This window comes from Gallintestinimicrobium sp. (assembly GCF_046968865.1).
In the GTDB taxonomy this organism is placed as follows: Bacteria; Bacillota; Clostridia; order Lachnospirales; family Lachnospiraceae; genus Gallintestinimicrobium; species Gallintestinimicrobium propionicum.
In genome coordinates this window covers 57,672-112,966 of sequence record NZ_JBKVPW010000002.1, presented here as the reverse complement: position 1 = coordinate 112,966, position 55,295 = coordinate 57,672, and the positions used below count along the sequence as shown (strand labels likewise).

The 55,295-nt window shown below is 48.0% G+C and carries 66 protein-coding genes, 3 tRNA genes and 1 pseudogene (2 of these 70 cut by a window edge); 7 read left to right on the top strand and 63 right to left on the bottom strand.

Features of this window, described 5'->3' with window-relative positions; translation table 11 throughout:
- The 9 genes from ACLTOQ_RS02345 to argC all read right to left on the bottom strand — a co-directional run.
- On the bottom strand, positions 1–1,470 hold the 5' end (the start) of the coding sequence (locus ACLTOQ_RS02345) for an L-fucokinase (protein ID WP_412318642.1). 1,530 nt of this gene lie to the left of the window's left edge; the window shows 1,470 of its 3,000 coding nt (coding positions 1–1,470); its start codon is at positions 1,468–1,470; its stop codon lies beyond the left edge, outside the window.
- Between the two features lie 99 nt (positions 1,471–1,569).
- Positions 1,570–2,001 carry a DMT family transporter gene (locus tag ACLTOQ_RS02340; RefSeq protein WP_021916373.1) on the bottom strand — a complete coding sequence of 144 codons (432 nt, stop codon included), beginning with the start codon at positions 1,999–2,001 and terminating at the stop codon, positions 1,570–1,572.
- Positions 2,002–2,086: 85 nt separating this feature from the next.
- Complete coding sequence (locus ACLTOQ_RS02335) at positions 2,087–3,451, bottom strand: sugar ABC transporter substrate-binding protein (RefSeq protein ID WP_412318641.1); 1,365 nt, start codon at positions 3,449–3,451, stop codon at positions 2,087–2,089.
- A 48-nt stretch (positions 3,452–3,499) separates the two neighbouring features.
- Complete coding sequence (locus ACLTOQ_RS02330) at positions 3,500–4,714, bottom strand: aspartate aminotransferase family protein (RefSeq protein ID WP_337598598.1); 1,215 nt, start codon at positions 4,712–4,714, stop codon at positions 3,500–3,502.
- Between the two features lie 55 nt (positions 4,715–4,769).
- Positions 4,770–5,636 carry an acetylglutamate kinase gene (gene argB, locus ACLTOQ_RS02325; protein ID WP_412270315.1) on the bottom strand — a complete coding sequence of 289 codons (867 nt, stop codon included), beginning with the start codon at positions 5,634–5,636 and terminating at the stop codon, positions 4,770–4,772.
- A 91-nt stretch (positions 5,637–5,727) separates the two neighbouring features.
- Positions 5,728–6,951: a bifunctional glutamate N-acetyltransferase/amino-acid acetyltransferase ArgJ gene (gene argJ, locus ACLTOQ_RS02320; RefSeq protein WP_337427512.1), complete on the bottom strand. Its 1,224-nt coding sequence runs from the start codon at positions 6,949–6,951 to the stop codon at positions 5,728–5,730.
- 53 nt (positions 6,952–7,004) lie between these two features.
- Positions 7,005–7,454 carry a GNAT family N-acetyltransferase gene (locus ACLTOQ_RS02315; protein ID WP_337427514.1) on the bottom strand — a complete coding sequence of 150 codons (450 nt, stop codon included), beginning with the start codon at positions 7,452–7,454 and terminating at the stop codon, positions 7,005–7,007.
- Positions 7,455–7,460: 6 nt separating this feature from the next.
- The gene (locus tag ACLTOQ_RS02310; RefSeq protein WP_118496008.1) at positions 7,461–7,982 is read right to left on the bottom strand and encodes a DNA-deoxyinosine glycosylase; all 522 of its coding nucleotides are present in this window, start codon (positions 7,980–7,982) and stop codon (positions 7,461–7,463) included.
- A 568-nt stretch (positions 7,983–8,550) separates the two neighbouring features.
- Positions 8,551–9,618, bottom strand: a complete 1,068-nt coding sequence (gene argC / locus ACLTOQ_RS02305) for an N-acetyl-gamma-glutamyl-phosphate reductase (protein WP_021916380.1) — start codon at positions 9,616–9,618, stop codon at positions 8,551–8,553.
- A 238-nt stretch (positions 9,619–9,856) separates the two neighbouring features.
- Here argC and ACLTOQ_RS02300 point away from each other — a divergent pair, with 238 nt between their 5' ends.
- A complete protein-coding gene (locus tag ACLTOQ_RS02300) occupies positions 9,857–11,080 on the top strand; it encodes an argininosuccinate synthase (RefSeq protein WP_021916381.1) in 1,224 nt (407 codons plus the stop codon).
- A 77-nt stretch (positions 11,081–11,157) separates the two neighbouring features.
- On the opposite strand, the gene ltrA is transcribed toward ACLTOQ_RS02300, so the two are convergent.
- Positions 11,158–12,552 carry a group II intron reverse transcriptase/maturase gene (ltrA, locus tag ACLTOQ_RS02295; protein ID WP_412318401.1) on the bottom strand — a complete coding sequence of 465 codons (1,395 nt, stop codon included), beginning with the start codon at positions 12,550–12,552 and terminating at the stop codon, positions 11,158–11,160.
- Between the two features lie 626 nt (positions 12,553–13,178).
- On the opposite strand from ltrA, the gene ACLTOQ_RS02290 reads away from it, so the two are divergent.
- The gene (locus ACLTOQ_RS02290) at positions 13,179–13,472 is read left to right on the top strand and encodes a DUF1294 domain-containing protein (RefSeq protein ID WP_021916382.1); all 294 of its coding nucleotides are present in this window, start codon (positions 13,179–13,181) and stop codon (positions 13,470–13,472) included.
- A gap of 116 nt (positions 13,473–13,588) precedes the next feature.
- Positions 13,589–14,323, top strand: a complete 735-nt coding sequence (locus tag ACLTOQ_RS02285) for a response regulator (protein WP_337623052.1) — start codon at positions 13,589–13,591, stop codon at positions 14,321–14,323.
- 77 nt (positions 14,324–14,400) lie between these two features.
- On the opposite strand, the gene ACLTOQ_RS02280 is transcribed toward ACLTOQ_RS02285, so the two are convergent.
- The 8 genes and pseudogenes from ACLTOQ_RS02280 to ACLTOQ_RS02245 all read right to left on the bottom strand — a co-directional run bounded on the left by ACLTOQ_RS02280 (position 14,401) and on the right by ACLTOQ_RS02245 (position 22,473).
- Positions 14,401–15,459 (bottom strand): ArsR/SmtB family transcription factor, encoded by a 1,059-nt coding sequence (locus ACLTOQ_RS02280; RefSeq protein ID WP_412318640.1) that lies wholly within the window; start codon positions 15,457–15,459, stop codon positions 14,401–14,403.
- Positions 15,460–15,468: 9 nt separating this feature from the next.
- Entirely contained in the window at positions 15,469–15,729 is a 261-nt protein-coding gene (locus ACLTOQ_RS02275; RefSeq protein WP_262585526.1) for a DUF6171 family protein, read from the bottom strand.
- Between the two features lie 2 nt (positions 15,730–15,731).
- Complete coding sequence (locus ACLTOQ_RS02270; protein ID WP_412318638.1) at positions 15,732–17,240, bottom strand: alpha-N-arabinofuranosidase; 1,509 nt, start codon at positions 17,238–17,240, stop codon at positions 15,732–15,734.
- Between the two features lie 15 nt (positions 17,241–17,255).
- Entirely contained in the window at positions 17,256–17,957 is a 702-nt protein-coding gene (locus ACLTOQ_RS02265; protein ID WP_118496014.1) for an L-ribulose-5-phosphate 4-epimerase, read from the bottom strand.
- Positions 17,958–18,025: 68 nt separating this feature from the next.
- Positions 18,026–19,627, bottom strand: a complete 1,602-nt coding sequence (locus tag ACLTOQ_RS02260; RefSeq protein WP_412318636.1) for a xylulokinase — start codon at positions 19,625–19,627, stop codon at positions 18,026–18,028.
- 176 nt (positions 19,628–19,803) lie between these two features.
- Complete coding sequence (locus ACLTOQ_RS02255) at positions 19,804–20,967, bottom strand: RNA-guided endonuclease InsQ/TnpB family protein (protein ID WP_412318635.1); 1,164 nt, start codon at positions 20,965–20,967, stop codon at positions 19,804–19,806.
- Positions 20,930–21,109, bottom strand: a pseudogene (locus ACLTOQ_RS02250) (IS607 family transposase); the annotation flags it as partial. The gene ACLTOQ_RS02255 and the pseudogene ACLTOQ_RS02250, both read right to left, overlap by 38 nt.
- Before the next feature lie 524 nt (positions 21,110–21,633).
- Positions 21,634–22,473 carry a DegV family protein gene (locus ACLTOQ_RS02245; RefSeq protein ID WP_021914479.1) on the bottom strand — a complete coding sequence of 280 codons (840 nt, stop codon included), beginning with the start codon at positions 22,471–22,473 and terminating at the stop codon, positions 21,634–21,636.
- Between the two features lie 486 nt (positions 22,474–22,959).
- Between ACLTOQ_RS02245 and ACLTOQ_RS02240 the strand changes: the two genes are divergently transcribed.
- Positions 22,960–23,451 (top strand): DUF5721 family protein, encoded by a 492-nt coding sequence (locus ACLTOQ_RS02240; protein WP_262585522.1) that lies wholly within the window; start codon positions 22,960–22,962, stop codon positions 23,449–23,451.
- 5 nt (positions 23,452–23,456) lie between these two features.
- Here the strand turns inward: ACLTOQ_RS02240 and spoVAE are convergent, their stop codons facing one another.
- From spoVAE to ACLTOQ_RS02215, 5 genes are all read right to left on the bottom strand, one after another.
- Complete coding sequence (gene spoVAE / locus ACLTOQ_RS02235; protein WP_262585521.1) at positions 23,457–23,813, bottom strand: stage V sporulation protein AE; 357 nt, start codon at positions 23,811–23,813, stop codon at positions 23,457–23,459.
- A 125-nt stretch (positions 23,814–23,938) separates the two neighbouring features.
- Positions 23,939–25,075, bottom strand: a complete 1,137-nt coding sequence (locus ACLTOQ_RS02230; RefSeq protein ID WP_412318633.1) for a DUF3810 domain-containing protein — start codon at positions 25,073–25,075, stop codon at positions 23,939–23,941.
- A 188-nt stretch (positions 25,076–25,263) separates the two neighbouring features.
- Positions 25,264–25,635: a helix-turn-helix domain-containing protein gene (locus ACLTOQ_RS02225; protein ID WP_412318632.1), complete on the bottom strand. Its 372-nt coding sequence runs from the start codon at positions 25,633–25,635 to the stop codon at positions 25,264–25,266.
- A gap of 146 nt (positions 25,636–25,781) precedes the next feature.
- A tRNA-Trp gene (locus tag ACLTOQ_RS02220) sits at positions 25,782–25,852 on the bottom strand.
- A gap of 66 nt (positions 25,853–25,918) precedes the next feature.
- On the bottom strand, positions 25,919–26,479 hold the full coding sequence (locus tag ACLTOQ_RS02215; protein ID WP_337562874.1) for a VanZ family protein: 561 nt from the start codon (positions 26,477–26,479) through the stop codon (positions 25,919–25,921).
- Between the two features lie 285 nt (positions 26,480–26,764).
- On the opposite strand from ACLTOQ_RS02215, the gene ACLTOQ_RS02210 reads away from it, so the two are divergent.
- Positions 26,765–26,837 (top strand) — tRNA-Pro (locus ACLTOQ_RS02210).
- A gap of 284 nt (positions 26,838–27,121) precedes the next feature.
- On the opposite strand, the gene ACLTOQ_RS02205 is transcribed toward ACLTOQ_RS02210, so the two are convergent.
- The 4 genes from ACLTOQ_RS02205 to ACLTOQ_RS02190 all read right to left on the bottom strand — a co-directional run bounded on the left by ACLTOQ_RS02205 (position 27,122) and on the right by ACLTOQ_RS02190 (position 29,053).
- Positions 27,122–27,892 (bottom strand): GH25 family lysozyme, encoded by a 771-nt coding sequence (locus tag ACLTOQ_RS02205; protein ID WP_262585518.1) that lies wholly within the window; start codon positions 27,890–27,892, stop codon positions 27,122–27,124.
- A 5-nt stretch (positions 27,893–27,897) separates the two neighbouring features.
- Positions 27,898–28,158 (bottom strand): DUF6275 family protein, encoded by a 261-nt coding sequence (locus ACLTOQ_RS02200; RefSeq protein ID WP_337427538.1) that lies wholly within the window; start codon positions 28,156–28,158, stop codon positions 27,898–27,900.
- A gap of 4 nt (positions 28,159–28,162) precedes the next feature.
- The gene (locus tag ACLTOQ_RS02195) at positions 28,163–28,480 is read right to left on the bottom strand and encodes a DUF4406 domain-containing protein (protein ID WP_337427539.1); all 318 of its coding nucleotides are present in this window, start codon (positions 28,478–28,480) and stop codon (positions 28,163–28,165) included.
- Between the two features lie 81 nt (positions 28,481–28,561).
- Positions 28,562–29,053, bottom strand: a complete 492-nt coding sequence (locus ACLTOQ_RS02190) for a phage holin family protein (protein ID WP_262585515.1) — start codon at positions 29,051–29,053, stop codon at positions 28,562–28,564.
- Between the two features lie 101 nt (positions 29,054–29,154).
- Here ACLTOQ_RS02190 and ACLTOQ_RS02185 point away from each other — a divergent pair, with 101 nt between their 5' ends.
- Positions 29,155–29,778, top strand: a complete 624-nt coding sequence (locus ACLTOQ_RS02185) for a hypothetical protein (RefSeq protein ID WP_412318631.1) — start codon at positions 29,155–29,157, stop codon at positions 29,776–29,778.
- A gap of 518 nt (positions 29,779–30,296) precedes the next feature.
- On the opposite strand, the gene xerA is transcribed toward ACLTOQ_RS02185, so the two are convergent.
- From xerA to ACLTOQ_RS02165, 4 genes are read right to left on the bottom strand one after another with little or no spacing between them, the layout of a single operon-like run.
- Positions 30,297–31,121 carry a site-specific tyrosine recombinase/integron integrase gene (xerA, locus tag ACLTOQ_RS02180; protein ID WP_412318629.1) on the bottom strand — a complete coding sequence of 275 codons (825 nt, stop codon included), beginning with the start codon at positions 31,119–31,121 and terminating at the stop codon, positions 30,297–30,299.
- Positions 31,122–31,127: 6 nt separating this feature from the next.
- A complete protein-coding gene (locus tag ACLTOQ_RS02175) occupies positions 31,128–31,292 on the bottom strand; it encodes a hypothetical protein (protein WP_412318628.1) in 165 nt (54 codons plus the stop codon).
- A gap of 38 nt (positions 31,293–31,330) precedes the next feature.
- A complete protein-coding gene (locus tag ACLTOQ_RS02170; protein ID WP_317258838.1) occupies positions 31,331–31,738 on the bottom strand; it encodes a putative ABC transporter permease in 408 nt (135 codons plus the stop codon).
- A gap of 2 nt (positions 31,739–31,740) precedes the next feature.
- On the bottom strand, positions 31,741–32,622 hold the full coding sequence (locus tag ACLTOQ_RS02165; protein ID WP_412318626.1) for a hypothetical protein: 882 nt from the start codon (positions 32,620–32,622) through the stop codon (positions 31,741–31,743).
- A gap of 69 nt (positions 32,623–32,691) precedes the next feature.
- On the opposite strand from ACLTOQ_RS02165, the gene ACLTOQ_RS02160 reads away from it, so the two are divergent.
- Complete coding sequence (locus ACLTOQ_RS02160) at positions 32,692–33,012, top strand: hypothetical protein (protein WP_412318624.1); 321 nt, start codon at positions 32,692–32,694, stop codon at positions 33,010–33,012.
- 173 nt (positions 33,013–33,185) lie between these two features.
- Here the strand turns inward: ACLTOQ_RS02160 and ACLTOQ_RS02155 are convergent, their stop codons facing one another.
- From ACLTOQ_RS02155 to ACLTOQ_RS02000, 32 genes are all read right to left on the bottom strand, one after another.
- A complete protein-coding gene (locus ACLTOQ_RS02155; protein WP_412318623.1) occupies positions 33,186–33,899 on the bottom strand; it encodes a hypothetical protein in 714 nt (237 codons plus the stop codon).
- A gap of 1 nt (position 33,900) precedes the next feature.
- Positions 33,901–34,056, bottom strand: coding sequence for a hypothetical protein (locus ACLTOQ_RS02150; protein WP_262585507.1), 156 nt, complete (start codon positions 34,054–34,056; stop codon positions 33,901–33,903).
- 12 nt (positions 34,057–34,068) lie between these two features.
- The gene (locus tag ACLTOQ_RS02145) at positions 34,069–34,599 is read right to left on the bottom strand and encodes a PF13754 domain-containing protein (RefSeq protein WP_412318622.1); all 531 of its coding nucleotides are present in this window, start codon (positions 34,597–34,599) and stop codon (positions 34,069–34,071) included.
- Positions 34,600–34,609: 10 nt separating this feature from the next.
- Positions 34,610–35,497, bottom strand: coding sequence for an Ig-like domain-containing protein (locus ACLTOQ_RS02140; RefSeq protein ID WP_262585505.1), 888 nt, complete (start codon positions 35,495–35,497; stop codon positions 34,610–34,612).
- Entirely contained in the window at positions 35,498–35,905 is a 408-nt protein-coding gene (locus ACLTOQ_RS02135) for a hypothetical protein (protein ID WP_262585504.1), read from the bottom strand. It lies immediately after the preceding gene.
- A complete protein-coding gene (locus ACLTOQ_RS02130) occupies positions 35,893–38,085 on the bottom strand; it encodes a hypothetical protein (RefSeq protein WP_262585503.1) in 2,193 nt (730 codons plus the stop codon). Before ACLTOQ_RS02130 ends, ACLTOQ_RS02135 begins: the two co-directional genes overlap by 13 nt.
- A gap of 36 nt (positions 38,086–38,121) precedes the next feature.
- Complete coding sequence (locus tag ACLTOQ_RS02125; RefSeq protein ID WP_262585502.1) at positions 38,122–38,496, bottom strand: hypothetical protein; 375 nt, start codon at positions 38,494–38,496, stop codon at positions 38,122–38,124.
- Between the two features lie 45 nt (positions 38,497–38,541).
- On the bottom strand, positions 38,542–42,051 hold the full coding sequence (locus ACLTOQ_RS02120; protein ID WP_412318620.1) for a hypothetical protein: 3,510 nt from the start codon (positions 42,049–42,051) through the stop codon (positions 38,542–38,544).
- Positions 42,051–42,392 carry a hypothetical protein gene (locus ACLTOQ_RS02115; RefSeq protein ID WP_412318618.1) on the bottom strand — a complete coding sequence of 114 codons (342 nt, stop codon included), beginning with the start codon at positions 42,390–42,392 and terminating at the stop codon, positions 42,051–42,053. The genes ACLTOQ_RS02120 and ACLTOQ_RS02115 overlap by 1 nt, the downstream gene beginning before the upstream one ends.
- Before the next feature lie 38 nt (positions 42,393–42,430).
- Complete coding sequence (locus ACLTOQ_RS02110) at positions 42,431–42,904, bottom strand: DUF6096 family protein (RefSeq protein WP_412318617.1); 474 nt, start codon at positions 42,902–42,904, stop codon at positions 42,431–42,433.
- A 15-nt stretch (positions 42,905–42,919) separates the two neighbouring features.
- A complete protein-coding gene (locus ACLTOQ_RS02105; protein ID WP_262585498.1) occupies positions 42,920–43,333 on the bottom strand; it encodes a phage tail protein in 414 nt (137 codons plus the stop codon).
- A 14-nt stretch (positions 43,334–43,347) separates the two neighbouring features.
- Positions 43,348–43,716, bottom strand: coding sequence for a hypothetical protein (locus ACLTOQ_RS02100; protein ID WP_262585497.1), 369 nt, complete (start codon positions 43,714–43,716; stop codon positions 43,348–43,350).
- Positions 43,713–44,237 (bottom strand): HK97-gp10 family putative phage morphogenesis protein, encoded by a 525-nt coding sequence (locus ACLTOQ_RS02095; RefSeq protein ID WP_412318752.1) that lies wholly within the window; start codon positions 44,235–44,237, stop codon positions 43,713–43,715. The genes ACLTOQ_RS02100 and ACLTOQ_RS02095 overlap by 4 nt, the downstream gene beginning before the upstream one ends.
- Positions 44,227–44,613, bottom strand: coding sequence for a hypothetical protein (locus ACLTOQ_RS02090; protein WP_262585496.1), 387 nt, complete (start codon positions 44,611–44,613; stop codon positions 44,227–44,229). Before ACLTOQ_RS02090 ends, ACLTOQ_RS02095 begins: the two co-directional genes overlap by 11 nt.
- On the bottom strand, positions 44,585–44,908 hold the full coding sequence (locus ACLTOQ_RS02085; RefSeq protein ID WP_412318616.1) for a phage head-tail connector protein: 324 nt from the start codon (positions 44,906–44,908) through the stop codon (positions 44,585–44,587). The genes ACLTOQ_RS02090 and ACLTOQ_RS02085 overlap by 29 nt, the downstream gene beginning before the upstream one ends.
- Positions 44,908–45,150 carry a Rho termination factor N-terminal domain-containing protein gene (locus ACLTOQ_RS02080; RefSeq protein WP_262585494.1) on the bottom strand — a complete coding sequence of 81 codons (243 nt, stop codon included), beginning with the start codon at positions 45,148–45,150 and terminating at the stop codon, positions 44,908–44,910. Before ACLTOQ_RS02080 ends, ACLTOQ_RS02085 begins: the two co-directional genes overlap by 1 nt.
- Position 45,151: 1 nt before the next feature.
- Positions 45,152–46,084: a hypothetical protein gene (locus ACLTOQ_RS02075; protein ID WP_412318615.1), complete on the bottom strand. Its 933-nt coding sequence runs from the start codon at positions 46,082–46,084 to the stop codon at positions 45,152–45,154.
- Between the two features lie 25 nt (positions 46,085–46,109).
- Entirely contained in the window at positions 46,110–46,748 is a 639-nt protein-coding gene (locus ACLTOQ_RS02070; RefSeq protein ID WP_412318613.1) for a DUF4355 domain-containing protein, read from the bottom strand.
- A 141-nt stretch (positions 46,749–46,889) separates the two neighbouring features.
- Positions 46,890–47,057 (bottom strand): hypothetical protein, encoded by a 168-nt coding sequence (locus tag ACLTOQ_RS02065; protein ID WP_262585491.1) that lies wholly within the window; start codon positions 47,055–47,057, stop codon positions 46,890–46,892.
- Between the two features lie 32 nt (positions 47,058–47,089).
- Entirely contained in the window at positions 47,090–47,410 is a 321-nt protein-coding gene (locus tag ACLTOQ_RS02060) for a DUF4406 domain-containing protein (protein ID WP_262585490.1), read from the bottom strand.
- Between the two features lie 12 nt (positions 47,411–47,422).
- Entirely contained in the window at positions 47,423–47,686 is a 264-nt protein-coding gene (locus ACLTOQ_RS02055) for a DUF6275 family protein (protein ID WP_262585489.1), read from the bottom strand.
- 65 nt (positions 47,687–47,751) lie between these two features.
- A complete protein-coding gene (locus tag ACLTOQ_RS02050) occupies positions 47,752–47,928 on the bottom strand; it encodes a hypothetical protein (RefSeq protein WP_412318610.1) in 177 nt (58 codons plus the stop codon).
- Positions 47,882–49,495 (bottom strand): minor capsid protein, encoded by a 1,614-nt coding sequence (locus ACLTOQ_RS02045; RefSeq protein WP_412318608.1) that lies wholly within the window; start codon positions 49,493–49,495, stop codon positions 47,882–47,884. The genes ACLTOQ_RS02050 and ACLTOQ_RS02045 overlap by 47 nt, the downstream gene beginning before the upstream one ends.
- Positions 49,488–50,873, bottom strand: a complete 1,386-nt coding sequence (locus ACLTOQ_RS02040) for a phage portal protein (RefSeq protein WP_412318607.1) — start codon at positions 50,871–50,873, stop codon at positions 49,488–49,490. The genes ACLTOQ_RS02045 and ACLTOQ_RS02040 overlap by 8 nt, the downstream gene beginning before the upstream one ends.
- A 15-nt stretch (positions 50,874–50,888) precedes the next feature.
- Entirely contained in the window at positions 50,889–52,256 is a 1,368-nt protein-coding gene (locus ACLTOQ_RS02035) for a PBSX family phage terminase large subunit (protein WP_412318606.1), read from the bottom strand.
- The gene (locus tag ACLTOQ_RS02030) at positions 52,243–53,121 is read right to left on the bottom strand and encodes a terminase small subunit (protein ID WP_262585484.1); all 879 of its coding nucleotides are present in this window, start codon (positions 53,119–53,121) and stop codon (positions 52,243–52,245) included. Before ACLTOQ_RS02030 ends, ACLTOQ_RS02035 begins: the two co-directional genes overlap by 14 nt.
- 111 nt (positions 53,122–53,232) lie before the next feature.
- Positions 53,233–53,306, bottom strand: a tRNA-Ile gene (locus ACLTOQ_RS02025).
- An 86-nt stretch (positions 53,307–53,392) separates the two neighbouring features.
- A complete protein-coding gene (locus ACLTOQ_RS02020; protein ID WP_412318604.1) occupies positions 53,393–53,863 on the bottom strand; it encodes a hypothetical protein in 471 nt (156 codons plus the stop codon).
- A gap of 105 nt (positions 53,864–53,968) precedes the next feature.
- Complete coding sequence (locus ACLTOQ_RS02015) at positions 53,969–54,391, bottom strand: RNA polymerase subunit sigma-70 (RefSeq protein WP_412318603.1); 423 nt, start codon at positions 54,389–54,391, stop codon at positions 53,969–53,971.
- A 92-nt stretch (positions 54,392–54,483) separates the two neighbouring features.
- On the bottom strand, positions 54,484–54,810 hold the full coding sequence (locus ACLTOQ_RS02010; protein WP_308727387.1) for a hypothetical protein: 327 nt from the start codon (positions 54,808–54,810) through the stop codon (positions 54,484–54,486).
- Positions 54,807–55,256, bottom strand: a complete 450-nt coding sequence (locus tag ACLTOQ_RS02005; protein WP_412318602.1) for a hypothetical protein — start codon at positions 55,254–55,256, stop codon at positions 54,807–54,809. The genes ACLTOQ_RS02010 and ACLTOQ_RS02005 overlap by 4 nt, the downstream gene beginning before the upstream one ends.
- 16 nt (positions 55,257–55,272) lie before the next feature.
- On the bottom strand, positions 55,273–55,295 hold the end of the coding sequence (locus tag ACLTOQ_RS02000) for a hypothetical protein (RefSeq protein ID WP_262585478.1). Its footprint extends 100 nt past the window's final position; 23 of the gene's 123 nt are visible here — the last part of the coding sequence; its start codon lies beyond the right edge, outside the window; it ends in the stop codon at positions 55,273–55,275.

Below are 55,295 nucleotides of genomic sequence, written 5' to 3'. Positions count from 1 at the left end.
TGCCGCCGTCCACAACGGTTCGCCGATCTTTTTTCCAAATAATGCCGCTTCCTTCGGATTGTCGCAAACGCCGTACATCCGGACAACAAACCTGCCGTCCTGCAGCTTTAGCCCATGCAGTACCGTATCCGCCGGAACGCTCTGTCCATCCAGCGTCACGCCGGAGATCACGCAGCGCTCCCCGACAACCGTACCATGATGCAAATAGCTGTCTTCGATATAGCTTCCCGCGCCAACGTCTGCACGCAGACTGATATAGCTGTTTCCAGCCCCATAGCTTTTTTCCTGACTGTTGGTGTTGATCCTCGCCTGCCAGCCCAGATGCGTAAATTGCTCCATCCCCTCCGTCATCAGATGCAGCAGCTCCCGGGTCGTCCCAAAATGGATAAATGCCGCCGGTGACATCCGGATCAGCTTCATCTGATAGGGATGCAGCGCCGCCCAGATTTTTTCCCGGCAGGCTCTCAGCTCCGGTGTAAACTCACCCTCGGGCGTCTCCTGATAATACTGCTCCAGGGTGGAATCCGACGCCAGTGGATACAGAAAGTCCGCATAAAACGAAAGCCGCGCCTGTTCGTTGACACAGGCGGCAAACTTTTCCTCTGTGTCGATCAGACTGTAAAGGGAATTGAGCAGGTCTACGCTCATCATAACCGCGCCGGTGTCGATATCCACATGCCCGTGCTCGTCCATCGCACCCATTTCGTGCAGCTGCTCTACGGTCTTTTTATGTAAAAATCCGCCGACATTTCCTTCCCTGTCCCGTCTGTATACACCATGGTTTTTGCCGATTTCTGCAGGCTCCTTGATCGACAGCGCCGCAGCGCCTTTTCCGTAAAAATCGATCTGCAGCGGGTTAAACAGCAGCAGCACATCCCCGGAGCAGACAAGCATTCCGGCGTTCATCCGCGCCGCAACACCGCACATGGCAATCATAAATTCGTCGAACAGCGTCGATCTGCGGCCGTTTGGAAGAATCCGCGGCACGGGGGAAAAGAGCTTGCCGCAGGCAGAATACTGGGGCACGCGCTTACTGTCCCCGCCGGAATGGATGACCAGAATGCGCTTGCCGTCAAAGGCGTGGCAAGCTGCTTCGCCGGGCTGCGCAGACACAAACTGACTACTCTCCACTGCGCCGTCACCCTGCACTGCGCTATGCAGCACGGCAGCCGGACTCTGCTTACCCGCCGCATGCTCCCGGATATAGCGCAGCACATTTAAAGTCGCGCCGCCGCTTCCGACACGCTTGCCGTCCGGATCAGGCAGCACCGCATAGTGTGTCTTTTCCGGGAGCATCTGATGCTTTAAGCGGTAGGAAATCTGCGCACGATATGCCTGAGCCTGGGCCTCGTTCGAAGCCGTCAGCACCACATAATCCCACAACGGCAGGTTCGGGTTGTGCAGAATTTCCTCATACTGTTTCGTACAGTCCCGATAAGACTGCTGTAAAAATAACGTCTGATAAGACAATCAAATACACATCCTCTCTTGTATTTCATGGCTGCAGATACCAAAATCCAGCTCCTTCTGCAGACCTCTCACTACTGGTAGGATAGCATATTCCGGGCGCTATTTCCACTGAAAAACGGCAATTCCGACAGCCGCTACAGCAAGTCCGATCGCCTTTCTCCACTCCCACGCTGCTTTTTCAACGCCGAATAGCCCAAACAGCTCCACAAGGTATGCCGCCGCGATCTGCGCCACCACGATAAACAGAACCGCCCTTGCAGGTCCAAGCATCGCCATCGCCTTAATCACTGTCCAGGTAATCCCGGCGCCGAGTACGCCGCCAAGCAGCAGATACTTCGGCTCGCTCCTAAACACGGCAAACAGATTCGACCGGTCCGCTGCAAGCCAAACTGCCAGGCACGACAGCAGCGCCGTCGCCTGCACAAACACATTCGCAGACCAGATGCTCGACGCTTTTGTGACCTGTGTATTGAAAATGCCCTGCACGCTCATCAGAACCCCGGATAAAACTGCAATCAAAAATCCAACCATCCTGCAAGCCTCCTTCTTCCGTCCGCCCTGACAGCGTCCGGTATGAAATACAGTATGCGTTATGGTTGGATTTTTATACACGTTCTTATTCTTCTTCGCTCTCGGCGTAATCGATTTGGGTCTCCGTAGGCACTTCGATATATTCTTCTTCCACGTACTGCGTGCCGGTTACCTGTGTCATGATTTTTTCCGAAAGGTCTTTTAAAACGTCCGAAACGTTTTCTCCCTCCCAGATTTTCGTCTCCGCGATCTCCATCTGTACCCAGAAGTTCGCAGTCGCCATCAGCTTCGGCACCGGAACCGTCTGGCTGTATTCCTGCCAGAACGCTGCCATCTCCTCCGTCTGCTGCGCTGCGCTCTTTTTGGCAGGCACAAGGGTACTGCGGTCAAACAGCTTATCCGCGCTGTCCGTGCAAAGCCATGCTGCGAAATTATCCGCCTCGTCCTGATGCTTACCGTAGCCGTTTACAACAATGCTTCCGGTCACGGAAATACCGCGGGAGCAAACCGTTTCACTGATATCCGGCAGGGACGCTACGCCGTATTCCCACGCAAAGCTTCCGTCTGCCTTCGCCTGCACAACCCGATCCAGAATATCGGTGGTCGCGATCGTATAAACCAGCTTTCCATCCAAAAAATCCTGCACAACCTGGTCGTAGCTCGAAGTCGCCGCATCGATCGAGAAAAACTGACTCAGCTTCTGGTACGTCGCAAGCCCGTAAACCGCATCCTGATTATAGATGTTGATCCGGGACGAATCATCCCCGCAGCTTCCGCCAACGGTGATATAATTTCCTGCAAAGAAATAATTATAGAAAAAATCAGATACATCCCATCGGAAAACCGATTCTACCGTTTCCGGCGCGTTGTACTCATCCGCAAAATTCCGGATATCTTCAATCGTTTTCGGAATCAGGGACACCTCGTCCGTTTCCAGCTCTGCCGCCGCCTGCTCCAGATACGTCTGGTTGTATACAAGCGCACTGGTTTCAAAATACAGCGGATAAGCAACCGCATGTCCCTGATAGGTCACAGCGTCCAGTGCAGTCTGCGGAAAATTTTCGGTATTCAGGACAGCATTCTGATCCTTCACATTTACCGCCAGCCCGGCAAGGTACGCTTTTTCCAGTCCGTCATTGCTGATCAGGTAAACATCCGGCATCGATTCCTCTGCGATGGAAGCGTCGTTTACTGCCTCGAGATATTCCAGACCGCTTTTCAAAACCGGAACAACACGCACGCCGATCGCATCCTGATATTCAAGCGCCATCGCGGAAAGATAATCCTCCAGTTTTTCCTCGGTATACCATACCGTCAGCGTCGGTTTGGACGACAAAATACCGTCCGTAGAAACGCCTGCCTTATCCATGGCAGAGACGCCCGCATAAATCAAAGCTCCCGCAGCACAGACACCGCAGACCGCCCCGATCAGTTTTGGGTAAAAAGACATGTTCCTCTCCATTTCTTTCTTTTTTGCCGCGCTGCCGTTTCCCGGCAGCTACGCGTTTTGCTCCTGAAACGTTTTCAGGCATGAATCCAGAATTTCGATCATTTCATCCACATCTGCGTCGGTGATGACAAGAGGCGGAACGAAGCGGATAATATTGATTCCCGCATTGATCAGAATCAGACCGTTTTCCAGCGCTGCGTTGATCACAGGCGCAACCGGACGGTCAAAGACAAGTCCCTGCATCAGTCCCATGCCTCTTCTGTCCGTGATAAAATCATATTTTGCTGCCAGGCTGTCCAGCTTTTCTTCCAGATAAGCCGACACCTCCCGCACATGCTCCAGAATGTTGTTTTCCTCAAACAGATCCAGCACCTTTGCCACAGCTGCACATGCCAGCGGGTTGCCGCCATAGGTCGTGCCGTGGTCGCCTGCCGTAAGTGAATGCTGTCCGACCTTTTCCGTCATTAAAAATGCACCTACCGGGACACCGCAGCCAAGGGCTTTTGCCGTCGTCATGATATCCGGCTTTACGCCGTATTTCTGCCACGCATACCAATAGCCGGTTCGTCCCATGCCGCACTGGATTTCATCCAGAATCAGCAGGATATCCTTTTCATCGCACAGCGCGCGCACTTTTTTCAGAAAGTCCTCCTGTACCGGATAAATTCCGCCTTCTCCCTGCACGGTTTCCAGCAAAATTGCGCACGTCTTGTCATTTACGCATGCCAGCACGCTGTCAAAATCGTTGAGATCGGCAAACCGGATATTGCCGATTCCGGGCTCAAATGCCTCTCTATAATGCGGATTGCCGGTTACCGACAGTGCTCCCATCGTCCGACCGTGGAACGAATGGTTCATGGCAATGATCTCATGATCTGTCGTGCCGTCTTTTAAATAAGCATATTTCCGCGCCGCCTTGATCGCGCCCTCAATTGCCTCCGCACCGCTGTTGGTGAAGAACACGCGGTCCATCCGGGAAACCTTTTTCAGATGTCTTGCCGCTTCCACCGCAGGAACATTGTAATAATAATTCGAGGTGTGGATGACCTTGTCGATCTGCGCCTTCAGCGCATCATTGTACTCGGCATTATGATAGCCGAGGGCAAACACCGCAATACCAGCCACAAAATCCAGATACCGTTTTCCTTCTATATCATATAAAGATACGCCGTCGCCGCGATCCAGAACGACCTGATACCGATTATAGGTATGCAGAAGATCCTGCTCGGCTTCGTCGATATACTGCTGCATCAATTCACCCATGTTTCCTCCATTCCGCAGGCACTTTGTGCCGAAGGTGCTTTGCACTGCTTTAAACCTACTCATCGTCTCCGACAATCGCCGTTCCGATCCCATGATCTGTAAAAATTTCCAAAAGCAGACAGTGGGGGATTCTGCCGTCCAGAATATGTACCCGGTTGACGCCGCCTTTGACCGCCGCCGTACAGTTGTTTAACTTCGGCAGCATGCCGCCGCCGATCTCACCGCTGCTGACAAGCGCTTCCGCGTCGCTTGCTGTAATGCGGGAGATGAAAGAGGATTTATCAGAAAAGTCCTTGTACAGACCTTCTACGTCCGTCAGGAACACGAGCTTGTCCGCGCCGACCGCCCTTGCGATCGCGCATGCTGCGTCATCTGCGTTGATATTATAGGTCTCGCAATTTTCATCCATGCCCACCGGAGCTACGATCGGAAGGTAATCGCGGTCGATCAGATCATATAAAATCTTGGGATTTACTTTGGTCACATCGCCGACAAAGCCGATATCCTTCCCATCGGAATATTTCTTTTCCACCTGCAGAAGACCGCCGTCCTTGCCGCTGATGCCAGCTGCGGGTACGCCAAGCTCCTGTACCATGGCAACCAGATTTTTGTTGACGCGCCCCAGCACCATTTCCGCGATTTCCATCGTTTCAGCGTCCGTCACGCGCAATCCGTTGACAAAAACAGGCTCCTTGCCGGCTTTTGCCACCCATTTGCTGATGGCCTTGCCGCCGCCGTGTACGATGATCGGCTTAAAACCTACCAGCTTTAACAGCGTCACGTCCTTGATGACGTTTTTCTGCAGCTCTTCATTGCTCATGGCGCTGCCGCCGTATTTTACCACGATAATTTTCCGGTTGAATTTCTGGATATAGGGGAGCGCTTCAATCAGCACCTCCGCTTTTTTCATGATCTGTTCCATTTCCGGTTTTTCCACTTTTTCCTCCCATTTCTGCGCACGTTTCCTTTTGCGGCGCTGTGAGACTGTTTTATCGTTCTAACGCCGGTTCGCGTCAGCTGCGGTAGTCCGCGTTAATCTTGACATAATCGTAGGTTAAGTCACAGCCCCAGGCTGTCGCTTCCGCCTCGCCCATCTTCATATCCACAAGCGCAGTCACCTCGGAGCAGGACAGGATCCGGGTCGCTTCTTCCTCGCTGTAATCTGCCGCCATACCATCCTTGAAGATCAGGATCTTTCCGGCGCTGCTTTCCAGATACAGTTCTATCGCCTCGGGATCGAATTTTGCCCCGGAATAGCCCAGCGCACACAGAATCCGTCCCCAGTTCGCATCGTGTCCAAACAAGGCTGCCTTTGTCAGGCTGGAGGTGATGACCGATTTTGCCAGGGTCTTTGCATCTTCCTTATTATCCGCATGAATGACCTTTACCTCGAACAGCGCGGTTGCGCCCTCGCCGTCGCCTGCGATCTTCTTCGCCAGCGTCTCATTGACATAATGAAGCGCTTCCACAAACGTATCGTAGTCCGCGCCCTTTTCCGTGATTTCATGGTTTCCCGCCTGGCCGTTTGCCAGCACAAGCAGCGTATCGTTCGTCGAGGTATCGCCGTCTACGGAAACCATGTTGAAGGTATCCTGCACGTCAGCGCTCAGTGCTTCCTGCAGAAGCTTTTTGGAGATATTCACATCCGTTGTCACAAATGCGAGCATTGTGCACATATTCGGATGAATCATGCCGGAGCCTTTGCACATGCCGCCGATGGTTACTTCTTTTCCACCAATCGTCACCTTTACTGCAACCTGCTTGTTGCGGGTATCCGTTGTCATAATCGCCTTTGCCGCATCGGTTCCTGCTTCTTCTCCGGGCTTGATCGCCTTTGCCAGCATACGCACACCTTCGGTCATTTTTTCCATCGGAAGCTGCATACCGATGACGCCGGTCGAACAAATCAGGACGCTCTGAGGAGAAATCTCCAGCGCATCTGCTGCCGCTCCTGCCGTCTCCCTGCAATATTCATAGCCGAGCTTTCCGGTACATGCATTTGCGATACCGGAGTTTACAACGATCGCCTGAGCTTCCCACTCGCTCTCTACGACTTCCTTATCCCATAAAACAGGAGCAGCTTTTACTACATTCGTCGTAAACACGCCCGCTGCGCGACACGGCGTTTTGGAATACACCATTGCCATATCTTTTCTGTTCTGATACTTGATCCCGGCCTCTACGCCGGCTGCCATAAATCCCTTTGCCGCGGTTACGCCGCCTGTAATGATCTCCATATGTTCCTCCTGCCTTTCTTTTTATGTCAGATTGAGCAGTATCTTTTGCCCGCTCAAGCGTTGAAATTTTCGATATTTTTCTGATTTAAAACAAAATCGTAATAGTTTAAATCTTCGCGCTTCGTCCAGCCGATCTGCTTCCAGAAGGCGTTGCCGATATCATTTTTCGTAAACGCGATCAGGGACACCTTATTGATGCCCTCATGCTGCAGCGCATTCATACAGTGCACCACCATCGCCCTGCCGATCCCGTGCATCCGGTAATCCTCATGCACACAGACGTGATACAGACAGCCCCTGCGCCCGTCATGCCCGCACAAAATCGCGCCGACCACTCTGCCGTCCATCTCAGCGACTACGCTGATTCCGGGATTTCGCTTCAAAAACCGCTCCACCCCTTCTCTGGAATCGTCGATCGTCCGGATCGAAAACCCGTGAATCGTCATCCAAAGGGCGTATACCTGATCATAATCCTCTATTTGCATGCTGCGCACTGTAACCATTGTTATTTATCCTTTCCTGCCGGGGCCAACATAAGGCAAAAGCGCCTCGCCCCAGCTTTTTATCAGCCGTTCAGGCGACCATGCCGCATTCGCCGGCGACGTGGAGGGAAGCTTCCCCGCTTCCCGCTGACATGCCTTCTCACAATACCTGTGATATAACTCCCATGACTTTGCGCCGTTGCAAAACACCGCCTCAATCCTGGAATCCTGCAAAAGCCCGGCCACATCGTTTGCTGCCACATCCCGGATGGAGCTGTCCGAAGACCCTACAATCCGACAGGAAGCGATCACATCCCACACAGCAATCCCATTTGCCAGCAAAAAAGCCTTTTTCTCCTCCACCGACACCGGAACCTCCGCCTGACACACCCCCGCTAAAACCTTCCAAAACCGGTTCTGCGGATGCCCGTAATAAAAATGATTCTCCCTCGACTTCACCGACGGCAGACTTCCTAAAATCAACACCCTGGAATGCCCGTCCACAACCGGCGAAAAAGGATGCACCACCAACTCCTGCCCAACAGCCATCCAAAACACCTCAATCCTTCAAAGCCACTAAATTTCTCTAACCTTGAATTTTACAAACAACTCCACGGAAAATCAAGACTTTTTTGCCCCAACAGGGCGAAGTCGCCTACGGCGACCAGCCCACACAAACTCAGCCCTACCTCCCGGGCCGCTGTTGCCGCAGGCAACCAGGCCTCACCGCCGAAGTAGGCGCAGTCGGCGCAGCCGACCAGCCCCCAACAAACTCAGCCCTACCTCACAGGCCGCTGTTGCCGCAGGCAACCAGGCCTCACCGCGCAGACTGATTGCCAGCCCCGGCTGCCGACTGCAATTGCGTCCCCTTGATTTGCAAGCGAAACTTTTGCAAAAACGCACAGGCTTCCGGCACCGAACGTCCGACTGTCCGAAGCAGGCATGCACAACCGCCAAAGCAGCCAAAAACCTACCACCATGCCTGCAAGTTTCGGACGTGAGGTGCGCCCTTAGGAAGCCGACGCGCTTTTGCATAAAAGTTTCAGCGCACAAATCCCGGGGACGCAATGCAGTCGGCTGCCGGGGCGGTCAAAGTCTGCCGGGAATCCACCATCCCTTACGGGAACATCGGCACAAGATCCAGCCCCTCGGACTCCTCCAGCCCAAACATCAGATTCATATTCTGCACTGCCTGTCCTGCTGCGCCTTTCACCAGATTATCCATGGCACCCATCATAATCACACGCTTCGTCCGCGGATCGACCTTAACGTTCACATCTACAAAATTGCTGCCCTCTACCCACTTCGTTTCCGGGCACACACCCTCCGGCAGCACGCGCACAAACTTCTCATCCTGATAATATTTGTCATAGGCTGCCCGAATCATTGCAGCATCCGGCAGTCCAAGGCTTCCGTCCGGCTTTTTCACTTCTTTTAAGGAAGCATAAGCCGTCACCAGAATTCCACGGTTCATCGGAACCAGATGCGGCGTAAAGTTCAGCACAACCGGACAGCCTGCCGCATAGGACAGCTGCTCCTCGATCTCCGGCGTATGACGATGGCTCGCAACACCGTATGCCTTGATATTTTCATTCACCTCACAGTACAGGTTTGCAACCTTTGCACTGCGCCCTGCCCCGGAGGTACCGCTCTTTGCATCAATAATCAGCGTATCCATATCGATCAGTCCCTCTGCTGCCAGCGGAAAGATCGAAGTAATGGAGCAGGTGGGATAACAGCCCGGATTTGCTACCAGACGAGCCTGTTTGATCGCCTCACGGTTTCTTTCACACAGACCGTAAACCGCTTCCGGAATAAACTGCGGAGATTTATGTTCGATTCCATACCACTTTTCATAAGTAGCAACGTCCTTGATCCGAAAATCCGCACTCAGATCGATCACCTTTGTATTGGAAAGGATTTCCTCATCCAGAACTCCTGCCAGGAAGCCCTGGGGCGTCGCGGTAAAGATCACATCGACCTCTTTTGCCAGCTGCTTTAAATTATCATCCTTACAAACATCCTCTACAATCTGAAACATATTCTGATAAACAGACGCATATTTCTGATCCACATAGCTTCTGGATCCGTACCATTTGATTTCTGCCTCTTTATGCCCGTATAAAAGACGGACCAGCTCCCCGCCGGCATAGCCGGTCGCTCCGATAATTCCAACCTGAATCATTTTCTTTTCCTCCTTAGCATTGCATAATCATACCGCATCCATGTATAATATTCAAGTATTTTTGGAATATATTCCATTTTTTCTGAATAAAATATTTATAATTTGCATAAATTTACACTTGTATTTCTTCGCATCCGGGTGTATAGTAATTTCAGTCGGTCGGGAACGGATGCTTTCATCCTTATCTTGACACAGCTTGAAAGAAAAATCAAACACAGCATATGGAGGAGTAATTATCATGAAAGAAAAAGTTATTTTAGCGTATTCCGGCGGTCTGGATACCACAGCCATCATTCCGTGGCTGAAAGAGAATTTCGACTACGAAGTTATCTGCGTCTGCATCGACTGCGGACAGGAAGAAGAGCTGGACGGTCTGGAAGAAAGAGCAATCTCCTGCGGTGCTTCCAAATTATATATCCTCGATGTAAATGACGAACTGTGCGACGAATACATCGTTCCCTGCGTACAGGCACATGCTGTGTACGAAAACAAATACCTGCTGGGCACCTCTATGGCGCGTCCGCTGATCGCAAAGAAGCTGGTTGAGGTTGCCCGCAAAGAGGGCGCTACCGCAATCTGCCACGGCGCTACCGGCAAGGGCAACGACCAGATCCGTTTCGAGCTCGGCATCAAAGCCCTGGCTCCTGATTTAAAGATCATTGCTGCATGGAGAAACGATAAGTGGACCATGGATTCCCGGGAATCCGAAATCGAATACTGCCAGGCTCACGGCATTCACCTTCCTTTCTCTGCAGATTCCAGCTACAGCCGCGACCGTAACATCTGGCACATCAGCCATGAAGGTCTGGAGCTGGAGGATCCCGCAAACGAGCCCAACTACGGACATCTGCTTGTTTTAGGCTGCACTCCCGAGGAAGCTCCCGACGAGGCAGAATATGTTACCATGACCTTTGAAAAAGGCGTTCCGAAGAGCGTAAACGGTGTAGAGATGAAGGTTTCCGACATCATCCGCACTCTGAACAAGCTGGGCGCAAAGCACGGCATCGGCATCGTCGATATCGTAGAGAACCGTGTTGTTGGCATGAAATCCCGCGGCGTTTATGAGACTCCCGGCGGAACGATCCTGATGGAGGCACATCAGCAGCTGGAAGAGCTGATCCTCGACCGCGATACCTATGCAGAAAAGATCGATATGGGCAACAAGATGGCTCAGATTGTATACGAAGGCAAATGGTTCACTCCTCTGCGCGAGGCAGTTCAGGCATTCGTAGAAAAGACTCAGGAATATGTAACCGGCGAAGTAAAATTCAAGCTCTACAAGGGCAATATCATCAAAGCCGGCACAACTTCTCCTTACTCTCTCTACAATGAAAGCCTTGCTTCCTTCACAACCGGCGATCTGTATGACCACCACGATGCAGAAGGCTTCATCAACCTGTTCGGACTTTCCAGCAAGGTTCGTGCAATGAAGATGCAGGAAGTAGAAAAGAACAACAACTAATCACTAATCGAGTAGGAGGCGGTGACTAACCGCCGTCCTCTCACAGCACCGTACGTACCGTTCGGTATACGGCGCTTTCAATAGTTGACGTGCACAGACTGATAGGCTGTGGCTAAATCATAAAAGCCACTGTTTATCAGTCTTTCTTTTGTCATGGCCTTCTTGACTGTCGTCAGATTGGCACAATACCAGTGTCCCCTTCGACAGTTTGCCGCCATGTTCGCATAGTATTCATGGACTCCCATTTTTATCAGATTTCTCTTCTTTGTTCTGGGCAATTTCCATTGTTTCCATATACACATACGTATTCTGTGATAAAGCCATCCGTTGATGTCATCTATGTTGTTCTTCATACTTGCGATTCCGTAGTAGTTAAGCCATCCCCTCGCATACACCTTGATTTTCTCAAGGCTTGGCTTGATTGACTGACATCGCTTACGGGAAGATAACTCCTTCAGTCTAGACTTAAACTTCTTCCATGACTTCGGATGAACTCGGACATAAATGCCTTTTCCGTTCCTTCCCAATGCAAAGCCAAGGAATTTAAAATTTCGGATTGCAAACACGCTGACAGTACGGCTCTTTTCTCGGTTGACTGTAAGTTTCAGCCTCTCCTCAAGATATTTTGTACTGCTTTCCAAGAGTCTCTCTGATGCCCGCTTGCTCTTTGCAAGAAGCACGATGTCATCGGCATATCTTATACATGGGACATCTCTTTTCAGGAATTCTTGGTCGAACTCATTGAGGTAGACATTTGCCAGCAATGGTGATAGATTTCCACCTTGTGGTGAGCCTTCCTCTGTGTCAATGACTACTCCGTTTTCCATTACACCGCTTTTCAGATAGCGCTTTATCAACTGTACTACACGTTCATCTTTTACATTCTTTCGGAGAAGATTGATGAGAATTTCGTGATTAAGAGTGTCGAAGTACTTTGACAGGTCAAGGACTACAGCAAATGTATAGCCTTGTTCTGCGTACTTCTTAACCTTAAGTATTGCATCTTTTGCACTTCTGTTCGGACGATAGCCATAGCTGCCTTCTGCAAACAGCGGTTCATAGATTGGCACTAACTGTTGGGTTATTGCCTGTTGAAGTGTGCGGTCTATCACTGTTGGTATGCCAAGCTTTCGCACACCACCATCTGGTTTGGGAATCTCAACTCGTCTTACTGGAGACGGAGTATACTTTCCACGATAAATGCGGTCGGTTATCTCTTGTTGATGTTCCTTTAAATATGGAAGAGCCTCCTCAATGGTCATGCCATCAATTCCTGGCGCTCCCTTGTTTGCCTTAACTCTCTTATACGCTCTGTTAAAGTTGTCTTTATACAGTATCGCTTCCAAAAGTCTCGGCTGTGCACTGTCTCTTTCTTTCCATATCCGATTGAATGACCTAGACGCTTTCACATACCCTTCATGTTCCGCATTATCTCTTTGCGAACAGCCATTGTTTTCAATGTTTTCTGCCATAGACGGTCATTCCTCCTTTCTCGGTCATACTCAAGACTCCTACTGATTCGGTCCTTCACCTCGAACGGAACTTGTTCCGTTTGGCTACTATGGCCTCTGCTGACTTCTGTGCGTTCAGCATTGCTTTATGCAATGGTTACCTCTTTCAAGGCGTACCGCACAGACCTCCCTAGGTACCACACGTTTCTTCCTCTCCATCCATCTGCCTCATTTATCATGCATGATTCCGTGTAGTTATTGGGCTTCAACTTGAATAGCAGTCTTACCCTCATGCATGACCTCATATGAGATTCCTGTTCGTCAGACCAGAGATTTGCCCGTGGGTTAGTAGGTTCCCCACATCCAGCTTCCTTCAGATTCCATCTCACGATGGACACCCTTGCTTTCGGCTATATCCTTCCCACTACCGGGCGGATTCGGGACTTTAACCCGTTAGAAACGTGCGCCGCTAGGCGCACTACGCTAATAAAGGGCTTCCGTGCTTTTGGCACGGAAGCCCTTTTTGTTACAGTTCACTCGTATCTTTTTTTGCCCCGGCTTCTTGCAATCTTTTTTTCGATCTCCTATAATAAATCCTATAATAAATACGAAGTGATTTAATTTTTAAAAATACAGGGAGTTTTTGAATGGATGTTTTACTGATTTTGGCAATTTATCTGCTGATTGTAAATCTTGCAGGATTTGCTGCAATGGGAATTGATAAAAACCGCGCACGCCGCAAGGCATGGCGCATTCCGGAATCGACGCTGTTTCTGCTCGCCATCATCGGCGGCAGCATCGGAAGCATCGCCGGGATGTATACATTCCATCACAAGACACTGCATCCACAGTTCGTCTGGGGAATGCCCGCTATTTTAATCCTACAGATCGCTGCGGTTTTGTACATCCTGTTCGGTCCTGTTTCCATTTCCCTCTTATAACAGGCCGGCGCTTACAGGCATCCTGTAAAACGCAGCTAAAAAATTTACAGTTCACTCGCACCATTCGCAAAATCGCATCTTTGAATGCTATTTACAAAAGATCAGGAGGTATCATTATGCACTTGGCAATCTGTGATGATCATATGGCGGACCGAAAACAAATGGAACGCCTTCTCGGACGGGAATCTGACCGCCGCATGAATACAACCGGTGTCCTGTATGTGGACTCTTTCGGCAGTAAGGAATCTATCCTCGTAACGCCTATGATCTATGATGCAATTTTTATGGATATGACAGAAGACGGCTGCGATGCGATCGAGCTTTCCCACATGCTTCGGGCCGATGGCACAGATGTCCCCATCGTTTTTTGCTGCGATAAGGTAGACTACCGCAAATCGAAAAATCTTCCCGATAATGCGCTTTTTCTGGACAAGCCCATTGTCGTTTCCGAGCTTACCGAAACCATCGACCATCTGCTGTCCATTAAAAACAGCAAGGTAAAAAAACTCGAATTCCGCAACCAGACCGACACCATTTACCTGACGGAGGACCAAATTTCCTACGCTTGGCCGAAAAACAACCGTCAAGTCTGCATTCACACTGCCGACGGCAGAGACTACACAACCGATATGTCCCTTGCTTCGTTTTGCGGCACTTTAAACAAATATGATAACTTTGTCCTGCTTGCCAGTAATACGGTGCTCAACATGCGGCAGATCCGATCCATCTCCATGCTTAAGGTAACGATGCAGGACGGCAAATCCTTCCGCCTGGGCTTTGGAGAAGCGAAGATTCTGCGTAAATCGGTAGATGCCTGTATGAAAAAACCAGCGCAGGGAGAAAAGGCGTAGCAAACAAAAGAAACGGCCTCAGCTGACAAAAAGGCGAACAAATCAGCTGAGGCCGCACCTCTATTCTTCTAAAGATCTCATTCATTCCCTTTTTCCATCGGGCTGTAGCGCATCCGCACACGGATTCCCTGACTGTAATTGCCAAAGCCGCTGCCAAAGAGCGTCATGCCGCCCACATGGGCAGCATCCTCCTGTACGGCAAATTTTAACCGGATCTGGCTTTTATAATCGAGCTGCAGCTGAGTTGTGGAAACGTCTGAAATTTTCATTCCATCAATATACGTCCCGTTCTGATCGATAACAAGCATTTTTAACAGTCCGTACTGATTCCATCCGGAAAACCACCAGTTAGGTGTAAACAGCCCGTGCCTGTCCCCAAAGTCTCCCGGAGATGTCCACACTCCAACCGGCGTGTCATTTAATAAAAAGGTAATATCAGAGGGCCAGTCGTTATTAAAGCCCGGTGCCTCACTGGAAATCTCCATGGTGAAGGTAAGCTCATCTATCTTTTGTCCTGCCGGAAGGATATTCGGGACCAGATATTCCACATAGCCTTTCGAAAGCCATAAAATTCCAGCTTCCGCGCGATCCGGATGGGCAAAATAGCGGGGATCGTCCACTTCACCGATCATCTTTTTCGTCGTGGAAATGCCGCAGGTAGGAAATACCTGATAGTCCGAATACTGCCCCACCGGAATTTCCGCCCGGAAAATACTGCCTTCGCCTGTCTCCTCCTGCGTCCCGATCTCCACCAGGATTCGGGTTTCCAAAACGCTGCACACCTTCTGGTTTCCATGTCCGACACTGTCCTGGGTCACACGGATCAGCCCGGCCTCCTCCAGCTTTCGGATATGGCTGGTCAGCGCGCCGTTGGTGATCTGCAGCCTGGCCGCGATCTCATTCATATTCATTTCTTTTTCTTTTAACAGCAGTAAAATGATGTTCACCCGGATATCCGAGCCAAGCACCTTGAACAGCTCCACGCCCTCTTCCAGATTTCTGATATGCAGCATCCGTCTCCCCCCTTTTTCCTGGTTTATCCAGCTACGATGTCCTGCTTTTCCTGACTGCGATACCCGGCTTCTTCCGTCCGCGCTCCTGTCACGGTCGATCCATGCTGCCACAACGTCAGCCATCCGCAGGGTCTACTTTTCCCAGTGGCGATACGGACAGCGATTCTTTTTCACCGCAGCCCGCAGCTCCACATAACAGCCACATGCCAGACAGGTACCGGCTTCCAGATAGTCGCACGCCTTACATACTTCCAGCCGTTTTTCATACACCTGCTGCGCCGTTTTTACGTCCGGGTCGAGCTGTACAATATAGCGGTGCAGCTGTTTCATATAAGCTTCTTCGTCAAGCTCCCGCAGCAGGCATTTCAAGCAAGGCTTCTTCTGTGTGTCCATTTTCAGGAAATCCGCAGGCAGATGACGCTGCACGCAGGAATTTCCAGACTCAGGGTACCGTCCTTTTCCGCCACACCCTCAAAGGGTTCTTCCTTCACAGCATCCGGCTCCTCGAACGTGTTATGCGCATTCATTGCGCCGGTCAGGATCTTTGCAGAAACAGTGCGGTTCTTCTTTTCCGTCAGCGCGATTTCCACAGGATAGCTCTGCTCTGCGGACAGATTCGCCAACGTAACCGTGATCGTGCCATCTTTCTGCACGGATACGGATTCCTGCAGCGCCGGAATGGAAAATTCGCCGTTTTGGATCGTGTCGACGCCGGTTAAGTCGCTGTGCAAAAGCTCTGCATCCTGATGATATTTATACATATGGAAAATATGATACGTAGGCGTCAGAATCATCTTTTCGCCTTCTGTCAAAATCACGGACTGCAGCACATTGATAAGCTGCGCAATGCACGCCATCTTCACGCGGTCACAATGCTTGTTGAAAATATTAAGCGTCACGGCAGCTACAAGCGCATCCCGCATCGTGTTCTGCTGATACAAAAATCCAGGATTGGTTCCCGGCTCTACTTCGTGCCAGTTGCCCCATTCGTCCACTATCAGACCGATTTTTTTCTCCGGATCGTACTGATCCAGAATCGCGCCGTGCTTTTTGATCAGATCATCCATGTGAAGCGCCTTGCCAAGTGCCTGATACCAGCCGTCAGTTGTAAACTCCGTTGCAAAACCCTTGTTCATCCAGCTTTCCCCGGGAACCGTATAATAATGCATGGACAGACCGTCCATAAATCCATGAGCATCCTCGGGCGCAGGACTTGCAAAGCAGGTTTCCAACACCTTCTTCGTCCAGTTGTCATCCCCTGCGTTCGGGCCGCCACAGATTTTCTGAATCGGGGCGCTGTCCTGATAATGGCGCACATAGGTCTGATATCTGCGGTACAGGTTTCCATAATATTCCGGTGTCATGTTTCCGCCGCAACCCCAATTTTCGTTGCCGACGCCAAAATAGTCCACCTTCCACGCCTTCTCGTGTCCGTTTTTCTTCCGCAGATCTGCCATTGGAGAAACGCCTTCAAAGGTCATATATTCTACCCATTCGGACATTTCCTGTACGGTTCCGCTTCCGACGTTGCCGTTGACATAGGTTTTGCAGCCCAGCTGGCGGCACAGCTCAAAAAATTCGTGCGTACCGAAGCTGTTGTCCTCGACAACGCCGCCCCAGTGCGTGTTAATCATCTTTTTGCGGTTTTCTTTCGGCCCGATACCGTCTTTCCAGTGATACTCGTCCGCAAAGCATCCGCCCGGCCAGCGCAGCACCGGAATCTGCATCTCTTTCAGCGCTTCCACAACATCCGTCCGCATGCCGTTGACATTGGGAATCCCGGAATCCTCCTTTACATACAGCCCCTCGTAAATACATCTGCCAAGATGTTCGGAAAAATGTCCATAAATTTCCGGATTGATGTGTCCTTCTGTTTTGTTCTCGTTGATAACAAGCTTTGCCATGTTGTTCCTCCTGTTCTAGTGTTTCTCCTGTCCATAATAGGCGTTTGCGCCGTGTTTTCTGTAATAATGCTTATCCTGAAGCTCCTGTGGTGCCGGCTTTACCTGCGGATTGATCGATTCTGTCCGGTATGCCATTTTTGCAACCTCTTCCAGCACGACCGCATTGTGTACCGCTTCTCTGGCATCCTTTCCCCAGGTAAAGGGGCCGTGGTTTTTGCACAGAACTGCCGGAACTGCCATCGGATCTTTTCCCATCCGGACAAATTCCTCCACGATCAGCCTGCCGGTATTCTGCTCATAGGCTTCTGCAATCTCCTCCGGGGTCAGACAGCGCACGCACGGAATTTCCCCATACATGTAATCCGCATGCGTCGTTCCATAGCATGGAATCCCACGTCCTGCCTGGGCCCAGCTGGTCGCATAGGAGGAATGAGTATGTACGATTCCGCCGATCTTCGGAAACGCCCGGTACAGCTCCAGATGCGTTGCCGTATCCGAGGACGGACGGTAACTTCCTTCTATTTTATTACCGTCCAGATCCATCACAACCATATCCTCCGGGGTCAGCTGATCATACTCCACACCGCTTGGCTTAATGACAAACAGTCCGCTTTCTCTGTCGATTCCGCTGACGTTGCCCCAGGTAAAGGTCACCAGACCATACCGGGGCAAATCCATGTTCGCTTCATATACTGCTTTTTTGAGTTCTTCCAGCATCGTTTTCTCCCTGTTTTCTGCCGCTATTTTGCGGCATCTGCAATTTGCAGCATTGCACCTGTATCTTTTCAGAACGCCTGTACCGCAGCTTTTTCCGCTGCAAGGCATGCCTGATACTGCTTCGTATACGTCTCAAAGCCTGCGACATCCGCCAGATCCGGCTCCATGGTCTCTGACTTTCTCTCAGCAAATACCCGGCTGTCCAGATAATCCCCAAGGCTCTGTCCGTCTTTTTTGGAAAGCATGTATGCCGCCAGAAGCGCCATGCCCCAGGCGCCGCCCTCTCCCGCCGTCTCCATCACGGAAATCGGCGCGTTCATGGCTGCCGCCAGAATACTCTGTCCGACGCCCTTTGTTTTAAACAGTCCGCCGTGTCCGGTGATGGAATCGATTTTCACGTCCTCTTCTTTTAATAAAATGTCCAGGCCGATCTTTAACGTCGCCAGTGACGCATATAAATGTGACCGCATAAAGTTCGCAAGTCCCAAATGACTGTCCGGTCTGCGCAAAAACATCGGACGGCCCTCTTCCAGACCGGTCACCGGTTCCCCGGAATAATAATTGCAGGCGATCATGCCGCCGCAATCCTTATCGCCCTCCATCGCCTTTTGATAAAGTGTGGAAAAAAGTTTATTTTTATCTGCTTTAATGTCAAAACATTCTGCAAACTCCGCAAACAGCCCGACCCATGCGTTCAGATCTGACGTGCAGTTGTTACAATGCACCATCGCAACAGGATCACCCGCCGGCGTCGTCACCATATCAATTTCCCGGTGCATGGCAGAAAGCGGCTTTTCCAGAACAATCATCGCAAACACGCTCGTCCCTGCGGACACATTGCCGGTGCGCTTTTCCACGCTCTTTGTCGCGGTCATTCCGGTTCCGGCGTCTCCCTCCGGCGGACACAGGGGAACCCCCGGCTGCAGACACCCGGAACGATCCAGAAGTCTTGCGCCCTCTTTCGTCAGCGTGCCTGCCATTTCTCCGGCACGCAGCACCTTCGGTAATATTTCCCGCAGCTTCCAGGGAAATCCTTTGTCCGCCACGAGCGCATCAAATTTCTGCATCATTTCTGCATCATAATCGCCGGCTGCAGAGTCGATGGGGAACATCCCGGATGCCTCTCCGATTCCGACAACGCGCTGTTCGGTCAGCTTCCAGTGGATGTAACCGGCGAGGGTGCTTAAATAGTCGATTTTTTCCACATGCTCCTCGCCCTTTAAAATCGCCTGATACAGATGTGCGATGCTCCACCGCTGCGGAATGTTGAAGGCAAAACATTCCGACAGCACAGCAGCCGCTTCCTCCGTCATCGTGTTGCGCCATGTCCTAAACGGCACTAACAGCTTTTCCTCCCGGTCAAATGCCATATATCCGTGCATCATTCCGGAAAATCCGATGGCTCCCAGGCGGGTCAGCTGGATCTGATAGGTGTTTTTCACATCTTTCGCAAGTTTGTCGTAGCTGTCCTGCAGCCCTTCCCAAATCTCCTCCAGACGGTAGGTCCAGACACCGTTTTCCAGACGATTCTCCCATTCATGGTCACCCGCTGCAATGGGATTATGGTTTTCGTCGATCAGCACCGCCTTGATCCTGGTCGAACCGAATTCGATCCCCAATACCCCGCGCCCCTCCTGAATACAGGAAATGATTTTTTCTCGTTTCGTCACATCCGCATCCGTTACTGAAAACTTATAAAAAGTTATAAACTTCTATGTTTCATTCCTACTTCAACGAGTATGCTTTTGATGATATAAATATCTATCTACTCACAAGTTCTTGTACTCTCCATAGGCGTAAATTCCGGACTAACGTATCCGTACATATTTGCATTAACGTTTCAGTGTTAGCTTGCAAATCGTTCTCCATAAGCCTTGAGATTTATAGATGCCTGGAAATCTCTGTCAATCATATTCCCACACTCACATCTATAAACTCTGTCAGATAATTTCAAATCTTTTTTGATGTTTCCACAACAGCTGCAAAGCTTTGATGATGGATAAAACCGATCAGCCACAATAAGCTGGATCCCTTTATCGCTGCACTTATATTCAAGCTGTTTTCTAAACCCAAAAAATCCCTGTGCCTGAACTGCTTTGGATAAATGTCTGTTTTTCATCATTCCGCTGACATTCAGATCTTCAATACATATAAATCTTGGTTTTCGATTTACGATCTCCGATATGGTCTGATTTAAATAATTTTTACGGATGTTTGTTAATCTGTGATTTCGTTTTAATAAAAGTTTTTCCTTTTTGATTACATTATTTGTTTTACAGTAACTTTCTCCTTTCTTATTTTTCTCGTAAGAACGAGAGATACTACGCTGTAATCTGCGTTTTTGTTTTTCTAATTTCTTTACTTTCTGACTCTTATTGATGTTCTTATACTTAACAGCATCAGAGCAGACAGCTAAGTCTTTGATTCCTAAGTCTATGCCGACTCCATCCTCATTCAGCGTTTCCCTGCAATCAGGAAATTCCACACATACACTGATCCACCAGTTCACCCCATCAAAGGATATTCTCGGATTCCTATATTTAGCATCTGTCGGAATACGTCCATGTTCTGCAAGTCTTACCCAATTCCTTTTTTGCTTATTTGCCTTCCTGCTGGAAGAAAAGCCTTCAAATTTAACGTGGGTATTACTGAATTGTATCTTAACGTTGTCCTGATAGAATTTCGGCATGGATCTCTTTCTGGACTTGAATCTTGGGAATTTTTGCAAACCCTTGAAAAAGTTCTGATACGCAGTACAGGCATCTTTAATTGCCTGCTTGGTTACATTGTTAGAAATATTCAATAACCATGCGTATTCCTCAGAATGTCTAAGCCTTGTAAATTCTTTTCTGAGTTCTGAATCCGAAATGAATTTGCCGCCTTTTTCATAAGTTTCTTTTTCCCTGGCCAAAGCCCAGTTATAAGCAAATCTTGAAGCACCTGCGTACTGAAACAGCTTAGTTTTTTGTACATTATTTGGGATCAACATTACTTTTATGGCTTTTACCATCGGTCTCCTCCTGCATCAATTCTCGGATAAATTTCTTCGCTTTGTTCGCTCGTTTTCCTTGTAATTTGCAGCTGAATACTGTGATTATTTGAACCAGATCTTCAACAAATTCCTTCCGTTCAGATTTTTCAGTATTATCCATCTGTCATTCTAAATTTGTTTATGGCTGGAAACGCGACAATATCCAATTGTAATGCGGTTTTTAGGCTTTACATTTATTACCTGGTTGAGTTGCTCATCAGAATAATATTTACTCAAAGTATCAACTTCTTTCAATAATATTCTGCTCTAATATCTCAGAAAACTCAACATCTACTTATATGATTTTATAATTTATATTTAACTGTTGATAACCTCCTTATTCCGGGAATTTCTATTCCGATTTTCTGCCATTTTTGTATGTTTTCGATAATTTTATAGTAAAAGATCGCAATTTAATTGTCAATCTGTTCTTTAGGATTTTATAGAATATTTTATTTTTTTATGAACCACAACCTTTTCATTTTCAACTGCGCCTTTTTCCTGTTCCAGCTGCCTCGTTTTGCGTACAACCGGAAAAACACCGATCCTTCCAGTGATGAATAAAAAACAATAAAAAACAAAAAAGCGGCCGCACATTACCGCACAGCCGCCTTTCATTTCTCTTCTTTTCGTATTTCCTGTCCGTCAGATCGTCACGATAACGCCGCCGTCATTGGCATACATGCTGCTGACGCCCGCAGTATCCATAATCACAACATCCTTTACAGAAACCTTGGAGGTCACCATCCGCTTCACGCTTTCTGCACGCTCCGGGCAATTACAATGGGTGATCATCAGGGTCTTTTCCTCCGGTCTTGCCACATTGCGCACCACTGCGTCCGCCATCTTCTGCAGACCCTTACGGATGCCGATGCCCTGCCCGATCTGCTCGATCCTGCCGTCCATCGTGCCTGCCATAACGGGCTTGATGCTCAGGGTAGATGCAACCAGTGCCTTGATACCGCTGAGTCTGCCGTTTTTACGCAGAGTTTCCAGATTATCCAGGACAAAATACGTATTCATCTCACTGCGGAACGCTTCCAGACGGCTTACCACCTCTTCAAAGGGAAGTCCCTGTTCCTCCAGGGAAGCTGCCAGCAGCGCAAGCTGTGTCTCTCCGCAGGAAGCCGAACAGGAATCCATGACGTAAATCTGTTTGGACTCGTCCTCTTCCAGATACATCTGCCTTCCGACCATGGCACTGTTATAGCTTCCGCTCAAATTGCCGGACAGCGTTACCACATAAATATGCTCTGCCTCCGATTCAAACGCCTGCCGATAGCTCTCCGGCGACGGACAGGAGGAACGCGGGCACTGGGGACATGAGGCAACCTGCTCCAGAAATTCCTTCTGATTAAAATGCTCATCGTCCATAATCCGGTAATCGCCGACCTCCAGACCAAGCGGTACGATTTCAAAATGCGGATCCTTCTTATATTTCTCCGGCAGCTCACAACAGCTGTCCACAACGATTTTATAACTCATGTTTTCCTCCATACCGCAGGCGCTTTGCGCCTGCCGCACCACGGCTTCTCGTATATTCTCAAAACCAATCCATGTAGTTTTCATTACTACATATGATAACACGTTCTGACTGTTCCTGTAAAGGGTATTTCCAAAAAACCCCATCTCTGATATACTGATACCACAGTTCACTCGTGGATTTTTGAAGGAAGATTTCGTGCTCGCACGAAAATCTGACTGAAAAAAGCTACGAAGGGAGCGCCGCTTCATGAGCAAAAGGAGCTGCGCAGCAGCGGGAAGCGTCGCAGACGCGTTTTTGCGAATGGCGCGGGTGAACTGTTTCACAACCGACCGGCACGCATATCACAAAAACCGCGCAGCAGCACAAAGCGTCGCAGACGCGTTTTTGCGAATGGCGCGGGTGAACTGTTTCACAACTGACCGGCACGCATATCACAAAAAACCGCGCAGCAGCACAAAGCGCCCGCGGAATGGAGGATTGATTATATGACCGCTTTTCAGATTCTTGAAATGAAGCATTTTATGGCGAAGCTTTTGACAGAGGATTGCTTTGACTCTTTTCTGCTGGAGAAGGCTTCGGTTTCCTGCGCCGTTTCCTATGAAATCGACGGGCGCGTCAATCCCGAATTTTATCAGGACGATGAAACGCCGGACGCCGGCTACCTGTTTCTGCCCTGGAAATTCATCCGTCCGGTTCTGTTTCAGATGATCCGCGGCAAACACACGCCTCTTTCCTTCAAATTCGTCCTGCATCTCATGCCCCAGTATGTCCCCGGCGTCATGAAGGGCGCAGATCCGTCTTTAAAACCGGAACAGGTTCAGGCGCTGGTCCTGACCATAAAATATGACGGCTCCGCCATCCGCCTGACGACCGGAACCGCCTTTTCTTCCTTTGTCTTCGATAAAACACTGGACGCGCAGTGGGACAAAACCATGCGCCAGTTTCTTTCCCGCAAGGAAATCGCCTGCAGGGAATAATACTTTTATCTTTTCATTTTAGGTTTAAAAACAAGGCTCGCCAGATATCCGAAAATCAGCGCCGCCGCAGTTCCGGCAGCCCCTGCCTGAAAGCCTCCCGTAAACAATCCGAGAAATCCGTCTTGTTCCACCGCTTCTTTTACGCCCTTCATCAACGTATGCCCAAAGCCAAGCAGCGGCACGCTCGCCCCTGCCCCGGCAAAATCGACAAAGGGCTGATACCAGCCAAGTGCGCTCAGCACTGCGCCCGAGCAGACCAAAAGCACCATAATCCGCCCCGGCATCAGCTTCGTCTTTTCCATCAAAATCTGCACCAGCGCGCAAATCAGACCACCTACCCAGAATGCATTCAAATAGTCCATCGCCCACACGCCCCTTTCCTTTTCCCGGCAGTTTCTTTCCAAAAAGCACCGCCGTTTTTGTCAGGATGCGCAGCAGATTCCTGTTTTATACACTCTGAATAATGTCTTGCACGCTTTTTAGACCGTCACTCTGCGTCCACCGTCACCAAAACATCCCCGTACAGCACACCGTCATAATAATCCAGCAGCAGCTTCACCACACCGTCATACGCTTTCATGCCTTCTTCCACTCCGTTTAATTTCAGAGAAGCCGTTGTCGCCGCGTTGGAAACCTTTTTCGCTGTTTTGGTACTGACAACCGCCTTTTTCTCGACAGTCTGCCATGCTTCCTGGGTCAAAAACATGTTATCCGCATAAACCTGTGCAGAAATCTGCGGATGCTTCGCGTATTCTTTCCGGCTCTTTTGAATGCTCTCACGAAATTCTTTTTCCACATAATTGAGTACGCCCATATAGCCGCTGTAGCGGAAAAATGCATCGTCTGAGTTGATACAGGCAAGATATCCGATCAGATTCGCCTCATCCTCCTGCATAAAGCCCTTTAAATGTGCAAATTCATGACAGATCACTGAGGGCTTATTTACAATATACATCGTTCCGTTGTAGTTTGCTTCCATGGAAAATGGGAAATAGTACCCCATCCTATAGGTCTGACTGAGCAGCTCCGAAAAATAAATCTCCTTCGGCTGCGGATAATAGCCCTGCAGGCGTCCATAATCTGTGCCGACCTGCTGCATCGCCTCTACAGCCGCCTGATTCGTGTCTCCCTTATAAATCAGATAGCCGTCTGCATCCCGCTCCATCTGCTCTGCAAGCTCGTTGGCATTGACCACAATATAATCCCGCAGCACAGCAAGCTCTGCCTTGGAGTAGTTCTCACTGCGCACCTGCTCCATATACCGATCCTCAAACGCCGAAGAATGATACAGCAAAAAACAATTACAGGTCATAACCCAGACGAGTGCCAGAAAAATCCAGGAAAATGCGCAGGAAAAGCTGTGAAACAATTTTTTGCTCCACGCTTTTTTTACAGTCAAACGCAAAAATCCTACAGCTGCAAACGCTGTCAGGAACAAAATCCCCAGCACGATCATGCTCTCTCCGACGCTGAACGGAAAAACCGACATCACCCGCGTGGAAATGCTGCTCCATACCGGAAAAACCGATTCCGCATAAAAATCGCAGAAGCTGCTGCTTTTCCACGCCAACACATTTAACGCCAACGCTGCCAGAAACAAAATGCCCCATACCTTTTTTTTCAACTGATCATCCCCTAATCGTCAACCTGTCCTTGTACCTTCCTACTATCCAGTATATCCGGTTGCCGCCGATAAGAAGCTGAACGATTTGTAAACGATTATGAACATTTTGTGACAAAAAAGAATCGGTTGTTCACCGATTCTTCTCTCTTTTTCACAGTACTTTTTTATCATTTCATTTTTTATTTGTGCTATTTGTTGTTTTCTCTCTGCATCATGAAGTTCGGATACAGCAAATGTTCTACTTCCGCAAAAATCTGATACATTCCATCCGCATGGTCTGCCAGCCTGCGAAGTCCCTCCAGCGCCGGATTATTCCGTCCTGCCAGATCATCCAGCGAACATTCCAGTGCATTTGCAATCTTCAGAATACTGATAAAGGATGGTCTGCCGATTTTTCCTGCCATCAGATGCTTTACGGTTTCATAAGGAAGATCCGCTTTATCCGCCAGCGTCTTCATCGACCAGTTCCGGCGGATCATCTGATACCCGATATTTTCAATCAGCTGATCTGTGACCTGTGCATAATACCCATTCTCCTCTAGCGTATGCTTCTGTTCCATAAAAAATCCCCCCGGCTGACAGCCAAAAAACAAAGCCCTAAACGAGCTGCTACAATAGAATGCACGCTCTGCGAGCATTTTATTGTCATGAATAAAACAAGAAAAAGCCAGAAAAGATATCGTCTTCTCTGACTTTCCCGCAATACCAGGGGCAGTAGGAATCGAACCCACATCGACGGTTTTGGAGACCGCTGTTCTACCTTTGAACTATGCCCCTATCGAACTGACAAGTGATATTATAGCACGATACTTTCTAATTTTGCAAGCCTTTTTTTTTACTTTTTTATACAAATCTCTTTTTTCTCCGTTCTCTGCGCTTTTCCATCGAAAGGGGTGCAAATATCGTTTTTCTCCCAATAAATCCGATGATCCTTGTCATATAAATTCCGGTGATGCTTCCTGCCGTATCGATCGCCACGTCCCGAAGCGCCGGCGAGCGTCCTGCCACAAACATCTGATGGTACTCATCCAGACCGGCAAACCCGGCACAGAACAATCCGGCAGCGAGCACGAGCCAAAAGCCCCGCAGCCGATAAACATATAAGGGCAGGGAAAGTGTCAGTCCCAACAAAAAATATTCGCTAAAATGTGCCATCTTCCTTACGAGAAAATGAATCTCATCTACATACACTCCCACCTGCGCAGTATCCAGATTGCCGGAGGTCAGCTTTCCCAGCAGGAGCACCACCTTTTCACTGACCAGCATACTCAGCTGTCCGGATTCGTCCGCCGTCTGGGCGGAAAAGGAAAAGATCATATACATCACGCACAGCGCCGGTACAAAGGATAAGGGCTTTAATAAAAAACGAAACATCTTCTTTATGGTCAACCAGAAATATTTCATGTTCACTCCATTCTGCAGATCACAGACAGCTTATCGTATCCTTTAGGGAGCCTTTGCTCCGAGCTTACCGCCTGTCCTTTTTGTGCCTGCCTTTTGTCCGTTTAATATAGTCTATATTTCCATTTCTTGCAAGAAAGAAACCCTTAATTTTTTATGAACAACTCAAACGGTACGAATAAACTGTAACAGAAAAACCTAATTTGTGAAGTTTTTTCAAATTAAGTGTTGACTTCTGTCCGATTATGCTGTATCATATCATTTGTCCGGTTGAGAAATACGGCACATCGGGGTGTGGCTCAGGTGGTAGAGCGCTTCGTTAGGGACGAAGAGGCCGCAAGTTCAAGTCTTGTCACTCCGACTGATTAAAAACCGTTGAGTTTTGCGACTCAGCGGTTTTTTGTTGTATTTACGCGGTTTTCTGGACTTTTAATATTTTCTTCTTATACTGTTTAGCGTATTTATATATGCTTTTTTATATTATTTTGTATCCCCATGCAACACGAAATGCAACACGAGTTTTCTATTATTTCTTGCTCTTTTCGCATTTTTTATTTTCATTTATATTTCGTTCAAAAGTAGATATTGCCATGATTTAAGGCACAAAAAAAGACCGGAACACCCCTCAAGTGCCCGGTCCCTCCGTTACTCCACTATTCTCACTTCATGAATAATCCCGTTAATTCCCATTGCTTCAAACTGCTGCCGGAGAATCTCCGCCTGCTCGCGTGTCCAAACATCTGCCACCGATACTGTATAGATCACGCCCGGCTCCACCGCAGGCTGCGACCACAGCATCGGATCCTCATAGGCTATGTCAAGGTCTACATCGCCTTTGATGCCCGGGATCTCGCCGCAACTCGTGTACTGCCACCCAGATATATCACCGTCAACATCAGGCTTGTATTTCTGATCCGGCTCATCATCAAACCGCATTGTACGATAGCCGCGATAATAACGTGCTATCCACAACCGCGTCCCGGCAAACGCATTAAAGTCAAACCAGCGCTCCTTATACACATACAACCCAACATACAGTCCAAAACCGTACCCTGCTGCCGTGATAACCTCCTGCGCCGCACGGATACACTCCGTCAGCTTTGCAGCACCCAGCGGCCGCAGCACGTCCTTGTCCTCTACATCCCACCAGACCATACCGGTCAGATGATGTGACCTCAACAGTTCCACGACCTGCTGTGCTTCCTGTCGCGCTGCGTCCTGTGTAGCTGCGTAGGTATACTTATATACAGACACAGGTATATTGTGCTTCCGACATCCCTCCAGATTTGTAGCAAACTGATGGTCTGCCTTGCCTGATCGGCGCACACTACGCAAGACCGCAAAATCTACGTCCTCGGGGATCTGTGCCCAGTTGATCGTGCCCTGGTTATCTGATACGTCAATTCCTTTCCACATAAGCATTACCTCACCACAAAATTCTCCCATTTTTTGTAAGCGTCCACATAGGTTTCCTGCTTGTCACCGTTATGGGTGATCTCATAATACATACCGTCAGAAACATTTGTGCTCAGCAGTGCCTTGTGGTTCTGAAGCGTCTTGCAGTACCAAACCACGAATACGTCATCCCCTGTAATCTGTTTCTGGTCAGTTTTGTCCGCGTGGCTGTTGAAATAATCCACTACAACCTGTTTACTTTTTTCTAAAAACTCTTTGCTTCCCATACTCTTAGTCCTCCGTATAATCTTCGATCACATCAATCCCATACTCAATGGCACAGGTATTTTCAATGCGGCAGCCTCTTGCGTTTTCCCATCCTTTTGCAAAATACACAATGTCCGCAGTCGAAAGCAATTCCAAAGATTTTCCCAAAAACCACAAAGGTCTCGCATCCGCAGGCGCGCTCTGGAAAAACGAATCAATAACCTCTATTTCTTCGTCTTCTACAAAATTTCTCTTTGCGCTGGCGATTGCCTTTTCCCTCTCTTTTAAAATTTCCTCATCTGTTTTGCCTTTCATCGGCTGTGAAATAAAAAGTTTTTTCATGCTCTGCTCTCCTTATTATTTTTATAGGGCGACCGAAGCCGCCCCAGAATCACGCTTAACCCTGCGTGGGAGATTATCGGATCACTGTATCCTTTCTTCCGTTCCATCGCCCTGAGAATCAATCTTATTCTTCAACACAGAGACATATTTCATCAGCCATTCCGGCACTGGTGCTCCCATGCGTCCTGCATTTTCGATTATGGATAATAATTCGTTAAGGACGTACCATACTGCTACCAACAGTCCAAAAAATGCCTTTGTCGCTACTTCAAATCCTGCCTCCGCTGCCACTCTGAGAATCAGATAATCAACAACCATCGCCACAGCAATCACGCACAGGTAGCCTACTTTTTTGATGATGCCCTCCGCACCGCGCCGGGAACACCATCCATACGTCGGGTCATCCGGATGGTCAAGGGCCTCCCTCTTGCTGGCCAGCATCCCTGTGATGTAATCCATAACCATCATTCCCATCAGCACGCCCATGACTGGGAGCAAAATGCCCATTTTTGCCGACAGCCATGCAATAAACGCTGCTACCGTCCCTTGAATTACAATGTATACCTGTTTCATGTGTTCCTCACTTTCTCCCTCGTTTTGGAGGGTAAAAAATTAAGACCCTTGCGGATCTTATTAACATAGTTTTTTTATTCCTTGCTCAACTAAGTAGTGATTTGGGCGGCTGCTCTCTGGAGCAGGACGGAGTCGATTTTTACATTGTAGGTGCTGATGCAGTGCGAAAAAAATTGGGTGAAACGCCAGAGTATTCGGTTCTTGACTGTGGCGGAGTAGACTTTAAAGAACACGAATTTGGACAATGGCATCACGGATATCATTTTACAAAAGTATCTGAAATTCCTAATTTTGGATCTATGGTTCATGGAAAAGATTTCTTCATTGAAGTGTACAATGGAGGAACGAACCAATTAAACGCCGGTATCGGTGTTTCCTATGTAAAACATAGCAACTCCGAACTTGTAATGACATCCGTTAATGGTTTAAAAGGTCTTTATGTCAAAGTTTATTATATTAACAACAGGGCAATACCAGCACCGTCTTCTTTTCTTAAATCAATCGATTTCACGATTGCATCTGGAACTGCCACCAAAAATATTTTATTGGCTGATATCCCTGATGCTGGAGAGATTGTTTGCGCTGGTCTTGTATCAAGAGGGTGGGAAGGATGGAACGCTCTTAACGTGACATATACAACAGAATCCGTAACAATCACCTTTAGCACCTCAAACAATAGCGGAAATGCGTATGGATCGGAGATTGTAAGAGTCTGGTATCGCTAATATTACTTAATCATAAGTTTGTAAACATGTCCGTCACCAGTTCCTCCGTGCCTAAAATTAACTTTTCCGTTCAAAACAGGGTTCGCGATTAGCGCGAAAGAATAGCTTCCACCCGGCTTATTACATACAATGGATGGGCCACTAACCCCGCTAAGTTCGATCGATACCACGCTACCAGCCGTAACCGCGAATAGTGCAAGATAAGAGTAAGCCGCATCTTCCGCGGTCATTGTATAATAATGTAAAACGTTCGGGTTTCCAGCAGCTACAACATACGGAATCGAAATTCCGTGTTCGTAATCAAAGTCCGGATCACCTTTAAAAGGGGTTACTGTATCCGCACCTCCCGCTTTGTATCCCCAGTTGCCATCCGCGTCTTGTCCAAAAGACAGACCACCCAAATCACTACTTAATACTCTCGCCCGCCCCTGCCACCGTTGCACCGGTGCAACTTACACCTACAACCTCTCTTAGACCGTCTTGCGGCGGTCTCAAAAAATCCATATGATGTGCTCACATCATGTTGCCATAAAGCGACGATGTGATGCCCGTACCTGTTCCTTTGTTACTGTACAATAGATTCGCGTCGTCTCGATTTTGACATGCCCCAAAAGCTCTTGCACCTGCTCGATCGGCATGCCCATGCGGAGCAGATCTGTTGCCGATGTCCGCCGGAACCTGTGCGGATGCACTTTGCTTACCCCCGCTGCACTCCCGATCTTTTTTAGGATATTTCTGACTCCGGATTTTGTCAGGCGTTCGTGCGGTGCGCGCGTTCCTACAAACAAGGCCGGATTGCCATCTGTCCTACTTTCCAGATACTGCTTCAGGTGCAAATGTGCCCGAGCGTTAAGATACACCTCCCGCTCTTTATTGCCTTTTCCCAATACCATGACGTCATCAGACTCCCAGCAAATATCGTCCCGATTCAGCTGGCATAATTCTGACACCCTGACCGCACTTGAATATAAAAATTCGACTATGGCCAGATCGCGCTCTTGCTCACAGGCACAGCGCACCTTTTCCAGCTCTTCCGGAGACAACGGCTTTTTAACATCCTGCTTATACTTAATCGGTTCCAGCCCGTCCACCGGATTACGAAAGATTACTTTGCGACGCTGCAGCCATCGGAAAAAGCTGTTAAATACCAGGCGCATATTGTCCAGATATCTGTTCGATACCTTGCGTAACGCACGATACTTGTACATGTACGAAATCAGGTCGTCGTCCTCTATATCTTGCACATTCTTTGCAACATACGAGAGCATTCGGCTTAAATGCAAATTGTACTGCTCTATCGTTCCCGTGGACTTCCCGTTTTGTCGGAAACCATCCAGATACATTTGCAGCTAATTTAACCAGTTCTGATCCGTTCGCATCAGAGTGGTTTCTTTCTTGCGAATGTCGTATCCGCACAGTTGCACACGCACAACCTCTTTCAGCCTCATTAACTGTTCCTGCGTCAAAATCGCCGTCATTTCCCGCAAAATATCCATTACGATTTGTTCTTTCATGGCGCACCTCCTGCCACAAGAATAGCAGAACGTAGCTTCTAAAACAGCCTGTAATGTGGCTTTTCTTCCTTGAACAGCCAATATCTAAGGTAATCGTCCAAAATCACAGCCATACCTGAAACAAGTACCCACAACAGCGAAAACGGCAAACATATCTGCCCCAAAAGATTGAGTGGCAGATGGGAATAGTCCCAGACATTCCAGCCAAGCCACAAGTTTACGATACAACCGGAAACAAATTCGATCCCGGTAACCACAAAGCTCCCGATAATGCACTGTTTCCAGAAAGCCATTTCCCACGGAATAACCTCGTTTATAAGTCCAATCAGGTAAAAGCATAATCCACCAACAATAAACATTGTCCAGTGGCTACGACCGCGGGTTACAATTTCCAGAAGCGTATAGATCAGACCGCCGATCATCCACAAGATTAGCGGTCTTACCATTCTCATGTATTCTGAGCCGCAAGCATCGCTTTCAGCGGCGCACTCTGGTACTGCTCCGGAATGTCAGTTCCGTACTGGATCGCCGCCACAGCAACTTTATCTTCGATACTGCGGATGTAAATTCTTAGATCGCGGAAATAAGTCACATGCCATGTCACAAATTCCATAGCCGCGGTTACAATCAGAAGCATATCCGCATTGCTGTAAAATTTGCAGTGTTCCTTTTCATCACTGGTGTGCCAAGGGATATTTTCTGCGCCGGCTGCTACCTGCGTCTGCAACCCCATCAAGCTGGTCTGATCCTGCCCGGTAAGCGTAAAGTGTTCGGTTGTTCCGTCGCTAAGAGTAACATCCAGCCCGCTTGCAATAATGCTCTGCTGCAGCGTATTCATTTCTGTCACTTTCGCCTCCTGTACTTCCTCTAATGTAGGTACATATTCAAAAGTCGCATGATACACAGTGCTCTCCTTTACCGCTCCGGATTCCGGGATTTCCGGAACCCATCCCACGAATACATAATTCTGTTCCGGTTTCGGTGTAGGTATATCCAAATCCGCATAATCCTGCACCACTTGATCTGTCTCGCCGTCTAAACTTCCGCCTGCTTCCGCCCGGAAAGAAATAATCTTCTCCGGCTCCGTGTACACACTTCCATCGTTCGACAGTTCATAGCCGTTTTTTTCCGGACAATTTCGATATACCGTAGTATATGCGCCATATTCTCCGATAAGTAATTCCCCTTTGTCATCCAGATAAGTGTCAAAGCCGCTTGTATTTGTGGATATAGCTTCGCCAAGAGGAAAGGCAAGCGAAACAATATTTCCTTTCGGTTCGATGAGGCATTTTACAAAGTCTTTTGAATTTCGGAATTTAATATATGCCATATCATTTTCCTTTCATAGCAAAAAGAACCCTACTGGGTTCGTTTACGGGTTACTTCATTAAGTAGTGATTTGAAAGTTGTAAAAGAGCATTCTGTCTGGGAACAGATCGGCACATTGTCCGGAACTGCGCAGAAAACTTTTGACTTTTCGCAATATGAAGAAATTTGTCTTGTTACAACCTGCTCCGGAAATGCAAAATTGTTTTATACAGTTAAAATTCCAGTAATTGTATTGAATGAAGACAAAATACATGTGTGCAACGGCGGATATACCACTGGAACTGGAGCAGAGTGCGAATGGGAAATCTCAAAAACGTCTTGCAGGTTGCTGGCTTGTTATGTTGGAGGGACAAATTACACTGGATCTGCAACGACAATATATGCTAGATAAGCATCGTGGTTATGTCAAAAATAAGCTATTACAACTCTCGTGGTTTTGTTTCCTACACCAGACTTGAAAGGCAAGTAGTTAATAGTTACCACATCTTTAGTATAAACAGGAAATACGTCTGATTTATAGCGATACATAATTATTTGAGGTGTGGCATAAGCACATATTTTGACTTATTCATTGTACAAGTTAAATTTACATCCGCCAAATCCACTATTATTATTTTGAGACTGCTTGGTGTGAATTAATACATATTTAACATTTGTTATATCAAACACGGTATCATTTCTATCGCCGATTTGATATTTTGTCTCCAGTTCATTCCCCCAATTATTAACATCGAACCGCGGAGAATTATATACCCACCAATAGTTTGCATTGCAATCCGTCACTTTTAGACGGTTATAACCCGGATTTTCAAATACAAGATTGGTACTCGTATAGTAATTCGTTGTCGGCATTTGAGAAAATTTCATGTTTAACAACGGGGTACTACTAAAAGGGAATACTGTATCCGCACCAGCCTTTGTCTTATATCCCGTAATTTTACCCGTACTTTTATCAATTACAAATTCCGGGGCAGCGCCCAAATCACTAATTAACTGAGCAACTGGTTTCGCGCCTGGCACGAAACCGTTCTGGTTTACTGCCGCCAGCGTTTTGTAATCATCAATCACCCGCGCTTGATCGACGCTCTCGTTGATCGCTTTATTCATCTCGTTCACCTGTGCCTGCCCGAAAGTATTTCCAAGCTGGTCGTAGGTGGTCGCATCCTCAAATGTGTATGTACCATCATCGTTCTGCGTAATGATCCATCTTCTTTTCCCGTTCATGGATTCATTCAGAATATCATCCATAAAGTTCGTAGGCAGTACCTGTTTTGCCATTTTATTTCAGTCCTCCTTTTTCCTTTCCCAACGTGTAAGGGAGCCGGTACATCGTCGGCTCGCTGGTAAGTTCTTTCACTGTCACCGTGATCAGGAACTTTTCCGATGTGCCAACAGGATTTTTCGACACAGTAACTTTTGTGATTGCGATTCCCACAGACACACCTCCTTACAATACAGCAATATGCACTTCCTCTACAAATGTCTCATTTGTAATGTGATATGTAATAGTCAGCTTATACCGTCCTTTTTGCATTGGCGCTATAAGTGCATCTAAAACATGTTCATCAATAACCACATTGCCGCTGTCTTCCGGATCGTTTGCGCCATCCTTCGTAAGGACATACGACGCGCTCGATATGTCAAAATCTTCCTTTTTTCGCGAGACTACAAGCAGCCGGATATGCTTGCTTTCTCCATAATCAAATGTCGCCGTCATGCGCATGCCCTCTCGGAAACTACTTTGCAACAGCTGCACGCTGTACGGGAACGGTTCCAGTTTTACCGCAAGCGCGCCGAGGTCAACTGTCAGGATATATTTTGTACAAAACGTCTCATTTCCCGCTTCATCGACTGCTGTCAGCTCCACAGCGTAGGCACCGCTTTTTACGCGGGGGATTGCAGTTACCCACAATCCTCCCGCTTTGCGTTCAAAAATGATAGTCTCGCCGTTTACTTTTCCTGTCAGCTTTACGACCATATCATTTTCCTTAGTCCGTTACGGATACGGAAATGATATAGGTCTTGCCTGCATCTACGGGGTTCGGAGTAATTGTAACCGCAGAAATAGCAGGTGCGACTGTATCCAGATACAGGTTTCTGGTAATCGTTGTGGTAACGCCGGATGCGCTTGTGGACACAAACGTGACAACGTTCTTGCCTTCCGCTGCCAGATCGAAAGTTCCGGAGAATTTGCCGTCCGCAATTGTTACATTCTGTGCAGTTCCGTTGCCCACCTTTACGGTCAGCTTCGCGCCGTTTGTAGTACCTGCGAAGCTTACGGTCTTCGCCTTGAAGTAAGCGCCTTCTGCAGGGCTGGTGATCGCAAGGTTCGGAGCTGTAGCCAGCACGTTAAAGGTCAGGGTCTTTGCACCTGCTGCGTTACCGTCATTATCGGATGCGGTTACTTTTACAGTATGTGCTCCATCGACAAGGGCTGTTGTAACAGTATAGGTAAAGGTATAACCGTTTGAAATTGCCGAATTGGTAAGTCCTGTAACTTCCTTGTCGTCGATGTACAGTTTCACAGTACTTGCTGCCACACCGGAATCTTCATCTGTTACGTTAAACGTAATTGTGGGCTTGTTGTTTGCAGTAAGCTCACCGGATGTAGGTGATGTAATCGCAATGATCGGCGCAACCTTTTCTTTTACGGTCAGGCGCAGATTTGATCCAAGCGTGCTGTGTTTATCATTCACCGTGGTTGTATTTCCAGCCAAGTCCTCCGCGGTTACAGACACCGGATAATAATGTCCTGTCTGCTTATAACTGGATTTTGCCGGGGCTGTGATCGTCGCCTCATACTTTCCTGTCGAACTGTTCAGCGTAAGGACTGTTGTTACGCCGTTAATGACGGCTTTTACCTGTTTTACTCCCATTTATTTAACTCCTTTCAAACTGCCCAAGCGTACACTCAGGCGTGGTAATGTTTTTTTATGGTTCTGACCAATTTCATATAGTCGCAACGTTGCAGATTCGATTCTGTTCAGTTCGCTGCTGTCGATAAATGGTCCATTGTCAAAAAATGTTTTTGTTGTCCCTATAACTTTGTTATAGGATGTCTGGTTTATTGCATCGAGGTTTCGTTCAAACACATTAAATTCCCGTGCATAATACCAGCTGGAATAGTTCTTTTCTTCGCCCATGCTTTCCAGCGTAAGCGGGGCGTAAATCTCATTCACCAGTTCTCCCAGCACTGCCAGATTGTTCCGGATACGATTGTAGGATTCCGGGTTCAGTCTGTCTTTTGTCGGGTCCCAGTCCGTTTTCGGTTCTATCCAGCCCATTTGTTCCTCCTGGCTTTCATTTTCCCTTCCCAGCTTCCTTTATAAGTAAGCTGTACTTCATGTGCGCGGATCAGCGCAGTGTCCAGATTCTCCCGCTGCAGATAAAACAGATCGTTTGCGTCTACACGCGGGTCACCGCGGTACTTAAATTCATACTGCAGGTTGTTCCGGTAATATCCCGCGATCCACTCTTCCAGATCAGCAGCGTGCAAGTCGGTGCTAACAAGCTGGTTTTTCCATTCTTTTTCTGCCCCAATCGTATCGTGCTGCACCCTGTAATTTCCTTCATAGACCGTGTATTTATGCCCTTTCAGGGTGTATTTCACGGTCGTAGACTGGCTCACGCCTGAAAACCGTAACTTTACATAATAGCTATAGCTTTCTGCAATTTCGCAGCTGATTTCCTCCTGATCCAGCTCAACCGCATAGCCGTATGCCGGATCATTCATGGTGATTTCCAGCTCCTGCCCGTCCGCATCCACGATGATGTCACCGCTACTCAGGTCTTCCACTGTCTCCGTCTCTGCGTAAACCCATTTCTTTATGGTCAACGCTTTTAATCTGGTGTCCACCGTTCCAATCGGCGTATTTCCCAGTAGCTCCCTGTCATCCAGGACATAATCCGTAACGTTTCCGAGCTGCAGCTTGTCCAGCGTCACACGGCTACCCGGAATAGACTTCGTAAAAGTAATTTCCATCCGGTCAAAAAGCTGCAGCTCTTCGTCCAGCACTGCATTCAGGTCAGGGGTTACCACGGTATAAACATCTACCGTTTCGCCGTTGTAAAAGGTTCGCACAACAACCTCCTGTGGTGCGACTGACCTAAAATTCAGCTGCAGCCCATAGCAGGTATACCCAGCTTCCAGCACAACATCTATTTTCGGCGGTGGGTCAAAAGTGCCGTCTGCACCAGCTACAGAATCGCTCACATACCCGATCGAAAGATATTCTGTATTCTCCGGCAGGAAGTACATGCTGCCGTCCGTCGTAGAAAAGTCTCTGCTTCCCATTGCATACGCGTCTACAGGATCGTCCATGAGGATATTCTCCACCCGGCTGAACGCCGTTTGATTCTCCGAATTTGCATTCACATCAGGCAAAAAGGAAGACCGGAGGGTTATCTTTTTCCTCCGGTCTTGCGTCATAATGCAACGTCCCGCATTTGCGATCATCTGCAGCGCTTCTGTATGTTTTACAATGGGGATTGGATTTTGAACCGTTACCTTTTTCAAATACGGGTCGATAAAATATTCTCGCGGGTCTACTTCTGCATCCGTGAGCACGTCCTCTGCCAGCGCGTACAGGCTAATCCCGTTCGGGTGATAAGTGCCCTTGTGGTATTTCCCGGTCATATTGTCAAATCGGTCTGTCGCCGTGAACTTTGCCTTTTGATCGTCCGCCGACCATTTTTTAAGGTATCCGTTAAACGGGTCGAGCCATTCGATTTTGCCGTCGTTATTTACATCATATCCAAAATACGCCCGAATCTCCTGCCCGGTTTCCAGAAACCGCACAGCACTTTCTGGGTTGTCCGCGTTGTAATAACGATCCAGATTCCCGATCGTCACAGTCATGTCCTGCGACGGAAGTTTTTCCGAAATCGGGGATACAACGTCCTTATAAGTAAACGCTTGCACTTCCTTGTCCGTATACACATTCGCAATCCCGCAGATAAATTCTTTTACACGCAGCCGCCCAGCGCCGTTGACCATTTTGGTAGGCGTAATGATCAGATACGTTGTCCCGTAAAATACATCTTCGGTTACCCATCGACTTTTCTCATTTCCAGTGTACGCATGCGTCCCATGATCGTTTGTGACTGTAAAATCAACCGGATAGCATTCTCCGAAGTCTATCGTAAGCCCTTTAATATCCAGTCCCTCATGCTCAAACACTACATATAAGGTCCCAGATAAATCCTGCGTCACGATGCCCTGATTAAAAAAATCAGCGGTCGGTGATTCCGGCAGAAAGTACATGCTGCCGTCCGTCTTTGCGAAATCCTGTTCAGCGGTGGCATAAATATGGTCTACCGGGTAGGAATCGAACGGTTTATTCGCATCCGCAAAATATACGAAATTATTCCGAATATCCTGCGCAGATACAAGCTTTTGTGCATCTTCGTTTATGATCCCGAGATATACCTTTATATAGCCGATATTCCGCCATATCTGTTTCATGGAGGTCTTATATTCTTTTGATACATGCTGCATTCCTCACACCCCGCAATCAATAATATTCACTTTGCAGTTCCGGTATCGTGTCGGTTTGTCCTCATCATCGATCCAGTACGGCTCCGCGCTGCGATCCCCCGGATACATCTTTAAGGTTATCCAGTCCTGTGTGATGGGATCCGGAAAGGTTACCGGCACACCAAAGCCTTCGCGGAACTTTTTTAAGATAAACGACCACTGTTCTGCCGACAGCATGGGCCACTTCAAATTATTGATTTTATACTGATCTCGGCTGATTCGCTGCCCGACAACCTCCGCCTTTGTGTCCCTGGCAGAGTTTACAGGAGTTGTGACAATTACGTTCAGTCCTCTTTCCGGGTAAGGAAATTCCTCTCCGTCTACATAGATGTATGCCACAAATTACTCACCTACTTTCAAAAAGCGGGACGCTTTCGCGCCCCGTTATGTGAATACAACCCCGTTTCTTGCTTCTCTTTCCCGCATGGCTTTAATGCCCTCTGCGGTATCAAAGACAATTTCAGGGTCCCGATCGTTGATCTTTTCCAGCAGTTCGATCACCCGCACCAGCAGTTCTGCCAATACTTCGTTACCGTTTGCAACGCCCGCCGTAATACCATCGACAATTTGATCGCTGTTTGCGACCGCCGGTCTTCTTCCGATGCGCCCAACCATTTCGGGTCCCGCTTCGTTTGCAATAAACAGGCTGCCTCGATCCGGAAAACCGCCATCTTCAAATCTCGGAATGCGACCAAAAGAAACGTTTCTGACCTGAAAATCAAAGTCAAGCATCTTTCCAAGCGGGGATTCGTTTAACTTAGACAGCAAATCATTTATGCCATCCAGCGCAGTATTCAACATGCTTTCCAGCGAAGAAATTACATTGTTCAGTACATCAACTACCTTGTTTGCAAGTCCCTTAAAGCCCTCGTAAATTCCATTTTTCAGGTTTTCCCCGAGCTTTTGCCAACGTTCTTTTGTAAACCACGGTGCAACATGCTCGTCCCACCATTTCTGGATGTCCGTTTTCCACTGCAGAACAGTTTCGTCCCATTTCTTTTTGAAAGACGTTTTTATGTTTTCCAGCATCATCTTCCATTTTTCAGTGTCAAACCAAGGTTTTACATGTTCGTCCCACCATGTAACGATAGCGGTATTCGACCACCAGTCTACAAGTTCATCCCACTTGGTCTCAAAACTTATTCTGATGTTTTCCAACAATTCCGACCATTTTTCTTCGGAGAACCACGGTGTTACGTTTTCTTCCCACCATGTATAAATTGCTGTGTTTTGCCACCAGTCCACAATTTCAGCCCATTTGGTTTCAAAACTGGTCTTCACATTTGTAAAAAGCTCTGTCCACTTTTCTTCTGTGAACCACGGTGCAACTTCGCTTTCATACCAGTTCGAGAATTTATCGCCAAGATCATTAAACCATTGATCCCACTCTGCCTGATCCGCTTCCCGGCTTGCGCGGTTGTTCGCCTGCCATTCCAGAAACTTATTTTTCCACTCTTCGACCCAGCTAAAATCAGCATTTTCATACGGATTATAAGCGTCGTTCTCGCCCTGAATGTTTCCAACTCCGGTCGAGTCATGCCCGTAAATCGCCCAAGGACTGTTTGCACGTTCCTGCCGATTCTTTGAATGGAATGCTTTCCAGCCGTTTTCTTGAATGTACTCAATATCTTTTTTCCAGTTCTCGTATGCTTCCACACCGATCATGGTTACGGTAATGCCCAGCGTAATCCAACCGAGCCCTTTTAGCACAGGCAAGGTTCCCTGTAAGAATTTGATTGCATTGTACGCAGCAGAACCTACCTTAAAAGCAAGCACAGATGCCTTAAATGCAATAAATGCTTTCGCAAGATTTTCGATTCCTCTCGCAACGTCTTCCGGCTGGATTTTATCCATCCAGTCCGCCAGATGGTCCAGAAAATTGTTCAGTGTTTCGCTATTCAGAAAATTCGCTGTCAGGTTGGACAGCTTTTCCAGAAAGATCAGCAGTCCTTCGCCAACTGTTTCTGCAAATGGTTCCAGTCGATCCCAGAAATCAGATAAATTTTGCCGGATTTGCGCCCAGTTTACTTTATCGTTAAATTCTTTCAGGATCCGAAGAAGATCAGGCAGCCCTTTTTCAATCGTCCATTCCCCCAGCGGCAAAAGCACCTGCACATAGAAATCCGATATCACACCGGACAATGCGCCAAACACGGGAATCAAAGACTTTGTGTACTGTGCGATCATCTCCATCAATGGCTTAAAGTTCAAGCCTGCCGACCATTCCACGGTAGCGTCTGCAGCCTGCCGGATATTGTAAATAATTACCGCAAAAATATCGCGGATGTTTTCCAGCGTTCTCAGTCCTGCGTTGTTTGCGTTCCACGCTTCGCGGAAATTTTTCGCCAGATTTCCGACCACCAGACCGATATCCCCGATAATATGCAGGATATCCGCAAACATGGCGATTGTGGCTTCCTGGTTCCACATCGTCAGAAAATCTCGTCCGATGTCCTGCACCAGCTTTTTGACCTCATCCAACGCATACTTCCAGGAATCCATTACGAACTGACCTTCCCGGTTCCATGCTTCTTTCAGAGGTGCAAATAATTTCGAAAAGAAATCTTTGATCTTGCCCGCCATGTCTTTGTACTTGTTTTCGATTGGAACTTCTTCGAACATGTCGCCCGGATTCAGCCCGCCGGATGCTCCAGAACCAGATTGCTTCTGGATCACATTCAGCTCGTCGATTCCGAGTGTGGCATCTTTCGCAGCTGCACCCGTCTTTTTCAGGCTCGCTGCATAGTCTTTATAGGCATTCGTTGCCTTTATGACAGTGCCTTTTCCGGTCAGTGCTGCGAACAGCTGTCCGATCGCCGTTACCGCCATCGTTGCAAGTTCGATGATCTTAATCAGAGCCGGGGCAAGCGCTTCCAGCAAAGGTGCTGCTGCCGCTGCGACCGCATTTTGCAACTGCCCCAATGCAGACCACAAACCGGATAACGCCACGTTGGCTTCGTTGCTGTACTGTGCAAGATTTTGAAATCCACTTCCCAATCCGCTAAACACGCCAGAAAATGCCCGCGACAGGATGGAAAACCGAAGCAGATTCGTGATCCTGCTCACATGCCTGGATAAGTTTCCCGTACTTGCACTGCAGCTATCAATCCGGCGTTTGGTCTTGGTAAATCCGCCGATAATTCCGCTGATTTTTGCATCCACTCTGGACAACAACCCAGATACTTTCTGCAACCCGTTCCGCCATTTTTCGAAGCCGTTGCCTTTTTCAGTCGCTTTTCCGGCAGCATCCAGCTGTTCCTGCGTCTGTGCTGCCTCGCCGGTCAGTCGTTCCAACTTCTCGTTGGCAAGCTGCAGTTCCCCGTTCAGCTTTTGCACTTCTGCGGTGCTTTCCGGATTCATCCGGGCAGTTTCGAGACGATTCTGTAAAGACAGTACCTTATCTTCCAGTTCATCGTATTCCGGATTCAGGGCGTCAATTTGTTTTTCGACTTCCTGTAATCCATATGGGGTAAGCCCCATAGCCTCCTGATCTCGTAAATCAGAGAGCTTATCCAGTAGCGGCTGCATCTGTTTGTCTACCGCTGCAAACTCTTTTTCTGCCGCCTTCAACTGCGCTTCCAGATTTGCAATGGTTGCATTTCTGGCGTTTCCAGACTGTAAATCAAGCAGCTTCCGCCGCAGGTTGTCGATTTTAAAGCCCTGCTGGTCGACCGCTTCCTGCTGCCGCTTTAACTTCGCGGTAAGGTTGTCTACTGTCTTCCCAGCGTTCCCCGTGTTCGCCTTCCCGACGATGCTGTTCACGCGGGACATACAGCGGTCAACGATCGCTTCTGCTTTCTGGGTTTTCTGAGCAACTGCATCCATTTCTTTTTTGTATTTGGTTGCACTCGCCTCGATAATTACCTGCAGGCGTTCCAGTGTCGTCCCTGACATCAGCTTTCCTCCTTTCCGCTGTGCGCCTGCTGCCAGAGTCGGTTATGCTCCTCCGCAAATCTGCGCATTCTTTCGTTTCGTTTTATCAATTCTCGATCTACTTTTTCTGTTTCCGGGAATAATGTAGGGTAAAAATGTTGTACTGTACGGAAATCGCTGTCTTTTTCTCCCCACACCGCATCCCTGATCTGCAACGCTAATACCTGAAGGCTCAAAGCCCGCACCTTAAATGCTTCGTCTTTTTCTTTCTGCCGTCGATCTTCGCGTCTGCGATAGGAATCGAACAGATCAACTACCTCAGCAAGACTGCATTCCCAGAAAAAAGACGGGCTGTATCCCATGTCCAGAAACTTCGGATACAACTCGTCCAGTAACTCGCTTACAGTTCTTTGCGCATTTCCGCCAGTGACTCGGACATTTCCGCTGCCACCGATTTCGATAAAAAACCGCTCACCAGGAATACATCCAGGTATACGTTGGTAAAGAAGCTCAGCAGGTCGCCGCCTTCCTGCTCGTATTTGTCATACAGGGACTCCATATCCTTTGCAGATACCTTATGCGTCCACGGCTTCATCGCCGTGTGTGCAACATCCAACATAACGGTCAGCGGTGGCATCCCACCCTTGAACGACATCAGCTCCATGATGGAGCCTTTATATTTCGCTTCCAGCTCTTTGACACCTGCAGTCTGCAGCTTTAACCTGTAAGTCTCTCCACCGACCTCCCAGATTGCAAAAGGATTTCTCTGCGGCGCTTTCTTTTCTTCCTGCACCGCAGCATTTTCTGTAGGCTGATAAGTTTCATTCTGCATAGGCATCTGCGAACCAGGTGTTGTATTTCCAAAAAAGTCCATTTATGTTGCCCTCCTTTACGCCGGATCGGTGAATGTAAGTTCGCTCTGCAGTGCCATCGTTACATCAAACTCAATAACGCCGTTGACGCCGCCGCCTGTTCTTTTCACAGAGGGCTGTGCCGCAAACTCAATTTTCGTTCCATCCGGATCAGTTTCCTCAAAATAATAGGTTTTCTTCGATGCTTCCATTTCGCGGAATTTGCGGTAAGAGCTTTCCGCCGAGCTGTTGTCGTACTTGAACTTATAGACCATATCGCCCGGATCACCGATGCCCATTTCATACTGTTTTACCTTGTCCTTTAAGGTAGTGTTTTCTACTTTTTCAGGATCAGAACCAATTTCAGGGATTTCCTTTAATCCTGCAAGGTCTGTATAGCTTGCTCCCTCTTTGGTTTCTTTGTAGCCTAAAGCTGCTCCATTTGCCAGCATTTCACATTCCTCCTTTAATAATTGTTACCGTTCCAATACACAATATCGGAATCCATGTCAATGATACCTTCATAACGCATCTGTTTATGTCGCATGCCGGATGGATCCGGGACATCGCTGCAGCCGGTTCGCACCAGCCCAAGCGCGGCAATGGCAGCATCTACAGCCTGCGCCATCCCCGATGTGCTCCCGCTATTCCAGATATCAATCCGGTAACGAACAGATGCTTTATCTTCCTTGTTTGCGGTACGCTCATATACCCTGTTTTCCTCTTCGGTGTACTGGATCGCCGGAAGATCCACCCAAGATGTCGGGTATACATCTGACACGTTGTCGCACACCGCCTGCAGCGCCGCAAACACTTCGTCTTTTACATTTTTCACAGTTTCCTTACCTCTTTTCTCAGATCGGCGGACAGGTGCCGGATAATCTCGCCCTCGTTGTTTTTCAACGCCGGGTACATAAACGGGCGCGCTGCCTGCCCTCTGGTGTAATATCCGATTACCTTGTCGCCGTCTCTGGCAATTCCAAAGCCATAGGACTGCGCCGCTTCCACGGACATTGCATCCGCCGGTATCACCCAACCGCGCTGTTTGTACACCGGATGCACATCAGGAGATATTCCGGCGTGGTGGGCTTCTCCGTTTGGACCCGTACCAAACTCCACATATGGCGCATACTCTTTGTTGGTGTAGCAGATCGCAACCATCCGATCAGAGTATATTTCCATTTGTGTCAGGATGCTCTGCCGCAGCTCACCGCCGCCGCTTCCAAAACGCCTTACCGGTGCTTCCTCTTTTGCTGAAGCCTGCACAAGTGCAATCTGTCTACCGATGCTTCCACGCAACCCGGCTGGAAGCCTGGATAACTCAGACATCTGCCTGCTCAGATCCTCAAATTCCACCTTCAAATCTGCGTTCCACCTCCAACACAAGATGTCCATAAGGATAAACCGCCACGACTTTATAATCCGGTTCCTGATCCGGCGCGGAATAAATACAGATACCGTCGTTCACGGACACGGAGAAGCCGTCATCAAACTCGTACCGTACTTCTCCGTTCTCCATAATCTCCCGATAGTCTCCATCAAGGCGTAAATTCCGGATGTTCGGCAAACGGATTCCGTAACGTTCCGCCTGCAGCTTTCCGCCACCTGCCCACATTTCCGCAAAAAAAGAAGACGGCGTGCCATATTCGATCGTGGTCACGCCCTCCTTATCTTTTACCGGAATCGCACGCCTGTGATTGCATTCAATCAGTCTGTTCCGTCTCAGTCTCATAGACCCGTCCTCCTACTCTTGCCAGCCTGTACCGGTTCAGGATGTCATATATTTGCTTCGGTGCATTATCGAAGCTGTAGGATTCGCCGGATGCGCTCCGGCTGCTCTCACCTTCTGTCCCGAGCCGGTTATATGCAATCAGCGCCAGTTCACGGACGGTATTATCAAGCTGCGGGATCATCCGTGTTCTGTTCGTGTAGGACAGGACAAACTGTTCTGCATCCTCCAGCAGTACGGTCAAAATAACGCCGTCCTTTTCTCCGGTAAGAACCTGCAGTTTTTCGATGTTGTCCATCAGATCACATCCTTTAATACTGCCAGAAGTTCCTCTTTATTCAGTCCAGAGGTTCCATCCAGCCCTTTCCTTTTTGCCAGCGCACGCAACGCGGAAACACTCATTTCTTCCAGCGCTTCCGTCTGCTCTTCGCTTTCTTCCTGCGGTACAGGGTCCATTTCCTCGTATCCTTCCGCTTTCAGTTTCCGGATTCTTGCAGGATCATCGGTTTCCCGCTCCACATTTTTAAAGATCAGCCGCATATCAGCCCTCCGCGTCTTTGATGTTCAGGAAGATACTGTCCAGTTTGTTGTCCAGCACCCAGATGTCATGGAATCGTCTGTAATCCATCTGCCATGCGTTCAGTTTCTGGTTTGTCATAGGATCAAAGATTCTCATCACATCCTGTTTGGTAACTGCAATCGGCGTAGTTCTGGGGCAGAGAAAGAAGTTCAGGTCTTTTGCAGCATCACCTTTCTTGTAACCGCCAATTTCCTGCCCGACAGTCTTACCGTCCAGAATCTTAATAGCGCTGTACATCCGGTTGGATGGTGTGGAAATGATCGGCACGCCATCCACAGAAGGTACCTGCGTATCAATGCCGCCCTTAGCAAATGTCACCGACGTAATCTTTCCTGCAAGTTCCAACTCAAGCTCCATAATAAAGTCAGGGGTTGCGTGGCATACCAAAGGACCATTATACAGGTCTCTTACTGCCTTAATGCCCTCTTTCAGTTTTCTCAGCGCAGAAGTGCTTGCAGCGCCCGGGGTATAGCCGTATTCGATCATGCCCGCTTTCTTTGCGGTAATTGTTTCTGTTGCAATTTTAGAAATACGATATGCGTCGATTTCCGGAATTACAAAAGTTCTCTGAAATTCCCCCATAACTGCGGCTGCAGTGGTCACAAAATTGTTTTCGTCGACATCCATCGGGTCAAGCTGGAACATTCTTCCTCTGTCCTGCGTCATTTTCCTGGTTTCGTATTCCAGAGTAACGCCGCCCTGCTGGTAGCCGTTGTCTCTGTCGTAATCCGCAAGCCCCTGCACAGACATCTTCGGAATCTTGATCTCCGCGCCGCCGCTGTACTTAACCTGTCCTGCGTTTCCGTCCATCCATCCGGTTACAGCTTCTCTCACTGCAGCTTTATCCAGAGTCTTCTGGAACAGTGTTGCAGTCGCTAATGTGTTAATTGCCATTCTTTATTTCCCTTTCCTTTCCGGGTTAGTACCCCATCATAATTTTTTCAACCTGCGCAGCCAGATCATCGCCCTGATCACCTGCCTTTTTCGGCGGTTTCCCGCCTTTCAGCTTTTCTTCTACCGCAGCTTCCACGGCTTCCTGAAACGCTTTTTCGACCGCTGCCATAGAGGATTTACAGCTTTCCGCATCCGTATAGTTCAAAATTTCCGCCAGACCAAGTGGCAGCTTTTTCTCGGTAAGGGTATTTTTTGCTTCTGCCATAAGCTCCCGTTTGGTAATGCTTGCTTCCCGGTCTGCAAGCTCCTTTTCGTGCTTCTGTGCCAGATACTGTGCTTTTTCCTCTTTTGTCATTTTGGAGAGCTTTTCTGCTTCGGACAGCTTATCGTTCGTCAGCAGTTCCCATTTCTCACGGGCTTTTCCGACTGCTGTTTCAACCGCCTTATTCACTCTGCGGTCAAACTCTGCCTGATTTCCATTTTTCAGGAAATCGTCAAAGCTCTGCCCATTGCTCCCGCTTCCTCCATCGCCTGTGCCACTTCCATCCGATCCGCTTCCGGAACCACCGCCGTTTCCGTCTCCGGCACCAGCACCGTCTCCCTCCGCAAAAAACTGGATATTCAGTGGGTATTTGCATACTGCTTTTGCAAATCTGTTTTTCATGTCTTTTCCTTTCTGCCCAGCCTATTCGTATTCACGCCCGGGCCATTCAGTTTATGGAATCTGCTTCTTTAACGTCTGGCAGAAAAAGACGCAAAAATAAGACGCTTCACCCTGCGTCCCAGAGGGAGATGTTTGGATCACCTATTCCTTTCCCCTGCCTGCTGCCTTCTCAGTTTCCTTTACCGCCTCAGCAACGCCGTCATGGATCAGATGCTCTGCTCTTTCTTTATCTACTTCCAGAACAGTTCCGACTTCAATGATCTCTTTCAGCCTGATGTCGCTGTAACGTTTGATACATTTCACTTTCACCGCTCTCACCTCCCTCCGTTGCGCTGGCGCAATTATTCTTCGTAAATGACATCTAATCCATAGGCTACTGCTGCATCATGCTCTAATCTGCATCCTCTGGCATTTTCCCATCCTTTACAGAAATATGCAGCATGGCACAAGCTCATATTCTCCAAGGATTTTGCAAGAAAGCATAAAGGAATCTGCACGACTCCGCGTTCTTCCATTTTTTCTTTGCTATACCATTCATCTGTAAAAAGGGTATTTACAATTTCATATCCCTTTTCTTTTAATGCATTGATTGCTTTTTCTCTGGTTGCAATAATTTCTGCGTCAGTCTTTCCAGCCATTGGCTGTGATAACATTGCCTTCATGTTCTTCTCCTCCTACATTTTAAAACACTGATTTTCAAATTTCTTATAAGCATCCAAATATAGTTCCTTTTTATCGCCGTTGTATGTCAGTTCGTAGTACATGCCATCCGGAACTGTAGTGCTAAGCAGTGCTTTGTTGTTCTGTAATGCCTTGCAACTCCACACTAAATAAACGTCATTTACATGTATCTGTTGCCGATCTGTCTTATCCATATGTGCATTGGTGTACTCAGCTACCTTTGCTTTACACAGTCTTAAAAATTCTTCATTTTCCATGTTGCTCTTCCTCTCTTTCTTAAAAATGGGTATAAAAATACCACCGGTCTTTTGACTGGTGGTATTTACTCCTTATGATTTTTGCATTCCATACAAATCCGCTTGTAGTCCGGTATACATACAACTTCCTTTGGTACTCCCCAGTCAGGAAGCAGCCCCTCGACATTCATATGGATATCGTAGCAGATCGTATCATCAATCTGCTTTTTCAGGATTGGGCACACAATCGTTCTTTCCTGCATACTTTTCTACAACCTCCCTGATTTTTAAAGTATTTCCATCAAATTCTCTACTTGAAAAAGATGTCCTGATGCTCTTGTTTTCTACATCCACATACGTTGCCCCGTCTTTGCTGTAATAATTTACAAACCTGCCATTCCATCGGGTAAGCGACACATCAGATTCCCTTATAAATCGTTCCGCCTCTTCACGGCTGACCATGTGGGAACGCTCTGTATTAATGTGATCCGCATCATAGGTATATCCAGAAACATCGAGCTTTTCAGGGTTTACTTTTGCAACTCCTTTTATTCCGGCTTCTTTCAGCGCTGTTTGGACATCGTAATCCTGCCGGGTGTTCCCCGGATGTTTTTTCAGGTACGCCTTTAAGGATTTAAGCTCTTTCCATTTCTCAGGTTCATTATACTTCAAATTCTGGAAATCATCCAGATTTTTCGGTATGTCGTCGCCGATGATTGCCCGATACCGTTCGAGCTGCTTCCGGTCAGAATATCGGTTTCTGATCTTCTTTTCATTCAGCTCCGCTTCCGGATTTCCGACTACATAGGTCTGATACCATTGATCGTATGTCATGCCGGCAGGCACATGGATTTCTTTTCCGGTCACCGGATCGATTGCCCTGCGGGTAAGCCGGGCTAAATCTTCGTCGCTCAGTGCCGCTGTAGTAGTTGACCTGCACCACGGATGCATCGGCGGAGCGTTTACGCCTGTCTGCTGATCCGCAACCCTGAATACTTTGCCGTCCAGCTCCCGGCAAATTTTTGATGTCCGTAAATCCAGCGTTGCCAGATACCGATAATACTCAATTTCGGAGTCCTCATAGCTTAACATGTCCATCTGGGTACATAGATAACAGGATTCTGTCCGGATCAGTCGTCTTGCATAGCTTGCGCCCACAGCAAAGCGCTGCGCAAATACCTCTGCCGCTTCCCGGTCTGTCCTTCCCGTTACCAGGCTTAACAGTAATTCCTGTTTCAGGTCGTCAGCAAGCTTCTGGGTGTTGCCCCATATGCGTTCGGAGTAGTTTGCACCGTTCCACCGGCTGTTAATAACACGCTCTATCATCTTCGGGGAGATATACCCAAAGGAATAGGCAAGACCGGTCTGCCCCTGCAGATCGAACACAGAATGATAATATGCGTCTGCTGCCAGCTCTAAATACCATGCTTCGTGCTCGATCTGCTCCTGCTTATAAATGCTCTGCATAACCTTATCCAGATTGCCATACATCCGCTGCAGCCGTTCCAGTCTTGCCCGGTATGCCGGAGCTTCCAGCTCTCCAAGGAGCTGTTTGCGCTTTTCGCTGTTCCCGTCCTCCGTCGCCTGCCGCAACAGCTGTTTTAATTCGTCGATATCTCCCGGCGTTCTGATCTGGTTCAGCAGCCGCCTTGCATCCACTTCGCTCAGCCCGTTCTGCTTCCGGTATCGTTCAAAGATTGTATCCATCTTTCCGGCAAAATACCGGGATGCCTGCAGATACAGCTTTGCGATACTACCCGCCCGCTCTTCCGTTCCAGCCATATACTCAAACATCTGCTGCGCTTTCCGACGTTCCCAGTAATCACTCATCTACATCATCCTTTGGCGGTGTGCCCGGCGGCGTATTGCTGCCCAGTCCAAACATGGCTTGCTGCTTTTCCAGATTCTCCTGCTCTTCTTTTTCCACAGCTTTCAGCTCTTCGTCCACATCATCCACAAAAGGAACCTGAGACAGCAACGTTTTCCGGCTTACCTTCCCCCACAGGTTACTTACGATCTGACTAATTTCCAGCAGATTTTTCGGCATCGCGCGGGTAAAGGTCGGCGTAATACCTGTAATATCTACCGCAATCCCCTTTTTAGAGAGAAAATTGGCAAAAATACGGAGCCGCTTGCGCAGCCCCTTGCGGTAATACCTCGTTTTAATCTTCGTAATGTTTTCCATTCCAAGGAGTTTAAACTCCATCGCTACTCCCGACACATTGCCGCCAAACGATTCATCGGACATGCACGGAATATGGGAAAATTTGTGGATGTCCTGCTCGATTGCCTTTTTCAGGATCTCAACACCGGATTCATCAAACGTCCGCGTGATGTATTCCGCCCTCGCATCTGCAGGCATTTCCAGCAGCCTATCTTCTTTTAACCGCTGCGGCGCTGTCCTACCGTCTGCATCTTTTCCCGCTTCGTCCCCCAGCATAAAGCCATATAGGGCAAGGATCGCATCTACAAACTGCTCTTTATCCGTCACACGGTCGGACATCAGAGCGTTGTACGCGTCGATAAGCGGGATCTGCAGCTCATAGTCCCCAATACCAAGCTTGTTGTTCTGATATGCAACAATCGGCACTTCATCCATGTAGTGTGGTTCTGGCTCTTCCAGCAGTGCCTGTGGTCCCTCGATATCCTCGATGTCCAGCACATACCGGAAATTCTTCGTAACGACGGTGGCGACGTATATAATTTTTGTATCGTGCCCGTCGTCCTTGCGAATGGAATAGTACACAGCAAACAGCTCGTTTTCTTCGATGCTGTCGTCGTATACCATAAAGGTATTTTCCGGGGACAGATTCTTGATAATCAGATCGGTTTCGCCCTCTTTTGCGTAAATATACTCAAAAGCGAGCCCGTAAATAGACAAATCCAGACCATTATCCCCGTCCGCCTCGTCTGCCCCGGCAAGTTCCAACGGCTCCGTCAATGCAGCAATGTCTGCGCTGCTTTTGTAGGATACCGGATTCCCAATAAAATAACTGGATGCCGTGTCAGCAATGTCCTTTGCATGGTTACACACCAGCTTATTTTTGCGCTCCGCTTCATCCAGTATCTTATGCTCGCCTTCATAATACTTTTTCTTTTTTGCAAGCTTCTCTCTAAACTTCTGATGCTTCATAATCAGCAGCCGGATTGCCTGCTTGTCTGGTGCTGTTTCGTCCCACTTGTCCGCGGGCATTGTAAACTTATACATCCATATCACCTCGCTTTAATCAAAGCCGTATTTTGCTTTATTTTTCACACGCCCTGTCCGCTTACTCAGAATTGTATACACAAAATATCTTACTGCGTCCATCGCGTGGTCATTTTCTTTTACCGGTCTGTCCTCGCCCTGCTGTGCTGCTTTTTCATCCCAGATGTAGGATCCAAATTCCATGATCGTATTGATGCAGGTATCGCAAAATACCAGCAAGCCCATGTTAAGCATGGAGGCAACCTCTCGTATGCCATCCTCCACATCGTTGTCTGCTTTCAGGACACGATATCCACGTTTCCTCAGTTCCGCGATAAAAGAAGCGGCTGCCGGGTCTACAATCACTGCTCTGATCGGGACGCCATCCAGCCACTTTTCAAAATCATCTGCATATTCTCCATCTGTTTTCTGTTTCCCTTTCGCACGCCCGGAATAATAATATTCCCGAACGCAGTACCATTTCCCGTTGTTGCCCTTGTTCCATAGTAAAAAAACAGTTGCGTTTTGCGTACCATAGTCGCAGCTTACATATCGCCCGCCGTCTTTCAGACACCGGAAGAAATCTGTTATCTTCTGTACATGCTTATCAGCGTCAAACATGTCATAGATAATTCCTTCCGCCATTGCCCACAAGCCTAAAATGTAGCGTTTGAAAAACACGCCGGTGTACATACTGCGGTACCTGGCTTTGATCTCTTCTGACAGGCTCAAATTGTCGTCCATCGTAAAGTGGACATACAAGATATTTTTTAGCCCTGCTTCCAGCCCTTTTGCTGCGGCTTCCGCCCTGACCTTCGCTGTCTTCTCTTTTCCGAGGTATCCGGTCGATTTATTGATCCAGTTTATTTTAAACCAGTGATACGGACCGTCTGGGTTACAGTTAAACCAGTATTTTGACCCTTGTACAGAGCAGCGTCCGGTTGCCTGATTTACAAAGCTTTCCGGCATTAACGCCACTTCATCAAAAAAAACACCCGCCAGCGTAATGCCCTGAATCAGGTCTTGTGATCGTTCATCCTTGCCGCCGAAAATATAAAAATAGTTCTCCACAGCCCCGCGTCTGATAATCACCAGGTTATCCGCCCTGTGATCTGAGACCTGATACCCGCGGCTTTTCAGCATCAGCTTCAACCAAAACAGAACGTTTCGTCTGAATGAACCGATCGTCTTGCCACACATGGCAAAATTCTGTCCGTTAAACGTATCCATTGCCCAGATCGCAAAGGACAGCGACATGCTCACTGTCTTGCCGGATCTGATTGCGCCATCTGCAATGATCCCGTCATAACCCTTTACCGGGGAATCCGGGCACCACCAATTCAGGATTTTTCGCTGCTTTTGCGAAAACGGCTTGAATTGGAAAAAACGCTTAATCTGCCTCATCCGACCAGTCCTCCCCTGCGGTTCCATTCAGTGCCGCAAGGAAACCATCGTCTGCTGCCGCATCCTCATCTTCTGCGACATTTGTCTTCGCTTTCAGGACAGCGATCCGGGCGCGCTGCTCTTCCGTTGCCAGATCCATATGATCCGTCAGCCAATTCATTGCCTTCATCCGGTCCATCAGTTTCACACTTGCACCATCTTTCCCTTGCTTGACTTCGGCAATAAGCGTCCCATCCACATCCGTTGATTCCCTGAATTTTACCACGTTTATTTCTTTTGTCAGCGGAATTTTTTCTCCCGTCTTTTCATCCGTCACCGTGATCGGCCCAAACGCCCCCATTACTGGAACGGTTTCACGCCCAAACGAAACATAATCCGTCATATCCGCAAATGCAATATCCATATACTTCTGAAAAATATCATGCTCATCCAAAAGCTCGCGGTTCAGACGGTTCTGTTTCAGCTTCATAATCTCATCCCGGATACAAGGATTTACAAGGAGACGGTATCCTTCCGAATTTGCGACATCATAGCTGCTGCCATATGCTTTCTTATATGCTTTTGTAGCGTTGAAGCACCGAACATAATATAAGCAGAAAAGCCTTTGTTTATCTGTTAAATCAGCATTTTCCAATACTTGACCAACATCTTCCGCAACGGCTCTTTTACTCTTTTCTTTGGTTGCAACCTTTTTCCCTTTTGGTTGCAACTTTTTTTCTTCAAGGTTGCAACCTTTTTTCCAGTATCTCGACGCCCAGGACTTGACCGTCGAAAGACTTACCCCATACTTTTCAGCGATCTCCTTATACTTCATTCCTTCCTGATAATCCCGAAAAGCCTGTTCTCTTACTTTCTCACTTTTCACCTCACCACCTCTCAATTCATTTACAAATAAAATCCTTCCGGACTTTTGACAGCCCTTAACAGCATTCCGCTAGGAGGATCAAGGAGAAACCAATGTTGGCACGTTGGCCAGTGGACCATGCAGGAATCGAACCTGCGACCGACCGGTTATGAGCCGGATGATCTGACCTGCTGAGCTAAGGGTCCGTTGTTGTTTTTTTTGGAAAAGAAAAGAAGCAGGGATTAATCCTGCTCCTTCAACATACTTGTTAATAAATCAGTGAACTATATGTTTATTCCTCTATTTTATACCAAATATCTCCCAGTTTCGCATCTACAGGCTCTTCTTTCTGAATATATACATTAGGCTTATTTAGAGTCTCTTGAGTAACAACGTCTCTTGCCACTTCTTTTACCTCAGAATGTGATAATCCGTAATTATTAATCGTTTCTGCTACTTGGGAATTTTCAAGTTCTGAATTTTTGATAATAATTTTAGCTTTTTCTTCTCTTTTTCTGTTCTTTTTTCTTCTAACAAATCCAAATATTGCGGCTCCCGCAACAGTAATTATGCCGATCAGGGCATCGATTCCCTCTATTGTCACCCCATACTTATCGAAGAACAAGTTTATATTTTTTAAAAAATCCACTTTTAATCCCTCCCACACAATACATTTTTCTTCATCATACACCATAAACCGGCAAAAATCTATATTACCAAATATGGTATCATAAAAAGCACCCAACCGCATTTCTACAGTCAAGTGCTTCTCAAAGATGTATGTGGGGGAAGTAGTGGCTTATCCACTACTGTCAGTTTATACTATAACATTTTAAAACCGAACAATGCGAACAAAGTGAACAAACTTTTATTTTTCTGCCATAAATCTCTGAAATTCCAATCTCACACTATCCCCCGTTGCCTTCCGCCCCATCTTCACAGCCACCTCCTCCCATGTCAGCTCTTCGAGGAATTTCCATCGGATGATCCGCTGCATCCGCGCCGGGATCGTCAGCATCCACTCTTCCACGTTCAGCTTAATCTTCTCTGCGTTCGCTTTCCGGCGCTCCAGCAAGCCTTCGTCCCACCGAAGCGCACTGTCGTCTGCATAGGTAAATGTCGTCCCTTCGATCTTGAAATGCTGCGGCTGGTACGGGAAATCCGGATTGCTCCCGCTTACATTCGTCTGGATGATTGTCTTGCGCTTTTTCTTTAATGCCCGGATGTCCCGTTCTGTCTCCTGGACCAGCGCACATGCATCTATGTAGTCGTTTAGGATGTTTTTATCCATCGGTGCCACCTTCTTTCTCATCCATTTGCTTACTTAAATATCAGGTTTTCTTTCCATTCTGCTCTTTCCGGCTTATTCGCCTAAATACTCATTTAATCCAAATCAAACCTATCTTTCGTGTACTGCACATAATCCTCCTCGCTAAGGTACAGGTACAACCTCAACGACCTCGATCCATCCTCGTACACCTTCCCTACCGCAATGATCCGGCTGGATTCATCGCAGGCGTAAACATCTTTTTCTAAAAATTTTTTCTCCCTGCGTTCCCCGTCCATCTCGTATATAACAATCGCTCCACCGTCCACAGCCATATAATTTATTACCGGACAAATTATGGTAATGTCCCTTCCATAATCGTAGCACCCGCTTAAAAATACTGTCATTGCCATCGCAACCGCTATTGCTCTTATCTTTTTCATAAGCTTCCGCCTCCCATAAATGTCCTCATCATTTGTTTTTTCCACCCTGCAAGTTCCTCCGTTGTCTCCAATCCTTCACAGGTTCCTCGTTCGCCTGCTGCCATGTTTGATATATCTCCACCTGTTATCGGATTCCACGCTCTATCATCTATATAGACATCTGCTCCCACCTTCCGGCAGTCCCCTCCGAAAAATTCAATTCTTTCCGGAAGATTTTCATTCACGGCGTCAAATTTCAAACCATGTCCCTGACACCACTCTACTGCCTTCTGAAGCGGCTCCCCGCTCCGGCAGGTCCACAGGATTACTTTATCTCCCTGCTGCCTGCGTCCGACCAGATAACCGATCAGCTCCTGATTCGGTTCCCCGATTTCCGGCCACCTGTTTTCACACAGCGTCCCGTCGAAATCTACAGCATATGCCTTGCTCATTTTCTTTTGTTCCATCTTTTTCCAAGATCTCCTATCTCATAAACATCATGTTCC

Bases quoted from the DNA above. Each gene is read 5' to 3' on its own strand.
- ACLTOQ_RS02340 (WP_021916373.1), bottom strand. From the start codon at position 2,001: ATGGTTGGATTTTTGATTGCAGTTTTATCCGGGGTTCTGATGAGCGTG.
- ACLTOQ_RS02335 (WP_412318641.1), bottom strand. From the start codon at position 3,451: ATGTCTTTTTACCCAAAACTGATCGGGGCGGTCTGCGGTGTCTGTGCT.
- ACLTOQ_RS02330 (WP_337598598.1), bottom strand. From the start codon at position 4,714: ATGGGTGAATTGATGCAGCAGTATATCGACGAAGCCGAGCAGGATCTT.
- argB (WP_412270315.1), bottom strand. From the start codon at position 5,636: ATGGAACAGATCATGAAAAAAGCGGAGGTGCTGATTGAAGCGCTCCCC.
- argJ (WP_337427512.1), bottom strand. From the start codon at position 6,951: ATGGAGATCATTACAGGCGGCGTAACCGCGGCAAAGGGATTTATGGCA.
- ACLTOQ_RS02315 (WP_337427514.1), bottom strand. From the start codon at position 7,454: ATGGTTACAGTGCGCAGCATGCAAATAGAGGATTATGATCAGGTATAC.
- ACLTOQ_RS02310 (WP_118496008.1), bottom strand. From the start codon at position 7,982: ATGGCTGTTGGGCAGGAGTTGGTGGTGCATCCTTTTTCGCCGGTTGTG.
- argC (WP_021916380.1), bottom strand. From the start codon at position 9,618: ATGATTCAGGTTGGAATTATCGGAGCGACCGGCTATGCCGGCGGGGAG.
- ACLTOQ_RS02300 (WP_021916381.1), top strand. From the start codon at position 9,857: ATGAAAGAAAAAGTTATTTTAGCGTATTCCGGCGGTCTGGATACCACA.
- ltrA (WP_412318401.1), bottom strand. From the start codon at position 12,552: ATGGCAGAAAACATTGAAAACAATGGCTGTTCGCAAAGAGATAATGCG.
- ACLTOQ_RS02290 (WP_021916382.1), top strand. From the start codon at position 13,179: ATGGATGTTTTACTGATTTTGGCAATTTATCTGCTGATTGTAAATCTT.
- ACLTOQ_RS02285 (WP_337623052.1), top strand. From the start codon at position 13,589: ATGCACTTGGCAATCTGTGATGATCATATGGCGGACCGAAAACAAATG.
- ACLTOQ_RS02280 (WP_412318640.1), bottom strand. From the start codon at position 15,459: ATGGCTGACGTTGTGGCAGCATGGATCGACCGTGACAGGAGCGCGGAC.
- ACLTOQ_RS02275 (WP_262585526.1), bottom strand. From the start codon at position 15,729: ATGGACACACAGAAGAAGCCTTGCTTGAAATGCCTGCTGCGGGAGCTT.
- ACLTOQ_RS02270 (WP_412318638.1), bottom strand. From the start codon at position 17,240: ATGGCAAAGCTTGTTATCAACGAGAACAAAACAGAAGGACACATCAAT.
- ACLTOQ_RS02265 (WP_118496014.1), bottom strand. From the start codon at position 17,957: ATGCTGGAAGAACTCAAAAAAGCAGTATATGAAGCGAACATGGATTTG.
- ACLTOQ_RS02255 (WP_412318635.1), bottom strand. From the start codon at position 20,967: ATGGTAAAAGCCATAAAAGTAATGTTGATCCCAAATAATGTACAAAAA.
- ACLTOQ_RS02245 (WP_021914479.1), bottom strand. From the start codon at position 22,473: ATGAGTTATAAAATCGTTGTGGACAGCTGTTGTGAGCTGCCGGAGAAA.
- ACLTOQ_RS02240 (WP_262585522.1), top strand. From the start codon at position 22,960: ATGACCGCTTTTCAGATTCTTGAAATGAAGCATTTTATGGCGAAGCTT.
- spoVAE (WP_262585521.1), bottom strand. From the start codon at position 23,813: ATGGACTATTTGAATGCATTCTGGGTAGGTGGTCTGATTTGCGCGCTG.
- ACLTOQ_RS02225 (WP_412318632.1), bottom strand. From the start codon at position 25,635: ATGGAACAGAAGCATACGCTAGAGGAGAATGGGTATTATGCACAGGTC.
- ACLTOQ_RS02215 (WP_337562874.1), bottom strand. From the start codon at position 26,479: ATGAAATATTTCTGGTTGACCATAAAGAAGATGTTTCGTTTTTTATTA.
- ACLTOQ_RS02205 (WP_262585518.1), bottom strand. From the start codon at position 27,892: ATGTGGAAAGGAATTGACGTATCAGATAACCAGGGCACGATCAACTGG.
- ACLTOQ_RS02200 (WP_337427538.1), bottom strand. From the start codon at position 28,158: ATGGGAAGCAAAGAGTTTTTAGAAAAAAGTAAACAGGTTGTAGTGGAT.
- ACLTOQ_RS02195 (WP_337427539.1), bottom strand. From the start codon at position 28,480: ATGAAAAAACTTTTTATTTCACAGCCGATGAAAGGCAAAACAGATGAG.
- ACLTOQ_RS02190 (WP_262585515.1), bottom strand. From the start codon at position 29,053: ATGAAACAGGTATACATTGTAATTCAAGGGACGGTAGCAGCGTTTATT.
- xerA (WP_412318629.1), bottom strand. From the start codon at position 31,121: ATGTATCTGGATGGTTTCCGACAAAACGGGAAGTCCACGGGAACGATA.
- ACLTOQ_RS02175 (WP_412318628.1), bottom strand. From the start codon at position 31,292: ATGAAAGAACAAATCGTAATGGATATTTTGCGGGAAATGACGGCGATT.
- ACLTOQ_RS02170 (WP_317258838.1), bottom strand. From the start codon at position 31,738: ATGGTAAGACCGCTAATCTTGTGGATGATCGGCGGTCTGATCTATACG.
- ACLTOQ_RS02165 (WP_412318626.1), bottom strand. From the start codon at position 32,622: ATGGCATATATTAAATTCCGAAATTCAAAAGACTTTGTAAAATGCCTC.
- ACLTOQ_RS02155 (WP_412318623.1), bottom strand. From the start codon at position 33,899: ATGGCAAAACAGGTACTGCCTACGAACTTTATGGATGATATTCTGAAT.
- ACLTOQ_RS02145 (WP_412318622.1), bottom strand. From the start codon at position 34,599: ATGGTCGTAAAGCTGACAGGAAAAGTAAACGGCGAGACTATCATTTTT.
- ACLTOQ_RS02140 (WP_262585505.1), bottom strand. From the start codon at position 35,497: ATGGGAGTAAAACAGGTAAAAGCCGTCATTAACGGCGTAACAACAGTC.
- ACLTOQ_RS02135 (WP_262585504.1), bottom strand. From the start codon at position 35,905: ATGGGCTGGATAGAACCGAAAACGGACTGGGACCCGACAAAAGACAGA.
- ACLTOQ_RS02130 (WP_262585503.1), bottom strand. From the start codon at position 38,085: ATGAAACAGATATGGCGGAATATCGGCTATATAAAGGTATATCTCGGG.
- ACLTOQ_RS02120 (WP_412318620.1), bottom strand. From the start codon at position 42,051: ATGTCAGGGACGACACTGGAACGCCTGCAGGTAATTATCGAGGCGAGT.
- ACLTOQ_RS02115 (WP_412318618.1), bottom strand. From the start codon at position 42,392: ATGGGATACAGCCCGTCTTTTTTCTGGGAATGCAGTCTTGCTGAGGTA.
- ACLTOQ_RS02110 (WP_412318617.1), bottom strand. From the start codon at position 42,904: ATGGACTTTTTTGGAAATACAACACCTGGTTCGCAGATGCCTATGCAG.
- ACLTOQ_RS02105 (WP_262585498.1), bottom strand. From the start codon at position 43,333: ATGCTGGCAAATGGAGCAGCTTTAGGCTACAAAGAAACCAAAGAGGGA.
- ACLTOQ_RS02090 (WP_262585496.1), bottom strand. From the start codon at position 44,613: ATGAGACTGAGACGGAACAGACTGATTGAATGCAATCACAGGCGTGCG.
- ACLTOQ_RS02085 (WP_412318616.1), bottom strand. From the start codon at position 44,908: ATGGACAACATCGAAAAACTGCAGGTTCTTACCGGAGAAAAGGACGGC.
- ACLTOQ_RS02080 (WP_262585494.1), bottom strand. From the start codon at position 45,150: ATGCGGCTGATCTTTAAAAATGTGGAGCGGGAAACCGATGATCCTGCA.
- ACLTOQ_RS02075 (WP_412318615.1), bottom strand. From the start codon at position 46,084: ATGGCAATTAACACATTAGCGACTGCAACACTGTTCCAGAAGACTCTG.
- ACLTOQ_RS02070 (WP_412318613.1), bottom strand. From the start codon at position 46,748: ATGAAAAACAGATTTGCAAAAGCAGTATGCAAATACCCACTGAATATC.
- ACLTOQ_RS02060 (WP_262585490.1), bottom strand. From the start codon at position 47,410: ATGAAGGCAATGTTATCACAGCCAATGGCTGGAAAGACTGACGCAGAA.
- ACLTOQ_RS02055 (WP_262585489.1), bottom strand. From the start codon at position 47,686: ATGGAAAATGAAGAATTTTTAAGACTGTGTAAAGCAAAGGTAGCTGAG.
- ACLTOQ_RS02050 (WP_412318610.1), bottom strand. From the start codon at position 47,928: ATGCAGGAAAGAACGATTGTGTGCCCAATCCTGAAAAAGCAGATTGAT.
- ACLTOQ_RS02045 (WP_412318608.1), bottom strand. From the start codon at position 49,495: ATGAGTGATTACTGGGAACGTCGGAAAGCGCAGCAGATGTTTGAGTAT.
- ACLTOQ_RS02040 (WP_412318607.1), bottom strand. From the start codon at position 50,873: ATGTATAAGTTTACAATGCCCGCGGACAAGTGGGACGAAACAGCACCA.
- ACLTOQ_RS02035 (WP_412318606.1), bottom strand. From the start codon at position 52,256: ATGAGGCAGATTAAGCGTTTTTTCCAATTCAAGCCGTTTTCGCAAAAG.
- ACLTOQ_RS02015 (WP_412318603.1), bottom strand. From the start codon at position 54,391: ATGGATAAAAACATCCTAAACGACTACATAGATGCATGTGCGCTGGTC.
- ACLTOQ_RS02010 (WP_308727387.1), bottom strand. From the start codon at position 54,810: ATGAAAAAGATAAGAGCAATAGCGGTTGCGATGGCAATGACAGTATTT.
- ACLTOQ_RS02005 (WP_412318602.1), bottom strand. From the start codon at position 55,256: ATGGAACAAAAGAAAATGAGCAAGGCATATGCTGTAGATTTCGACGGG.